Origin of the sequence: Neisseria sp. HMSC070A01 (genome assembly GCF_001810165.1) — a bacterium.
Taxonomy (GTDB): domain Bacteria; phylum Pseudomonadota; class Gammaproteobacteria; order Burkholderiales; family Neisseriaceae; genus Neisseria.
The window spans coordinates 1-56159 of record NZ_KV800116.1 but is presented as its reverse complement, the minus strand read 5'-3'; the positions used below and the strand labels follow the sequence as shown (position 1 = coordinate 56159).

Sequence of the window (56159 nt, the reverse complement as noted above, 5' to 3'; positions counted from 1 at the left end):
ACAAGGTTTCTTGGTCGAAATCAAACCGCACACGCTGATGACGCCGAAAGGCGACCGTACCGGCTCAGTGATTGAGCCGATGCTGACCAGCCAATGGTTTGTTGCCATGTCCGCCACGCCAAACGGCGGCGAGCCTGACAGCGAGTTCAAAGGCTTGAGCCTCGCCGACAAAGCCAAAAAAGCCGTTGATAGCGGCGCAGTGCGCTTTATCCCTGAAAACTGGGTCAACACCTACAACCAATGGATGAACAACATCCAAGACTGGTGCATCTCGCGCCAATTGTGGTGGGGTCATCAAATCCCCGCGTGGTACGACAACGAAGGCAATGTGTATGTTGCCCGCAATCAGGAAGAAGCCGAAAAACAAGCCGGTAAAACCGGTTTGACCCGCGAAGAAGACGTATTGGATACATGGTTCTCCTCTGCGCTTGTACCGTTCTCCACGCTCGGCTGGCCGTCTGAAACCGACGAACTCAAAGCCTTCCTGCCGTCCAACGTCTTGGTCACCGGCTACGAAATCATCTTCTTCTGGGTGGCGCGCATGATTATGATGACCACCCACTTTACCGGCAAAGTACCGTTTAAAGACGTGTACATCCACGGCATCGTGCGCGACCACGAAGGCAAAAAAATGTCCAAATCCGAAGGCAACGTCATCGACCCTGTAGATTTGATCGACGGCATCGACTTGGAAAAACTGCTGGTAAAACGTACCACCGGCCTGCGCAAACCCGAAACCGCGCCGAAAGTAGAAGAAGCAACCAAAAAACTCTTCCCCGAAGGCATTCCGAGCATGGGAGCGGACGCCTTGCGCTTCACCATGGCAAGCTACGCCAGCCTTGGCCGCAGCGTCAACTTCGACTTCAAACGTGCCGAAGGTTACCGCAACTTCTGCAATAAATTGTGGAACGCCACCAACTTCGTGTTGATGAACACCGAAGACAAAGACTGCGGTCAAGACGAAATGCAGCCGTTGGCGTTTACCTTCGCCGACCAATGGATTATCGGCAAACTGCAACAAGCCGAAGCCGCAGTTGCCGAAGCCTTTGAAACCTACCGCTTCGACCTTGCCGCGCAAACGCTGTACGAATTTGTGTGGAACGAATATTGCGACTGGTACATCGAGCTGGCAAAAGTGCAAATCCAAACCGGCTGCCCGACAACCCAGCGCACCACACGCCGCACCCTCGTGCGCGTACTCGAAACCATCCTGCGCCTGCTGCACCCGATCATGCCTTTCATTACCGAAGAGCTGTGGCAGGTCGTTGCGCCTCTGGCGAATGCCAAAACCGCCGACAGCATCATGTTGGCCGCCTATCCGCAAGCCGATAAAGAACAAATCGTTCAGACGGCCTTCGACAAAATGGCCGCATTGAAAGACTTGGTGGAAGAAGTACGCAAACTGCGCGGCGAAATGGGTATCGCGCCAAACGTCAAAGCGCCGCTCTTCGTCGAAGGTAGCGCAGAACTCGAAGGCCTGCTTAAATACCTGCCGTCGCTGACCCGACTGACCGAAGCCAAGCTGGTGGACAGCCTGCCCGAAGCGGAAGACGCACCTGTCGCCGTCTGCAACGGCGCGCGCCTGATGCTGAAAGTCGAAATCGACAAAGCCGCCGAAACCGCCCGTTTGAGCAAAGAAGCCGAGAAGCTGCAAAAAGCCTTGGACAAACTCAACGCCAAACTCTCCAAACCCGGCTACACCGAAAAAGCCCCCGCGCATCTGGTGGAAAAAGATAAGGCGGATTTGGCGGAGTTGATGGATAAGATGGGAAAAGTGGAAGGGCAGTTGGCGAAGTTGAAAGGGTAGTATTGTTTGGTTGTGAGAAAGGCAGCCTGAAAAGTCAAAAATGATTTTTCAGGCTGCCTTTTCTTAGAAAAATAATTAAATAGGAATGTGAAAATGGAAAAATCATCTAAATTAGGGAAAGATATTTTAGAAACTTTGGGATTTAAAATCTTAAATAATGGAGAGGAGCTTGCAACAGGAGAAACCAAAACTGCTGATTTTCTTGTTAAATTGGAAAATGAAAATTTCCTTGTTGAAGTAAAACTCAAAGAAGCCGATGATGATGAAAATAAAAGCAGAGAAGAAAAATTATCAAATGGCGAAGTTTACATATCTAATGGTTACAACCATACAAATAGTATGCTAACTACAATTATGAGATCAGCCAACAGACAAATACGATCTTCTTTAGAAAATATATCAATGAAAGAAAAAGTAAATTTTTCTTTTTTGCTATTTATTAACTCATCTTATGACGCAACTCTCAGAAGGGAACAAATAATTAATGAATTATATGGGAAAGTTAATTTAATCGATTTCAATGATAAGAATAAAGCAGCAAGACCTTGTTATGAATATAACCACCCACTATTTAAAAGACTTGAATCAAATGACTTTTTATTAATCGTCAATTTTTTAAATTACACAGACCTTAATGGGGGAAATAGAGAAGCTTTTGATGCAATAATATGTTTAAATCAGTATTCAGATAAATATGAATTGATCAAATCATCAGCCATCCAGTCTCTAAATATGAAAATCATCGATCCGATAGAAGAAGTCAAGAACGGTGCTGCATATCAACTAGATAAAGATGATTGGGAAGAAATAAATCATATTTTAGAGAAAAACGGGCAAGATAAAATTGATGAAAACATGGAAAGACGTATTCCTTCTCTATCGCCTAGAGTTCAAATTCTATCAAGAAAATATCAGAAATATTTAATTCCGTTTCCGATGGAGAATCGTGTGCAAATTACTGCAAGGTCAACGCAATATACATCGAATCAAAACTCAACAACTTCGGAAGACTCGTAGCAAGCGTAGGTTAGGTCAAGACCCAACAAAACCGTTAAATCATCTGTTTTGTGTTGGGTTTACAACCCAAGCGACCAAAAGGCCGTCTGAAACTGCTCTTTCAGACGGCCTCCCCATTTTCAGGTTGCCCTTCCCCAAGTCAGCCTGAAACCTTTCCCCCGCCCCAAACCCATCCGCCGTCATTCCCGCCTGCGCGGGAATGACGGTGTTTGTTGCTTTTCAGACGGCCTTTTTCTTTTTCTCAATCCATCAAATTCAATCAAACCAAACAATCTGACCTTCATCCACGCTGATGCGGATTTCCTGTCCGGTTTGCGGTTTATCCGTATCGTGGTCGGCGTGGGGATACCAAATCAAATCGCCGTATTGCGGATGGGCGAGGGTGAGGCGTGTGCCTTCGGCGAGGGGGACGGATTCACTGATGCGGACGGCCGTGCCGTTCGGGTCGAATCGGATGGCGTGTTGGGGGATGTAGCGTGTGTCGTCGGTGTTGGCCAAACCGAGCAGCAGGGCGGCTTGGGCGTTGACGGGGCGGCGGATAAGGGTTTCCGGCGTGCCGTGTTGGAGGATGCGGCCTTCGTGCATGATGGCGATGGTGTCGGCCATGGTGCAGGCTTCCTCGGCGGAGTGGGTCACGAGGATAGCGGGGATGTTTTGGCTGCGGATGCGTTCGGCGGTCAGGGTGCGCAGGTGGTGGCGCAGGTGGGTGTCGAGGCTGGAGAAGGCTTCATCCAAGAGCAACAGCGACGGGCGCGTGATTAGGGCGCGCGCGAGGGCGAGGCGTTGCTGTTCGCCGCCGGAGAGGCTTTCGGGTTTGCGTTGCGCTTCGTGTTCCAAACCGATGTCGCGCAAGGCCTGCATGGATTGTTCTTCGATTTCGGCTTTGGGCAGACGGCGCATTTTGAGGCCGAAGCCGACGTTGTCGAGGGCGGACAAATGCGGCAAAAGGGCGTAGTCTTGAAACATCAGCGAGATATTGCGCTTTTCAGACGGCATGTCGGTGATGTTGTTGCCGTTGAGCCAGACTTCGCCGCTGTCGGGACGCACCAGGCCGACTATGGTTTTGAGCAGGGTGGATTTGCCGCAGCCGGAGCGGCCGAGTACGGCGAGGATTTCGCCTGCTTCGACGTTTAGGTTGATGTCTTGGGCAACGGTTTTGCTGCCGAAGCGTTTGTTGATGTTTTTGAGTTGCAACATGGTTTCAGACGGCCTTTAAAAATGGGGTCGGCAACGGATGCTGTCGAGCCATGCGGACAGCGGATGTTTGAGGTCAATCAGGCCGTATCGACGGCAGGCTTCAAGCGTAACCAGCTGGGCATCGTGCATCATGTGTCCGCCCAACATGGCTTCGAGCATGGTGGGGATGTCCATCAGTTCAAAACCGGCGACTTCGCCGTCTTGGTTGGCGGGTTGGAAGTCTTCGGGCAGGATAATGTCGAAGATATGCAGGATTTCGTTGTGGACACCGCGATTAACGGGGCGCAAACTATATATTTGGGCGGTCGGTCGGATATGGGGGGTTAACGAAGCGGGAATGCCAGCTTCTTCTTCACCCTCGCGGCAGACAGCTTCAGACGGCCTCTCGCCGCTACTGATGCCGCCTCCGGTCAGGTTGTCGAGTTTGTTCGGATCGACGGCTTTGTGCGGACTGCGGCGGCCTATCCAAAAGCGCAAACTGTCTTCTGTTTCGACCAATCCATTCAAATGCACTGCCTGACTCATCAGGCCGAATGGGCGGAAGGCGGCGCGTTCGAGTGCGCATAAAGGCTTGCCCGACTGGTCGCAGATGTCGAACTTTTCACCGCGCCAACCCTTGAGCCAACCGCATTCGCGCCATTGTTGCGCCAGCGTTTGCAAACTGTCGCCCATTTCCGGCCAGCTGTCGGTTTCCAAATTCAGGCCGTCTGAAAGGGTTGACTGCCTGCCTGTCCAATCTTGCCCGAGGCGTTCGCGCCATAACGGGTTCAAACGGCCTAAAGGCAGGCCGTTAAGATACAGAATGCACCAATCGTCGGATGCGCCATAGCTGGTTTGCGCCCAATCCCACAATGCATCGTGGACATCGGACGCGAATACCTGTTCAAAGCGGAAAGACTGAGACACGGCACATCCTCCAAAAGAACTAAAGATACGTTGATTTTAGCCGTTTACGGCGAATTTGCAAAACAACCGCACTACCCGAAAACCGCTATAATAGAGTAAACCATCCGAAACGAGCACATCATGAGCGAATTGAGCGAAATCCTCGCCTATAACCAACATTTCGTCGAAACAGGCGAATACGAAAAATACTTTACCAACAAATACCCCGGCCGCGAGCTGGCCATCCTCTCCTGTATGGACGCACGCATTATCGAATTGTTGCCCAATGCTTTAGGCTTGAAAAACGGCGATGCCAAGCTCATCAAAAACGCCGGTGCGCTGGTGACCCACCCTTGGGGTTCGGTAATGCGCAGTTTGTTGGTGGCCGTATTTGAACTCAAAGTCAAAGAAATCATGGTTATTGCCCACCACGACTGCGGTATGCGCGGATTACACGCCGAAGAGTTCCTCCAACGCGTACACGACAGCAATATCCCCGACGACCGCATCGAAACCCTGCGCAATGCCGGTATCGATTTGGACGGCTGGCTGACCGGTTTTGACGATGTCGAAGACAGCGTGCGCCATACCGTCGAGCTGATTCGCAAACATCCGCTGATGCCCGACAACATCGCCGTCCACGGCCTGGTCATCCACCCGACCACAGGCAAGCTCAACCTGATTGTTGACGGCAGCCTGCCCGCTTCAGACGGCCAAAACATCTAACGCAGACACCACCCAAAATGAAAAACATCGGATTATTCGGCGGCACGTTTGACCCCATCCACAACGGCCACCTCCACATCGCCCGCGCCTTTGCCGACGAAATCGGTTTGGACCTTGTCGTCTTCCTGCCGGCAGGCGACCCGTACCACAAAGACAGCACGCGCACGCCGGCACAAGAGCGCCTCAATATGGTCGAACTCGCCATCGCCGACGAGCCGAGATTCGCCGCCAGCGACTGCGACATCGTCCGCGACGGCGCGACTTATACGTTTGACACCGTCCAAATCTTCCGCCAGCAGTTTCCCGGAGCGCAACTGTGGTGGCTGATGGGCAGCGACAGCCTGATGCAGCTGCACACATGGAAAAAATGGCAAACCCTCGTGCGCCAGACCCATATCGCCGTCGCCATGCGCCAAGGCGACAACCTCAACAAAACCCCGCGCGAATTGCACGCGTGGCTCGGCGAAGCCCTGCAAAACGGCAGCGTCCGCATCCTCAACGCGCCGCTGCACAACACCAGCTCCACCCAAATCCGTGCCAATCTTGCCAAAACGCACCATTCAGACGGCCTGCCGCAACCGGTCGCCCAATACATCCGCCAACACAAACTCTATGAAAAATAGCGTTTATTCAGGCAGATAAGCTATAATGCCGTCTGAAAACATTTCAACTAGGAAAATAATGAACGAACAAGAATTGCAAGACCTGCAAAAAATGGTCGAAGTGGCCGTAAACGCCCTCGAAGACATCAAAGCCAAAGACATCTCCGTTTTGGAAACCCAAGACAAAACCTCCCTGTTTGCCCGCATGATTATTGCCAGTGGCGACAGCACACGCCAAGTCAAAGCACTGGCGAACAACGTTGCCGTCGATTTGAAAGAAGCCGGTTTTGAAATCCTCAGCACCGAAGGCGACAGCGGCGAATGGACGCTTGTCGACGCAGGCGACCTCGTTGTCCACGTCATGCTCCCTGCCGTGCGCGACTTCTACGACATCGACACCTTGTGGGGCGGAGAAAAACCGAGTTTCCACGCCGGTATGCAAAAACCTTGGCACGCCGCCGACTAAAACGGTTTATCCATACAAAGGCCGTCTGAAACTTGCTTGCTTTCAAGTTTCAGACGGCCTTTTGCTATAATTCCATTCTTTTCACATTATTCAATTTATTGCACCATCATGCCGCAACCCGATTTCACCCAAACCCTTTCCAAAGACCGCCATTTTCTGCGTTCTGCCTTTAAAAACCCCAATAAATACGGCGGCTTGGCCAAGGTTGAGGAAAAATACAAAAAATCGCACGACCTCTATCTGCAACGCCTGTCCAAACTGCCCAAGCCTGAGTTCGACAACACGCTGCCTGTTCACGATAAGCTCGACGAAATCAAAAAAGCCATTGCCGAGAATCAGGTAACGATTATTTGCGGCGAAACCGGTTCGGGCAAAACCACGCAGCTGCCCAAGATTTGTTTGGAACTCGGACGTGGGGCGGCAGGCTTGATCGGGCATACCCAGCCGCGCCGTTTGGCCGCGCGTTCGGTGGCGGAGCGGATTGCCGAAGAGCTGAAATCCGAAATCGGCAGCGCGGTGGGCTATAAGGTGCGCTTTACCGACCACACCTCACGCGATGCCTGCGTCAAGCTGATGACCGACGGCATCCTGCTGGCGGAAACCCAGACCGACCGTTATCTCGCCGCCTACGACACCATCATCATCGACGAAGCGCACGAGCGCAGCCTGAACATCGACTTCCTCTTGGGCTACCTGAAACAACTCCTGCCGCGCCGCCCCGACTTGAAAGTCATCATTACCTCGGCCACGATAGACGCAGAACGCTTCTCCCAACACTTCAACGGCGCGCCCGTTTTAGAAGTAAGCGGACGCACCTATCCCGTCGAAATCCTCTACCGACCGCTGACCAGCAAAGACGAAGACGAGGCAGAAGTCGAGCTGACCGACGCGATTGTCGATGCGGCCGACGAATTGGCGCGCTACGGCGAAGGCGATATTTTGGTGTTCCTGCCGGGCGAACGCGAAATCCGCGAAGCGGCAGAAGCCCTGCGCAAATCCACGCTGCGCCGCAACGACGAAATCCTGCCCCTGTTCGCGCGCCTGTCGCACGCCGAACAGCACAAAATCTTCCACCCCTCCGGTGCGAAACGCCGCATCGTGTTGGCAACCAACGTCGCCGAAACCTCGCTCACCGTGCCGGGCATCAAATACGTCATCGACACCGGCCTCGCGCGCGTCAAACGCTATTCCGCGCGGGCGAAAGTGGAGCAGCTTCATGTCGAAAAAATCTCCCAAGCCGCCGCCCGCCAACGCTCCGGCCGCTGCGGCCGCGTCTCCGCAGGCGTGTGTATCCGCTTATTTTCAGAAGAAGATTTCAATAGCCGCCCCGAATTTACCGACCCGGAAATCGTCCGCAGCAACCTCGCCGCCGTCATCCTGCGCATGGCATCGCTGAACCTGGGCGACGTAGCGGCATTCCCATTTTTAGAAATGCCCGATTCACGGTATATCAATGACGGTTTTCAGGTATTGCTGGAATTGGGAGCGGTGGAGGAAATGTGATTTCAAACAACTAGAAAAAGAAATTACACAAAAATACCGCTTGGAAAATAAATTTCAGATGGTATTTTGCATTTTCAGACTGTCTGAATACTACACAATTTCCGCTAACGCATTGGCAACGTGCCACATCAATACAGGCGGAATGGCATTGCCAATTTGCCGATATGCCTGAATATCACTCACAGGAAATTGAAAGGTATCAGGGAATGATTGAATACCAGCCGCTTCTCGCGGTGTAAAACGGCGATATAATTCTTTGTCTTTATCAACCAATAAAACTGGGTCTCGTGAGTTTAAACTGGTTTTTGCCAAATGTGCCGTAATAGTTAAGCATTGTCCTTGCAAATCCTGATATAAACCGCGTTTCATGTTATTTTTCGCATTTTTCATGCCTAAAACAGCTTTTTCTGAAAAATAATATTTAGGATTATCAATCGCCAAGGTAGTAATGATTTTTTCTAATTTTACAAAAGGTTTTTGATATAAATTAGGCTGTTCGGCATGAGTTTCCATAGGGAATGTATAGTGTTTCTGAATATCTTTGCGAACACCTACCATAAATACACGTTCACGTTTTTGCGGAATACCGAAATTTGCTGCCAACAATAATTTATATTGAACTTCATATCCTGCTTGTTTAAATTCGGTTAATACTTTTTGTAAAATTTTCCCTTTTTGTAAAGTCATCAAACCCTTAACATTTTCAAAAATAAAATATTTAGGCTGTTTGGTTTGCAATACTTTTACCAATTCTTTATATAAATTAGCACGTGCGTCATTGGTGTCTTTACTGGGATTAACTGTGCTGAAAGATTGGCATGGGAAACCGCCTAATAATAAATCAAAATCATCAAGCTCTTGAATATTTAAATTCTTAATATCATCACAAATCGCAGGGTGTTCAAAATTAGCGTTATACGTTTGCACAGCAAATTTATCAAAATCCAAAGCGTAAACAATTTCAAACGGCAATTTAGGATAAGTTTGCCCCAAGTATTCAAATCCGCCCAATAATCCCAAATCAGAACCACCACAACCACAAAACAACGATACAACTTTTAATTTTTCACTCATAAAACATTATCCACTTCAACCGAATCATCTACGCTATTTGCCCCAAAATCGATGCGATACATGGTTGGCATAACGTAAATAATCCCCTGTTTATTCTTCTCAAAAGGATTGATTATTTTGCGAATATAAATTTTGTGAGCTGTAAAATACACACGATAAATCATGTAGGCTGCCTGAAATTGCTCCGCAGCAACCCATTCTTTGCGTGTTAAATTAACAGTGTCTATCCAATCGTGATTATCTAAATCAGGTGAAGTAACACGAATGGTTGATTTCACTTCAATAAATCTATCAAAATCAGGATTATTTGGACTTTCATCAGCGGCAACTGATTTTACATCATAGCCCAAACCACGAATTTCACCTACAAGCTGAACTTGATTGATTAAGCGTTGATTGTATTTTCTCACACGTTCTTGCTCTAACTGAAATACCAATTTTTCGCCCATTTTACCTAATTCATTTTTGTCTATTTTTTTACTTACCTGATGTTGATATGGCAAAACTGTATTCAAAACTTGAGCATTTTGTAGAGCGATTTGAGCAAAATATTCTGCCCATTCCATTTCAATGCGTTTGCCAATGTGTTCTGCATTTAAATCAAATTGGTAAATATCAAATTGAAGTGGCGTATTGTATTCTTTGATAAATAATTTAATTAACTGATTTTCATAATGATTTAATTGTATGGCTTTGCTGCTTCGGTTTTCATCAATCACAATCAAATTCGCCAATACCAATAAATTCAACAATTCTCTAATGTGCTGAAAATCGTGAGATGTTACAGGAACACGTTTTAATGAATTCTTTTGACTATTAGAAATAATCGTATCCAATACTTCTTTTGGTGTAACTTTGCCTTGCAGCACTTCCAACGCATTCAATACATAATAGCCAATATGGTAAGTAGTTATGGTAAATTTTACCTGTTCCGCTTCTGCCAATAACGCCAAAATAAAATGAAACGGTTTGAATTTAATCTGCTTGTTAATACGTTCTGCGATGGTTTGAATTTTTTGTGTACCGTTTGGGAATTGAAAATTTAAGCATAAATTTTTAAAAAATGCAGGTTGGTCTTGGTCGTTTACTAATTTACTATTACTTGGGCTTTCATATACCAAACCATTTTTTTTGAAGTACAAACCAAATAATTTACCTGCAATTTCAGTAATATGATTTCTAATGGTTTTCTGTTGATTTTTGCCTAATTCATTGTAATTTTTCTGATAAAAAGATTGCGATAATCTATTGTTAAATTGTTGATTAAAGATGTTTTCATCGGCTGGACAAATATCCGCCACAATCGTGGAATAAGTTGGCAATAAATCATCTAATTCTTTTTGTGCTTTACCGCGAATAATGTCGCAACGATATTGAATATCGGGGTTAAACATAATGTTATATCCTTATAAAAACAATTTCATTTTTTCGGCAATCGCTTTTGCAAGCATAGGCGGAACAGCATTGCCAACTTGGCGTAATTGACTGGTTTTTGTTCCTAAAAAAATAAAATCATCGGGAAATGATTGAATACGCGCACTTTCTCGAACTGTTGGTACACGGTTAAATTGATAGTGAAAATGATGATTGTGTCCCGTATCAATCGTAAAACTTGGCTTTTGGCTGTTTAAGCGTGTCCATGCAATATTGACGTTTCGCGTTTGGCGCAAATGTTCAGGTAGGCTTTTGTAATTGCCGCCATCGGGGACAAGTGCGATAATTTCTTTCGTCTTGTCATTATGTTGCGTGATTTGATGATTAAACAAGCCAGTTGAATTTTGGCGCATCATGTGTTGATATTCGCTGCTGCCTAAAAGTGGATAAGCCGCGCCATCATCAACCGAATAATCAGGTAAATCAGAAATGGCTTGTTTGACAGTAACATATTGATTAACCGTTTGTTTTGGAAATTCAAATATTGTGCCATTTTTAAACCCCACAAAAAATGCGCGTTTACGATTTTGCGGTACCCCATAATCAGAAGCCATTAAAATTTGACTTTTGACGATATAGCCTAGTTGCTCAAAATCTTGAGTAATTTGTTGTTTAATCGCCCCTTTTCCCATTGACATTATATTAGGGACATTTTCCATTAGAAATGCTTTGGGCTGATAAAAACGGACAAAATCCACAAACGCTTTATAAAGTTGATTGCGTTCATCATCAATCATGCGTTTGCCGGCGATAGAGAAACCTTGACATGGTGGCCCACCAATAATCACATCTAATTGTTTAATTTGAGTTTGTTGGGAGATTTGTTCGGGTGTGATGTTGAATAAATCGGCGACAATGCCTTGTGTGCCTTTGTGTGTGGCGGTGTAGGTGGTAATCGCGTCTTGCCAATAATCTATGCCCAATTTGACATCAAAACCAGCTTGAATAAAACCGAGCGATAAGCCGCCACAGCCGCAAAATAAATCTAAAACAGTAGGTTGGTGTGTGTTATTCATCATATTTTCAAAAATAAGATTTCAGGTGGCCTGAAAAAGCAGAATTATAACTTAGGATAGAACGAATACCGTCTTAAATATTGCTTTAAGACAACATTATCTGTTATTTTTCAGGCAGCCTAAAAGCCCCAAAACCGCACTATCAATTAACCCCTATTGGCAAACAAATGGGTCAACTACCAATTGACCCCAAAGTCAGCTGAATACTGATTGCTGCACAACAAAATGACTGCATGGCAGAAATATTGGTGATCGCGTACGCGCTGTCGATTCAAGATCCACGCGAGCGGCCGCTAGAGGCGCGCGAGGAGGCAGCCAAAGCACACGAGCGTTTTACCGACAAGCAGTCTGATTTCCTTGCCTACCTGAACATTTGGGACAGCTTCCAGCGCGAGTGCGACAAAGACTTATCCAACAAGCAGTTGGTGCAGTGGTGCCGCCAATATTTCCTGTCGCACCTGCGGATGCGTAAGTCGCGCGCGATTGAAATGGGTTTAACCACCAAGGAAGCCGCTTTCAGACGACCTCCCGAAGTCAGGCAACTTTTATTGTGAACTTCCCATTATGAAAAAATCCCTTTTCGTTCTCTTTCTGTATTCGTCTTTGCTGACTGCCAGCGAAATTGCCTATCGCTTTGTATTTGGGATTGAAACCCTGCCGGCTGCGAAAATGGCGGAAACGTTTGCGCTGACATTTGTGATTGCTGCGCTGTATCTGTTTGCGCGTTATAAGGCAACGCGTTTGCTGATTGCGTTGTTTTTTGCGCTCAGCATCATTGCCAACAATGTGCATTACGCGGTTTATCAAAGTTGGATGACGGGCATCAATTATTGGCTGATGCTGAAAGAGGTTACCGAAGTCGGCAGCGCGGGCGCGTCGATGTTGGATAAGTTGTGGCTGCCTGTGGTGTGGGGCGTGTTGGAAGTCGTGCTGTTTTGCAGCCTTGCCAAGTTCCGCCGTAAGACGCATTTTTCTGCCGATATTGTATTTATTGCGGCGATGTTGCTGATTTTTGGACGTTCATTCAGTACAACGCAGGAACACGGTATTTCGCCTAAGCCGACATACAGCCGCGTCAAAGCCAATTATTTCAGCTTCGGCTATTTTGTCGGGCGCGTATTGCCGTATCAGTTGTTTGATTTAAGCAAGATTCCTGTGTTCAAACAGTCTGCGCCAAGCAAAATCGGGCAGGGCAGTGTTCAAAATATCGTTTTGATTATGGGTGAAAGCGAAAGCGCGGCGCATTTGAAATTGTTTGGCTACGGGCGTGAAACTTCGCCGTTTTTGACCCAGCTGTCGCAAGCCGAATTTAAGCCGATTGTGAAACAAAGCTATTCCGCCGCTTTGATGACGGCTGTGTCCCTGCCCAGCTTTTTTAATGCGATACCGCATGCCAACGGCTACGAACAAATCAGCAGCGGCGATACCAATATGTTCCGCCTCGCCAAAGAGCAGGGCTATGAAACGTATTTTTACAGCGCGCAGGCGGAAAACGAGATGGCGATTTTGAACTTAATCGGTAAAAAGTGGATCGACCATCTGATTCAGCCGACCCAACTCGGTTACCGCAACGGCGACAATATGCCCGACGATAAACTGTTGCCCCTGTTCGACAAAATCAATTTGCAGCAGGGCAAGCATTTTATTGTGTTGCACCAACGCGGTTCGCACGTCCCATACGGCGCATTGTTGCAGCCTCAAGATAAAGTATTCGGCGAAGCCAGTATTGTGGATAAGTACGACAACACCATCCACAAAACCGACCAAATGATTCAAACCGTATTCGAGCAGCTGCAAAAGCAGCCTGACGGCAACTGGCTGTTTGCCTATACCTCCGATCATGGCCAGTATGTGCGCCAAGATACCTACAATCAAGGCACGGTGCAGCCTGACAGCTATCTTGTGCCGCTGGTGTTGTACAGCCCGGATAAGGCCGTGCAACAGACTGCCAACCAAGCTTTTGCACCTTGCGAGATTGCCTTCCATCAGCAGCTTTCAACGTTCCTGATTCACACGCTGGGCTACGATATGCCGGTTTCAGGTTGTAGCGAAGGCTCGGTAACGGGCAACCTGATTACAGGCGATGCAGGCAGCTTGAACATTCGCGACGGCAAGGCGGAATATGTTTATCCGCAATAAGCGGCGTGCAAACCAATAAAGACAAATTAAGATGATGTCGGGGAAAATGCCCGACCGACAAGACTATGCAAAATATGAAAAACCAAGTACGCGGATCAGGTATGGATGCCCGATCCAACCCAGCCAATGTTTCAGACGGCCTGCAAAACAGTTCGGGCCATATCGGTGCCAACACGCGCTACCGCTTAACCAAACTCGGCGAACAAATGGCGCGCCTGCCTATCGACCCGAAAATCGCGCGTATTTTGCTGGCGGCGAAGAAGCACGACTGCATGGCGGAAATATTGGTAATTGCGTCCGCGCTGTCGATTCAAGACCCGCGCGAGCGGCCGTTGGAAGCGCGCGATGCCGCGGCCAAGGCGCATGAACGCTTTACCGACAAGCAATCCGACTTCCTTGCCTATCTGAATATTTGGGACAGCTTCCAGCGCGAGCGCGACAAAGGCTTGTCCAACAAGCAGCTGGTGCAATGGTGCCGCCAATATTTCCTGTCGCACCTGCGGATGCGCGAATGGCGCGAGCTGCACCACCAGCTTGCCCAAACCGCGATTGAAATGGGCTTGACCACCAAAGAAGCCGCGTTTAGACAACCTCCTTCCCAAGAACAATTAAGGCCGTCTGAAAGTCAAGGCGACCAAGATTTGGCGGCCAAACTCAAACAAAAACAACTGGACAAGAAACAACACCGCGCCCAAATCCGCGCCGCAAAAGAAGCCGGCTACGAACAAATCCACCGCGCCCTGCTGACCGGCCTTATCGCCAACGTCGGCATGAAGTCGCCCGACGGCAACGACTACACCGGCGCGCGCGGCAGCCGTTTCCACCTGTTCCCCGCCTCAGCCCTGTTCAAAGCCAAACCCAAATGGGTGATGGCGGCAGAATTGGTTGAGACCACGCGCCTTTACGCGCGCGACGTCGCCGTTATCCAGCCCGAATGGATAGAGCAGGAAGCGCCGCACCTTGTCCGCTACCATTATTTCGAGCCGCACTGGGAACAAAAACGCGGCGAAGTCGTCGCCAGCGAACGCGTAACGCTTTACGGCCTGACCGTATTGCCGCGCCGTCCCGTGTCTTACGGCAAAGTTGCGCCTGAAGAAGCGCGTGAAATCTTTATCCGCGGCGCATTGGTGGCGCAGGAAAGCAATCTTCAGACGGCCTTTTTTGCACACAATAAAAAGCTGATTAAAGAAATTACCGAACTCGAACACAAATCGCGCAAGCAAGACGTATTGGTCGACGACGAAGCACTGTTTGCGTTTTATAACGAACGCCTGCCCGAGCTGGTGTGGAAAGACGAGAAAGGCGGCGTTTGGGGAAGCGAAGAGGGCGGACAAACCCAGTCGGACAAGACAACCGGACAAAACGGACAAGCAAACCAGCGCAACGCAGGGCGTGTGGAGCAAGCCGCGCACGCGGATTCCAAAGATGCGTCCAACCGCGAGCGCGAACCGAGTTCACACACCCTACAAAATGTTTCAGACGACCCCAAACCCAAAAAGCAGCCCATATCCCCAAAAGGCCGTCTGAAACCCCTACCCCTTGCCGATATCCGCACCTTTGAAGCCTGGCTCAAAACCGCCGAGCGCGACAATCCGCGCCTGCTGTTCCTTAGCCGCGACGATCTGATGCAACACGCCGCCGCACACATCACCGAAGAGCAGTTCCCCAAATTTTGGCAAACCGCAGACGGCAAGTTCAAACTTTCCTACCGCTTCGAGCCGCACCATCCGCTCGACGGCGTGACCATAACCGTGCCACTGACCGTCCTCAACCGCCTGCACGCGCCGTCGCTCGAATGGCTGGTACCCGGTATGTTGCGCGAAAAAATCCAGCTGCTGATTAAAGCCCTGCCGAAGCAAATCCGCCGCATTTGCGTGCCCGTACCCGATTTCATCACCAAATTCCTCGAAAGCAATCCCGACCGCCAAGCGGCCATCATTCCCCAGTTGGCGCACTTTATCGCCAAAAGCGCCGGCGATATGCGGATTCTCGAGCAAATCGACCAAGACGCATGGGCGGTGCAAGAATTGCCCGAACACTGCTATCTGAATCTGCGCATTATCGACGACGGCGGACAAGAACTCGCCGGCGGCCGCAAACTGCATGAGTTGCAGCAACAACTCGGCCAAGCCGCCGCCGTTACCTTCCGCGACAACACCCAAGAATTCGAGCGCGACAACGTTACCGCATGGGACATCGGCACCCTGCCTGAATCCATCAAATTCGCCCGCGGCAAACAACAGCTCACCGGCTACCTCGGCCTGCAAAAAGAAAAAGACGGCCGCATCGCCCTGCGCCTGTTCGACACGTCCGCCGCCGCAGAGCAGGCACACCGTCAAGGCGTGATCGAATTGATGAAGCTGCAATTAAAAGAGCAGGTAAAAGATTTGAACAAAGGCATCCAAGGCTTTACCCAAGCCGCCATGCTGCTCAAACACATCAACGCCGACACCCTGCGCGACGACCTCACCCAAGCCGTCTGCGACCGCGCCTTTATCGGCGAAGATGAGCTGCCGCGCAACGAAAAAGCCTTTAAAGAGCAAATCAAACGCGCCCGCAGCCGCCTGCCCGCCGTCAAAGAAGCCCTCAGCCGCTACTTGCAGGAAACCGCCGCCGCCTACGCCGAACTCAACGGCAAACTCGGCAAACACCCATTGACCCACCTTCTAAGACTACGCCTGCAAACCCTGCTTGCCCCCGGCTTTGCCAGTCATACCCCATGGGCACAATGGCCGCGCCTCCCCATCTACCTCAAAGCCATGACCCTGCGCCTCGAAAAATACAGCGGCAACCCCGCCCGCGACGCAGCCCGCGAAGCCGATATACAGGAATTGGAACAAATGTGGCTGGAAAAAACAGATAGCTTGGTGAAACAAGGACAACCCATTTCAGACGACCTCGCCGCGTTTAAATGGATGATTGAAGAATTGGGAGTGTCGCTGTTCGCGCAGGAATTGAAGACACCTTATCCGGTGTCGGTGAAGAGGTTGTTGAAGGAGTGGGAGGGAATTAAATAAAGGATAAAAAAGCCGTCTGAAAATTTTCAGACGGCTTTAGGCATATAAAGAAATTACACTACTGATCTTTTAGGTTTTCACTCAATTCTGCTACGAATTTTTCACTCTGATCTAACTGTAGATTTTCTTTAGACTCCTTTTCATCAATATCGTTAATAGATTCCTCTTCAAGACTATTTTTTGCTACAAGCTCCTCTTTACTACGTTCCCATTCATTTTTATATATTTCATAAAAGCTTGGACAAATGGGAGTACTATCTGCTGCATAAAGCTTGACTTCTGGAATTTCGATCTTATAAAAATTTAAAAATTCTTTCAAGAAATTTTGTAATTCTTCATGGTCCTGTTTATATCGCACACCTAAAAGATTATTCTGAGCATTTACAAGCTCTTCATAGTCTTTATTCCTAAAAACATCAATTACTAATACTGGATATAAGTTACCATCAGCAACACCTTTGAAGCATTGCATTTCTGCTAACCTTATTTTCCGTTCAAATTTAGTAAGTTTTTTATTTTGACACGCATCTAGCAACAAAATACCTAAACCTGGAGAAATAGTTAGTGTGTCAATTGATGAGTTCTTAGATATTCGGAAACCTGAATCAATCCCCTTCCCTAAAAAATCAAATTTATTAGGGTGCAGATCAGCCTGTTCTTCCATTTCCTCCGAAACCAAATCGTTGTTTCCACTCAAGGAGTCGGTAGCAGAATCTTCAGCAGATATTGGCATAATACTACTATTAGGAGTGGGAAATGAGGCAACCCATGCATTTCCTTTCGTATTAAGATTAAATTGTTGTATAACCTCTCCGAATTGTTGTAATGTTTGTATGAAAGCCTCAATACAAACTGACACATGATGTACGCTTTCTATTTTACAGCAAAATAAGATTTCATCACCTACAGTTTTCCAAAGTTTAGGAGAACCTGATTCTAACTCTTCATCGGATAAGCCGGCAGACTGTCCTATTTGCTGATAAAGTTCTGACAATTTTCTTGGAAATGTTCCATAAAACTGCTGAAAGGCCTTTAGCCATTCCAGTGGACTACTCTTACTATGTTTAAATGCGGTCGAACCCGTTAAATCAACTGATAAAAACAATCGGACTCTATATGCAGGAACCTCATAAGATGTAGATTCCTGTATTGTAGGTTTTACACTTTCATGGGGAGTCATAAAAATCCTAAATTACAACAAGCCAAGTGATTTGGCTCGAATATTTACTGCAGATGTACTAACCTGAAACTCTAGCTCAGCATCTACTGTTCCTTTTTTATATATTTGCTTAAATTTTTCTTCTGGCATTAATAAAGAAGCTGCAAACCAATTAGCTTCTCTTTCAGCAACTTGTTGATCCTTGTCATCTAAATCTACATATCTAGTAGCCCTAAAAATTTCATTATTTCCCATCTTTTCCCGAACATTAGGGTAATGTAAAAAAAAGTGACCTAATTCATGGGCAATTGTGAATCTATCCCTTTCAATGGATGTGAAAGGGGAAATAAATATTTCAAATTTAGCATCCTTATCCACCAAAATTGAGCCACTGTGCACATCTTCTTGGCTAGTATGCCCAATAGAAATTTTCCCTCCTAATTTTTTTACTAGTACAAAAAGGTCGTCTGTATAGTTGAATTGCAGTTTAGTCGATATTTCTTGCGCAAACTCTTCCACTCTCTTTTTTTTCGCATATAGAGGTATTGGGTTTGTATACATTGTGTGATTCATAATATAGTCCAACCTAGCAGTAAAATCGGGCATTATAATGCCCGATTTTACTGCTAGGTTGGACTTTCTTCAATTAATTTGTTTCAAATTAAGTGAGTGTAGCACGCACGCAGTCTTTTTTAAAAATGTTCTTTCCAACTAAACCAAAGGCCGTCTGAAAGTATTCCCCAACTTTCAGACGGCCTTTTTATATTCATATCCCTGTTTCATATCCCTGTTTATTTTTCCAACCGTGCAATCAGTTCGTCGGCCAAGTCTAGATAAGCCTGGGTGCCTTTGGCGTGGGCGTCGTAGGCGAGGGCGGGGAGGCCGTGGCTGGGGGCTTCGGCGAGGCGGATGTTGCGGGGGATGACGGTATCGAAGAGCAGGTTGCCGAAGTGTTGTTTGAGCTGTTCGCTGACTTCGACGACGAGGCGGCTGCGGCTGTCGTACATGGTGCGGACGATGCCGGTTACGTCGAGGTCGGGGTTGATGGCTTGGCGGATTTTGCGGACGGTGGCCACGAGGTCGGAAATGCCTTCGAGGGCGTAGTATTCGCAAAGCATGGGGACGATGACGCCGTTGGCGGCGACCAGGCCGTTGAGGGTGAGCAGGGTCAGGGACGGGGGGCAGTCGATGAGGACGTAGTCGTAGTTGTCGGCAACGAGCTGCAGGGCGTTTTTGAGGCGGATTTCGCGTGCGATTTCTTGGACGAGTTCGACTTCTGCGCCGGCCAGTGTGCGGTTGGCACCCAATACGTCGTAGCCGCCTTCTTTGCTGCGGACGACGGCGTTGGGGATGTCGGTTTCGCCGAGGACGACTTGGTAAACGCCGTTTTCGATGGTGGCTTTGTTGATGCCGCTGCCTGTGGTGGCGTTGCCTTGGGGGTCGAGGTCGACGACGAGGACGCGGCGGCCTTTGGAGGCCAGGGAGGCGGCTAGGTTGACGGTGGTGGTGGTTTTGCCGACTCCGCCTTTTTGGTTGGCGACGGCGAGGATTTGTGCGCTCATTTGCTTTGCTGTCGTGTTAAGTGTGGATGGCTGGATTGTACCGTTATTCGGTATGCTTGGGTTGTTTTCAGACGGCCTTTTTGCGGATGATGACGATATGGCGTTCGGCATTGAGTTGGGGGACGTGCAATGCTTCGACTTTTTCGACGGCGACGCTTTCGGGCAGTTTGTCGATTTCTTCTTGCGGGTATACGCCTTTCATGGCCGCCCAGTAGCCGCCGTCTTTGAGGAGGTGCTCGGTCCAGTTGACGAAGTCGGCGAGTTCGGCAAAGGCGCGGCTGGTGATGACGTCGGTGCGGCAGTCGGCGGCGGCTTCTACGCGGCCGCTGATGACGCGGACGTTTTTAAGGCCGAGTTCGATGACGGCTTGTTGCAGAAAGGCGGTTTTTTTGGTGTTGGCATCGAGGAGGGTGATGTCGAGGTCGGGGCGGCAGATGGCGGTGGGTATACCGGGCTGTCCGCCGCCGGAGCCGACGTCGAGCATGGTTTGCGCGTGTTCGATATAGGACAAGAGGGTCAGGCTGTCGAGCAGGTGGTGGCTGACGGTTTGGGCGGGATCGCGCAGGGCGGTCAGGTTGTAGGTTTTGTTCCACTTTTGCAGCAGGGCGGCATAGTCTAGCAGTTTGGCCTGTTTGGCTTCGTCGATGTCCAAACCCAGTGCCTGTATGCCGTCGCGGAGCTGTTGCGCCTGATTCATTTGTTATTCCTTATTGGTTAAAACGCGTTGGATGTAATGGTAACGGAAAGCATGCCGTCTGAAAATGTTTGTGCTTGTTGAATCAACGTTTCATCTTGTGAAAGACGATGGGCTGCTCCGGTGCGCGTGTGAGTTGTTTGGGCAGGGTCAGCATGGCGATGATCCATACGGAGAGGGTGTAGTAAAACACGCCTTGCCCGCGCATACCGGCCAATGCGGCATTGCCTAAGATGGCTTCAAAAATCAAGCCTGCCGCCGCCGAGGCACACGCTGCGACACCGGCAAGGAAGATGGCGTAACGCGAATGCCGGCGCATCATTTTTTTATACGCCAGCTTGGTCAGCCCGCCGGCAATCGGCAGATTGAGGAAGGCAAACATGCCGCAGACAAACCATGCGACGGAATCCTGCCAGCCGCTTTGCCATGCCCATGCGCCGTCTTTGACCGTGACCAGCAGGCCTTGGCCGTCTGAAAAGGCGATTTGCACGATATTGTGCAATATCATCGCCAGCGACAGGGTGAGGAACATCAGTGCGACCAATAGGGGGCGGTAGGGTTTTTCTTGTGTCAGATACATGGCGGTTTGCCTTGTTGTGGGATAAGTCGAAATGATAGCAGATTGGCGGTTGATTCACGTTTGTTAGCGCTGAAATTGCTGACAAAAACGGTCAATTAAAAAAGAAATGAAAAATTCTTTTTTCTTGGTAAACCTTGGCGGATAAAGGGTAAGAAAACGTTTTCAGACGGCCTAATCTCTTATTTTTATATGAACCGAACAGAAAATCTTTGCATTTCTCCGTAAAATCTACTAAATTCTCAATAACATATTATAAAGACCTGAAATCTGGAACCCAAACCGAAACTGCCTCCCGCCCTTTACGCTCGGAAACTCAGCAGGCAAAAAAGTTTCACACACAACAAAAACAAAACAATTCCTCTGAAATCAGTTGTTTATAATGATAGATAACCACAAGGCAAACCATGCCTGACTTTAGTAGGAGTAAAACCATGGCTGAAGCAACCGATGTCGTATTAGTAGGCGGCGGCATTATGAGCGCCACTTTGGGCGTATTGCTCAAGGAGCTCGAACCATCTTGGGAAATTACCCTGATCGAACGCTTGGAAGATGTAGCGTTGGAATCATCAAATGCATGGAACAACGCCGGTACGGGACACTCTGCCCTGTGCGAATTGAACTATGCCCCCCTGACTGCCGACGGTACGATCGATCCGACCCGCGCCCTCAATATTGCCGAACAATTCCACATCAGCCGCCAGTTTTGGGCGAGTTTGGTCGAGGAAGGCAAACTGGCCGACCGCTCTTTCATCAATTCCGTCCCCCACATGTCGCTGGTGATGAACGCCGATCATTGCGATTATCTGCAAAAACGTTTCGACGTGTTCAAAAACCAAAAACTCTTCGAAAAAATGGAGTTTTCTACCGACCGCGCCAAAATCGCCGAATGGGCGCCGCTGGTCATCAACGGCCGCGATGAAAACCAATCTATCGCCGCCAACTACTCCGCCGAAGGTACAGACGTCGATTTCGGCAGCCTGACCCGCCAGATGGTCAAATACTTGAGCGACAAAGGCGTAAAAATCAAATTCAACCGCCATGTCGACGACCTCAACCGCGAATCGGACGGCGCATGGGTGCTGAAAACCAGCAGCACTAAAGACGATGACGACCCGTTGACACTCCGCACCCGTTTCGTCTTCCTCGGCGCAGGCGGCGGCGCACTGACCCTGCTGCAAAAATCCGGTATCCCCGAAGGCAAAGGCTACGGCGGCTTTCCGGTTTCCGGCCTCTTCTTCCGCAACAGCAATCCCGAAACGGCCGCGCAACACAACGCCAAAGTGTACGGCCAAGCCTCCGTCGGCGCGCCCCCAATGTCCGTTCCGCACTTGGATACCCGCAACGTCGACGGCCAACGCCATTTGATGTTCGGCCCGTATGCAGGCTTCCGCCCCAACTTCCTCAAACAAGGCTCGCTCATGGATTTGCCGATGTCCATCCACATGGACAACCTCTACCCCATGCTCCGCGCCGGTTGGGCTAATATGCCGCTGACCAAATACCTCTTGGGCGAATTGCGTAAAACCAAAGAAGAACGCTTCACTTCGCTCTTAGAGTATTATCCGGAAGCCAATCCTGACGATTGGGAACTGATTACCGCCGGTCAGCGCGTACAAATCATCAAAAAAGACCCGAAAAAAGGCGGCGTACTCCAATTCGGTACCGAAATCGTCGCCCATGCCGATGGCTCGCTGGCCGCATTGCTGGGTGCGTCCCCAGGCGCATCAACCGCCGTACCTTTGATGATTAAGCTGATCAACCAATGCTTCCCAGGTCATACCGAATCATGGTCAGGCCGTCTGAAAGAATTGGTGCCCGGCTACGGTATCAAGCTGAACGACAATCCGACTTTGGCGGACGAAATCATCAGCCACAACGCGACCGTTTTGGGCATTCATCACTAATTGAAGCAGACACAAAGGCGGGCATTCTTGCCCGCCTTTTTTCAAACCATTAAAATAGCGGCATTCAGGCCGTCTGAATCTAATCTGCGGCAGCATGTTGCACGATTCAAACCCGAAAATCAGCCCCAATAGAAAAACGCCATGACCGATATTCTCAACAAAATCCTTGCCACCAAAGCAGAAGAAGTGGCCGCCCAAAAAGCCGCCGTTTCCTTGGAAGACATCAAAGCCCAAGCGCAGGCAGCTGCGCCGGTTCGCAGCTTTATCGGCTCGATCCGTGCAAAACACGCGCAGAACCTGCCCGCCATTATTGCCGAAGTCAAAAAAGCCAGCCCAAGCAAAGGCCTGATCCGTCCTGATTTTCATCCTGCCGAAATCGCCGCCGCCTATGAAAAAGCCGGCGCGGCCTGTTTGTCCGTGTTGACGGACGAACCTTACTTCCAAGGCTCGCCCGAGTATCTGAAACAGGCGCGTGCGGCTGTGGCGCTGCCGGTCTTGCGTAAAGATTTCATCATTGACGAATACCAAATTTATCAGGCGCGCGCGTGGGGTGCGGATGCGATTCTTCTGATTGCCGCCGCATTGGAAGCCGAGCAGCTTGAGCGTTTTGAAGCCGTCGCCCACGAATTGGGCATGACCGTATTGTTGGAATTGCACGATGCGTCCGAGCTGGAAAAATGCCGCAACATGACCACGCCGTTGTGGGGCGTCAACAACCGCAACCTGCGTACGTTTGAAGTGACCCTGCAACAAACCCTCGACCTCTTGCCTGAGTTGAGCGGCAAAACCGTTGTAACCGAAAGCGGCATCCGCAACAAAGAAGACGTCGATTTCATGCGCGGCCACGGCGTGCATACTTTCCTGATCGGCGAAACCTTTATGCGTGCCGACGATATTGAAGCAGAAGTCAAAAAACTGTTCTAAACCCTAAAAAACATCAGGCCGTCTGAATTTTCAGACGGCCTGAGACCTTTGCAAAAATAGTCTGTTAACGAAATTTGACGCATAAAAATGCGCCAAAAAATTTTCAATTGCCTAAAACCTTCCTAATATTAAGCAAAAAGTAGGAAAAAATCAGAAAAGTTTTGCATTTTGAAAATGAGATTGAGCATAAAATTTTAGTAACCTATGTTAGTGCAAAAGTCTCGGCCTGAATCCATTGGAGACGAGAAAAAATGTTTACTGTACAGCGCATTTACGCCTATCAACCCGATTCTAAACAAACCACCGTCTTTATCGACCGCCTCTATCCGCGCGGCGTCCGCAAAGAGGTTTTTGCCACTGCACTTTGGCTGAAAGACATTACACCCAGTGCAAACCTGCGCCGCTGGTATCACGAAAATCCGGCTCAAAATTTTGACGGTTTTGTCAGCCGTTATCATGAAGAGCTGCAAGGCGATGCCGAGCAGGCCGCCATCAAGCGGCTGCTGGATTTGGAGCGGCAACACGGCAATATCCTGCTGCTGACCGCCGTCAAAGACCCCCGACATTCCCACGTCTCCGCACTGGCTCAATTTTTGGGTGCAACGTTTGAATATCGCGATTAAAAAACAGTATTTGCACCGGATACAAAAAGGCCGTCTGAAAACAAGGTTTCAGACGGCCTGCTATTTTCAAATCAAGAAGGATAACGGTGTGCCACCAATTTTCCGTCTATGTATTCGCCGATATAGACTTGCGAGGCTTCAAGGTGGAGGCGGTCGAGTTCTTGTTGCAGCCACTCTTCATCACGCTTAATGATTTCGAGGATGTCGGGGTCGACTTGGCCGTCTGTAATCAGTGGATAGCGCAGGCTTTCGTCGCCGTACTTAATGACGGCGAGCTGGCCGTTTTGTTCCATCACGGCACGTTTGACGGCAGAGATTTCGTAGATGCCGGCGGCGCGGAGTTTGAACATGAGGTCGTGTGCGCTGATGCCGTTTTTCATGCATTCATCGGTTTGGATTTTGCCGTTGACGATAACCCAGACGGATTTGCCGTCAATGATGGATTTGACCCAGCGGTTGTGGTTTTTGATGAATTTCAGGCTCAAGACCAACAGCGTCCACAAAATCAGCACGAGGAAAAATTGCAACAGGCCGACGCTGTCGCTGTAAATCACGCCACCGATGATGCCGCCGAGTACATAGTTTTGCACTTGGTCCATGGCGGAGGTCGGCGCGAGGTTGCCTTTGCCTAAGAGGTTGATTTGCAAAATCAAACCTAAAATACCCATCAGCAGTTTGAGGGCGAGCAGGGAGTATGCTTCCATGTGTGTGTATCCTGTTATTCTTTATCGATGAGTTCGATATTGTTGTTGACCAAATTGATGGGCGTCAGCGTGTAGGCGGAGAAGTCTTGATTGAAATGGACTTCGTAGTATTGGTTTTTGATGCCGATAATCATGCCGTTGAACAGACGCGTGCTGTTGACGATGATGTCTTGTTTTTCAACTTTTTGGTTTTCAATCAAGGCATTGAGAAAACCCACCATGCGCGAAGTATCGGCGGCAAAGTTTTGACGCTCGCTGTACGAAAGATATTGCGTGCCGCAGATGAGGATGAGCAACAACAGCGCAATAATGCTCAGGTCGCGGTATTTGGTATCCATGCGGTGGCGCAGGTATTGCGATACGGCGAGCAGGAGGATGACGAGGGCGGCGAAAATCAGGATGTATTTCAAGTAGTCGTTGAAATACATATGATTTTCAAGATAAAAGTGAGAAAAGAATTTCATGGTATTTGATAAATTTGGGAAGGGTAATAAGGCCGTCTGAAACTTAAATTTCAGACGGCCTCGTCTATTAAACAAGGATGTTGCGTCAAGTTTTCAAAATAGGGTGTTTTTAAAGCGGTATCAGTTGATAAATCCGTCGTCTTTCATTTTCTTTTCGGCAAAATACTGGCTGATCACCAGCAAGCTGGCCAGAATGATAATGAAAAGACCGGCCATGGTCAGGGAGATTATGATTCTACTCTTTATTGTTCAACTGCGGCAATACGGAACCTTCGCCCAAGGACAACAAACCGCTTTGCGAGTAAATACCCAGTTTGGCGCGGGTGTCGGTGATGTCGAGGTTGCGCATGGTCAGTTGGCCGATGCGGTCGAGCGGGGTGAATGCGGCGTCTTCAACTTTTTCCATGCTCAGGCGTTCGGGTTGGTAGGTCAGGTTGGGCGATTCGGTGTTCAGAATCGAGTAGTCGTTGCCGCGGCGCAGTTCGAGGGTAACTTCGCCGGTGATGGCTTTGGCGACCCAGCGTTGGGCGGTTTCGCGCAACATGAGGGCTTGGCTGTCAAACCAGCGGCCTTGGTAGAGCAGGCGGCCGAGGCGCAGGCCGTTGATGCGGTATTGTTCGATGGTGTCTTCGTTGTGGATACCGGTTACCAAGCGTTCGTAGGCGATGTGGAATAATGCCATGCCCGGGGCTTCGTAGATGCCGCGCGATTTGGCCTCGATGATGCGGTTTTCGATTTGGTCGCTCATGCCCAAACCGTGGCGTCCGCCGATGCGGTTGGCTTCGAGGAAGAGTTCGACGGGGTCGGCGTATTCTTTGCCGTTCAATGCAACCGGCACGCCTTCTTCAAAGCGCACGCTGACTTCTTCGGGTTTGACTTCGACGTTTTCGTCCCAGAAGGCAACGCCCATGATGGGTTTGACGATTTTGATGCCGCTGTTGAGGAACTCCAAGTCTTTGGCTTCGTGGGTGGCACCCAGCATATTGGAGTCGGTAGAGTAGGCTTTTTCAACCGACATTTTGTAGTTGAAGCCGTTGGCAATCAGAAATTCGCTCATTTCGTGACGGCCGCCGAGTTCGTCGATAAATTGTTGGTCGAGCCAAGGTTTGTAGATTTTCAGCGCGGGATTGGTCAAGAGGCCGTAGCGGTAGAAACGCTCGATGTCGTTGCCTTTGTAGGTGCTGCCGTCGCCCCAGATATTCACATCGTCTTCTTTCATGGCGGAAACGAGCATGGTGCCGGTAACGGCACGGCCCAAAGGCGTGGTGTTGAAATAGGCGATGCCGCCGGTGGAAACGTGGAACGCGCCGCATTGGATGGCGGCGATGCCTTCGTGTGCCAACTGCGCGCGGCAGTCGATTAAGCGGGCGTTTTCTGCGCCGTATTCCATCGCTTTTTTAGGAATGGCGTTGTAGTCGTCTTCGTCGGGCTGGCCGAGGTTGGCAGTGTAGGCATAAGGCAGCGCGCCTTTGAGTTTCATCCACAACAGCGCGGCGGAGGTATCGAGGCCGCCGGAGAAGGCGATGCCGACTTTTTGGCCGATGGGGAGATTTTGTAAAATGGTATGGTTTTGGCTCATGGGAATTTCTCCAGACTTGAAAAGTTGAAACCATTATCTTATAAATGGAATACATTGTCAGCAATAGGCCGTCTGAATGTTCGAAGGCCGCATTAAAGAAACCTCATCATGAACGCTTTTAACCTCATCATCATCGGCGACGAAATCCTGCACGGCAGCCGCCAAGACAAGCATTTCGCCTTTTTCAAATCTTTATTGGAATCGCACGGGCTGAAACTCAATCAGGTGCAATACCTGCCTGACGAGCCCGATTTGCTGGTCAAACAACTGCGCCGCAGCTTTTCAGACGGCCTGCCGACTTTCGTTACCGGCGGCATCGGCTCTACGCCTGACGACCACACGCGCCAAGCCGCCGCGGCTGCTTTGGATTTGCCCGTCGTCCGTCATCCTGAAGCCGCCAAGTTTATCGAAGGCGTAACCCTGAAACGCGGCGAGCCGCTTGATTCGCCGGAACACGCCCAACGCCTGAAAATGGCGGATTTTCCCGAAGGCGCGGAATTGGTGCCCAATCCGTTTAACAACATCGCCGGATTTTCCATCCGCGGGCATTATTTCTTCCCCGGCTTCCCCGTGATGGCGCACCCGATGGCCGAATGGGTATTGGAGACTTATTACGCCGACCGCTTCAACCAAACCGAACGCGGCAGCCGCAGCGTGTATGTGTTCGACCAACCCGAATCGCGCATTACGCCGATTATGGAACATCTTGAACATACCTACGCCGGTATCCGTTCGTACAGTCTGCCCACCGTGGGCCGTACCGCTTCAGACGGCCGTTATATTCCGCCGCATATCGAGTTCGGCATCAAAGCGGAAGGCGAGGCCTGCCGCTTGCTGGATGCTGCGTGGGAAGATGCGTTGCAGGGCTTGCAGGCGATTGGCGCGACTTTGAAAGAAACGGTGGAATAATGCACTTATCCCCAGCCCAATCCAGACGCGCACTGACTTTTGCCTCTTTGCTGTTTTTGCCGCCGACCCTCATCATCGGCATTTGGCTGGCGCAATATGGCGGCTTTGCTTTCGAGCCGCCGCTGATGCACGCTGTCCATGCCCATGCGGGCACATGGTTTGATCCGATTGCCACCGTGTTGCACTATCTGGGCAAAACCGCGATTGCCGTGCCGCTGATCGGCGCGGTTGCCGCCGCCCTATATTTCACCAATAAGAAGCGTGAAGCACTGTTTTGCGTGTTGGCGGCATTGGTGCCGACTTTGAACATGCTGATTGTGAAGGTATGGTTTGCCCGCGAACGTCCGCTGCTTTGGCCGCGTCTGGTTGAAGAGAGCAATTTTTCCTTCCCCAGCGGCCACAGTACGTTTTCCGCCGCCATTGCCGTCATGCTGATATTGCTTTGCCGCCGCACGCGCTACCGCCGCGCCGCTTGGGTGGCCGGTATTGCCTTTGCCCTGTTGACCGGGTTCTCACGCATTTATTTGGGCGTGCATTATCCCACCGACGTTTGGGCAGGCTGGACAAACGGCACGCTGACGGCCTTGTTGGTGTATATGCTTATCTTCAGGCCGTCTGAAAAATAGAAGAAATAAATCATGAATACACGTTCACCCAACACACCTTATTGGCTCAGAAACGGCCATGCCGATACCCTGTTTGCCAAACTGCTGCAAGGCAAGGCGCCCGACTACCGCCGCGAGCTTCTGCCCGACAGCACCGGCAAAACCCAAGTTGCCTACGATTTTGTCGACAGCGCCGACCCCGATGCGCCGCTGGTGGTTTTGTTCCACGGACTGGAAGGCAGCAGCGAGAGCCATTACGCGGTCGAATTGATGAAAGCCGTACAGCAGCGCGGTTGGAACGGCGTGGTCGCCCATTTCCGCAGTTGCGGCGGCATCGCAAACACCGCGCCCGTGTTCTACCACCTCGGCGATACGACTGAAATCGCCTTTATGCTCAACACGCTGGCGCAACGCTATTCAACCATTTACGCCGTCGGCGTTTCTTTGGGGGGCAATGCCTTGGCCAAGTATTTGGGCGAGCAGGGCAGCAATGCCGTTCCGCGTGCTTCTGCCGTCGTTTCCGCGCCGGTCGATGCCGTGGCGGCCGGTACGCGTTTTGACCAAGGCATGACGCGACTGATTTACACGCGTTATTTTTTGAATTCGCTGCTGCCGAAAGCCCGAGCGATTCCTCAGTTTCAGACGGCCTTGAGCCGGCAAAACTGCAAAACGCTTGGCGATTTTGACGACCGCTTTACCGCGCCGTTACACGGTTTTGCCGACCGCCACGATTACTACCGCCGCAATTCCTGCAAGCCGTTTCTGAAAGGCGTGGATACGCCGTTGCTGCTGCTCAATGCCGTCAACGACCCCTTCCTGCCGCCGGAAGCCCTGCCGACCGGGCGGGATGTGTCCTCGGCCGTTACGCTGCTGCAACTGGCATACGGCGGTCATGTCGGCTTTGTCAGTCGCGATCGGGGTCGTCTGAATCTGCAATGGCTGCCGCAAACGGTGTTGGACTATTTCAAGCAGTATCAGCCGTAAATGAAAAAGGACATATATGCGACACACCCTTAGAGTGTAGAAAGTAAAAAGGCCGTCTGAAAACAAGTTTCAGACGGCCTTTTGAATGGCTTGATTATTTGCCTTTGTTGTCGGCTTTGGCTTCTTTTTTCAGAGAAGCGTACAACTCAGGGTCGCGGTTTTTCAGCAAGGACGCAACGGCCAAGTCGTCACGGTTTACTTTAGCCAAATCGACGCGCTCGATGTGTACCAAACGCAGCAATTCGCGTACAGGCTTAGGCATATTGCGGCCGGATTCGTAACGGGAACCACCGGATTGAGTCACACCGATGCGGCTCCAGAAGTCCATTTGGTTCAGGCCGAGTTTTTTACGGATATCGCGGATGTTTTCAATTTTTTCGAACGATTTCATGAATCTTCCTTATTGTGGTATTTGTTGCATGCCTCTAGGCATAAAAATGGGTCTGCAAGAATGCCGGCATCCCTTTCCTGTAGGCTTTGGGGTGATATGTGGGCGTATTGCAAATGACTGATCTAGATAATTAGACAGTATATTCGAAAGAAGTTTTCTGCTGTCTGCCATAATTTGTGTAAATATTTCTTAATTCATTATTTCGTATAATTTTTAGCATATAAATCATCAAATTATGCGATTATCTTAAATATGGCGTAAGTAAATTTTTACATAATTAAACAATTCAATTTGGGTAAAAACTTAATTTCGAGTTTTTATTCGGTTTTCTGGGTTGAGAATGCGAATAAATTTCAGGCCGTCTGAATCTGTATTTTCAGACGGCCTGAAGGTTTTTTCAAGGTTAAGGCTTACCGCTGGCAGGGCTGACGGTGAGGATTTCGTAGCCGGTTTCGGTAACCAAAACTTCGTGTTCCCATTGGGCGGAGAGGGAGCGGTCTTTGGTGACCACTGTCCAACCATCGTTCAGGATGCGCAGATGGCGTTTGCCTTGGTTGATCATCGGCTCAATGGTGAAAATCATGCCCGGTTTGAGGACGAGACCCTCGCCTTTGCGGCCGTAGTGGACTACTTGAGGCGCTTCGTGGAAACCGCGGCCGATGCCGTGTCCGCAGAATTCTTGCACGACGGAGTAGCCGGCATTTTCGGCAACCTGTTGGCAGGCATAGCCGACGTCGCCGAGGGTGGCACCAGGTTTGACCGCTTCGATACCCGCCATCATGGAGGCGTGGGTTACGTCGATTAGGCGTTGGGCAATCGGGGAGACTTTGCCGACGGTAAACATACGGCTGGAATCGCCATGGAAGCCGTCTTTTTTAATGGTCAGGTCGATGTTGACGATGTCGCCTTCTTTCAGCGGCTTGTCATCGGGAATACCGTGGCAGATAACGTGGTTGACGGAGGTGCAGCAGGATTTCGGGTAAGGCGGGTTGCCGTAGTTGAGGGGGGCCGGATAACCGCCTTGAACGTTGACGTGGTAGTCGTAAACGAGTTTGTCGATTTCGTTGGTGGTGACGCCGGGTTTGACGAATTGGCCGATGTAATCGAGGGCTTCGGCGACCAAGCGGCCGAGTTCGCGCATTTTTTCGATTTCTTCGGGGGTTTTGATGATGACTTTGTCCATGAGGTTTCCTTCTTGTTTCAGACGGCATGGGGGCCGTCTGAACGGGACGGGTGTGCCGTCTGTTTAAAACAGGTTGTCGAGATTGTCTTTGTTGCGCGGTTTGGCTTGTGGTTTGGCCTCAGGCTCGGCTTTGGGAGTCGGTTTGGACTCGGGGGCTTTGGCTTTTGCCGGTTTGCTGTCTGCGGCTTTGTTTGCTACCGGTTGGCTGTCTGCTTGAGGTGTGTTTTGAGCGGCAGGGCTGCTGTTGTCGGATTGTGCTTTTTCTGATTTGTCGGTTTCGGCGCGTTTGTTTTCTGTGCGTTTGCCGCGGCGTGCGGCAGGACGGTCGTTTTTTGCACCTTCTTCGGCGTTGTCGCTTTTTTCGGTTTGGGGAACAACCGGGTTGCCGGAGGCGGTTTTTGCGTCGCCGTCTTTGGCAGGCTGAACGGTTTCAGGTTCGACAGTGCCGTTGGGGCGCCAAACTTCAATGCGTGTATCGGTTTGTTCGGCAGGGCTTTTTTCGGGTACGTCGGTTTTGCCGGAGTTTAGGGTGCTGAATACGCCGGCAACAAGGGCTGCGACGGCGATAAAGCTGACAAGGAATAAAGCGCGGATTAAGTGTTTGGGTTTAAGTTGGAAAGGGGCTTTATTATTTTTTGACATGATGGGTCAGGTAATAGTTGGTGGGATGGCCGTCTGAATGTTCAGACGGCCCTGAATTGCCTGTGAATCAGTTGGCAACGTAGTTTTGATAGAGGGTAACGACTTTTTGTACGCCGACGGTCGTGCTGACTTTTTGGGTCACGCGGGCTTGTTCGTCGGGCGTGAGGATACCCATGACATAGGTCACGTTGCCGTAAGTCACGATTTTGACACGCGCCTGGGTGGCCGGGCTGAGGCCCAACAGGGCGGCGCGGACTTTGGATGTGCCCCAGGTGTCGTTGGTCACATCGCCGAGCGAACGCGCTTGCGAGGCAACGGTGATGTAGTTGTACACGCCTTCTGCGGCTTGTTCGGAACGGGCGATGCGTTCAACAAATTGTTTTTCGCCTTCGGTAGCCACTTGGCCGAGCAGGAGCAGGTGGCGGTTGTAGCCGACAACGTTCAGTTTGGGCGTGTAGCCTTGGACTTGGTTGTTTTGGCGCAGGTAGGAGCGTGCGGTGGTTTCGACGCGCAGGGCCATAACGTTGTCGTCGGTTTGCGCGCCGGTGGTGCGGCGGTCGACGGCGGATTTGGTGCCGACGGCTGCACCGCCGATCAGTGCGCCGACGCAGCCGCTCAGACTCAGGCTCAAAAGGGTCGCAGTCAGAACGGGGAGGGCGTAGCGTTTGATATTCTTCATATCCTTTTCCTTGGGTATGGACGGTTGGGTGTTCAGACGGCCTTTAAGGGATGGGCTGTCTGAAAAGAAAGGGTTACATGCCTTCAAGCAGGACGGAGTCGATGCAGTCGCATATGGCGTGAATCAGCAAAATATGGTTTTCCTGAATGCGGGCAGTACGCGGATAAGGGACGTTGAGCAAAACGTCGGTATCTTTGAGCATGGCGGCGATTTTTCCGCCGTCGCGGCCGGTCATGGCGATGACGTGCATGTCGCGTTCGTGTGCCGCTTTGATGGCTTCGATGACGTTGGCGGAATTGCCGGAGGTGGAGATGCCGACCAATACGTCGCCGGCACGTCCGAGCGCGCGCACTTGTTTGCTGAATACGTGGTCGAAACCGTAGTCGTTGCCGATGGCGGTCAGGGCGGAAGTGTCCGTTGTCAGCGCGACAGCGGCCAATTCCATGCGCTCTTTTTCAAAACGGCCGGTCATTTCGGCGGCGAAGTGTTGCGCGTCGGCAGCCGAACCGCCGTTGCCGCAGGCCAGGATTTTGCCGTCGTTCATCAGGCATTGCAGCATCAGCTCGGCGGCCTGTGCGGTCGGCTCGACCAGTACTTTTTCAGCTTCCTGCTTGGCGCGGATGCTCTCGGCAAAATGTGCGGAAACGCGTTCTTGTAATGTTGTCATGAGGTTAACCTGTAATATTTTGAATCCATTCGGGCGGGCCGTCGCCCTCGATCAGTACCGCGTCCAGGCGGCAGGGCGCATGGTTTAACCCGTGCTTTTGCAGATAATACTCTACACTTCGTTGCAATTTCAATAATTTGGACGGCGAGATGCTGTATGCGGCACCACCGAAACCTCGGTTTTTGCGGTATTTTACTTCAACAAACACAATCGTACCGCCGTTTTTGACGATTAAATCGATTTCGCCGTAGGCACAATGCCAGTTCCGAGCCAGCAGCGAGCAGCCTTTGGCCTGTAGGAACGCCAGTGCCGCATCTTCGGCCGCCGCCCCCTGTTTGTGGTTTAAGCGCATGAAAAGTTTACCCGTTATATAATTATTGTTTTTAAAGAGACGCCGTTTCAGACGGCCTTGAATCTATGTACACAAAACACCTGCAAAAAGCCGTCGACAGCATCGAAAAACAAACATTATACGTTGTCGCCACACCCATCGGCAATTTAGCCGACATAACGCTGCGCGCGCTGGCCGTGCTGCAAAAGGCCGACATAATCTGCGCCGAGGACACCCGTGTTACCGCCCAGCTTTTGAGTGCGTACGGCATTCAGGGCAAACTCGTGAGCGTGCGCGAACACAACGAGCAGCAAATGGCCAACAAAATCATCGCCTATCTTTCAGACGGCCTGAGCGTCGCCCAAGTTTCGGATGCGGGCACGCCAGCGGTATGCGATCCGGGTGCGAAACTTGCCGCCCGCGTGCGTGAAGCCGGATTTAAAGTAGTGCCTGTGGTCGGCGCAAGCGCGGTCATGGGGGCGTTGAGCGTGGCCGGTGTGACGGAATCCGATTTTTACTTCAATGGTTTCCTGCCGCCTAAGGCCGGCGAACGCCAAAAGCTGCTGGCCAAATGGGCGGAAGCCGATTTTCCGATTGTGATGTTTGAAACGCCGCACCGTATCGAAGCAAGCCTTGCGGATATGGCCGCGCAGTTCCCCGAACGCCGTTTGACTTTGGCGCGCGAAATCACCAAAACGTTTGAAACCTTCCTCAGCGGCACGGTTGCCGAAATCCAAGCCGCCCTCAAAAACGACAGCAACCAAACGCGCGGCGAGATGGTGCTGGTGTTGCACCCTTCGGTAAAAGAGAAACACAGCGATTTGCCTGAAGCGGCGCAAAACACCATGAAAATCCTTGCGGCCGAGTTGCCGACCAAACAAGCCGCCGAGCTTGCCGCCAAGATTACCGGCGAGAATAAAAAGGCGCTGTATGATTTGGCTTTGGAATGGAAAAAGCAGGGATAGTGGCTGATTGGCAAACTGTATATCAAAGGCCGTCTGAACAATGGATTTCAGACGGCCTTTTTTGATTGGATTTTAGAGGGTTTCAAATGGATCCGATAGGTTCAATACGCTTCTAAGTTTGCGTTTCAGACGGCCTGATTGTTTGGCAAACCTGCTTCAACGCTGCCATGCGCTGCGCAAATATTCGATGCAGTCGGTCAGGGCGTAAAACGGGGCGTTGCCGTGATTGGCGTTGGGGTAGAGGGTAAAGCGGACGTCTGCGCCGAGATGGTGCAAAGTGCCGGCAAGGATTTTGGCTTGTGCGACCATGCCGCGACTGGTTTGATCGGGACGGTTGTTTCTGCCTTCATGTTCGCCTGCGCCGAGGCGGATGCCGATTCCTTGCGGCAATGTGCCGGGCAACCAATCGAGTACGCGGCGGTCTTGCCACCAGATAGACGGCGACACCAGCAAATAATGGCGGAAGCGTTCGGGGCGGGTGAACAGGGAATAGAGGCCGTACAAGGCGCCGAACGAATGGCCGAAGACGGCTTGGTTTTGGGTATCGATGCGGTATTTGCCGTCGAGCAGGGCGGAGAGTTCGTCGTCGATAAAGCGGCTGAAGCGGTCGGCTTGGCCGTATTGTTTGCGTTCGGATTCGGGCGCGTTGTCGGGCAGCGGCGGCGTGTAGTCGAGTGCGCGTTGGCTTAAGTCGCGGATGGTGCCGCCGGTGTAGCCGATGCCGACAATCAGACAGGCGGCATGGCTTTTGGTGATGGGGTTGATGAGCAGGGATTGCGCCATATTGAGGATGGCGGGGAAAAAGGCATCCCCGTCAAGAATATACAGTACGGGATAGCCGCCTGCCGGACGCTCGCCGAGTGTCGCGGCTTGAATGCGGTAAGTGCGGCCGGTGTGGGCGGAAGTAAGGGCGGTTTCTTCGGCTTGCAGCAGGGTGGCGGCTTGCCAGTTAGGACGGATGGACATGATGGGGTGCTTTAATCAATGGTTGCTTAAGGGAAAAGGCCGTCTGAACAATGGTTTTCAGACGGCCTTATTGTACGGATTTCTGCCTTTTTAACAATACGCGCGATTAGCGTACGTCAACGTAGGAGCTGCTGTGCAGTTCGCGCAGGAGGTTGGTGGTCGCCTGTTGCGCTTTTTGTTGGGACAGGTATTGGCGGACGGCGTTTTGTTGGCGCTCTTCAGGCGTACCTGCTTCGCGGACGTCGTTCAGCTTGATGATGTGCCAGCCGAATTGGGTGCGGACAGGGGCGCTGATTTGGCCGGGTTTGAGTTTGTGGACGGCTTCTTCAAATGGGGCAACCATCATGCCGTCGGCAAACCAGCCCAAGTCGCCGCCGTTGCCGGCACTGCTGTCTTGCGAGTATTGGCGTGCCAAACCGCCGAAATCTGCGCCGCTGCGGGCTTGTGAGTAGATTTTGCGGATGGTGCTTTCTGCGCCGACGGCAGCATTGTCGTTGTCGGCTTTAATGAGGATGTGTTGGGCATGGTATTGGCGCACAGGGTCGGCTTCGGGCAGGGTGATGCCTTGTTGTTTGGCCTGCTCGATGTAGCGTGCCACTTCGGAGTCGCTCACACGGCTGTTTTGCATGATGGCCTGTTGGCGCACTTTTTCAACAATAATGCTGTCGGCGATGTCTTGACGGACGGCGGCAGACGGATTTTTGATGTTGGGATTGTGCGCGATGACAGCTTCGATTTCGCTATCGGTCGCTTGGATGTTGCGGCGTTTGCCGGCTTGGAGGATCAGGGATTGGTTGATCATTTGTGCCAAAACCTGTTGGCGCAGCTCGTTGGCGTCCATTTGTGTGCCTTTAGGCATGGTTTGACGCGCTTGCGCTACGGCTTGTGCGACTTGGCGGTGGGTAATGACTTCGTTGTCGACAACCGCGGCAATGCCGTCTGAAAGATGTACGCCGCTTTGTACGGCAGGCATGGTGGTGGCGCTGACGACTGGAGTTTTATTGGTACGCGCTTTGGTCGCTTTGGCTTTAGGAGCGGCGTGCGCGCCTGCTGCGAGTGTGAGTGCGGCGACAAGAATCAGGGGTTTGAAGTTCATTGTTTGACTACCTCGTTGGTTTTGCTGTAACCGGGGATGGCTAAGCGGAGTTTTTCGAATGGGTTGTTGCCGATATTGCTCAAGTCTTTGAGTTGGAGGTTGAAGAATACGGCGTTTTTGTGGCTGTTTTCGCCGGTAACATAGCGTTGGCCGACCAAGCTCGCGCTCCAGCAGCCGCAGTTGCTTTTGTATTCTGCACCGATGAGCATTTCCAGCGGTTTTTTGGCTTCTATTTCGTAGTTGTAACGGGCGACGGCGTATAGGTTTTTGCTCAACGGCCATTGGGCGGCAAGGTCGACTTGGCTGAGTTTGTCATAGAAATAGTCGCCGTTGGCTTGCAGATAGATGCGCTCGTTGCGTCCGTATTTGTAGCGCGCGCTTAAGACTTTGCCGGGTTCGGGGTTGTAGGCAATCCCTGCGGCGTAGCTTTCGGCACGGCTTTGGTTTTGGTTGTAGTGGATGTCCAAGTCGATGCGGATGCTCGGGGTAATGTTGCCGTGTGCAAAGGCTACCCAGTCGGACTGGCTGCGCGGATAACGGCTGACGCTGCCGTCAGGCAGGACGTTGTCGTTTTTGAAGTAGAACTTCTGGCCGATACCTGCACGGAAGAGTTCCGCACCGGTGTTGGGGTTGAGGATGCGGCTTTGTGTGGCCAGCGTCAGGCTGTTGGCAGAATTGATGCGGTCGTTGCCCGAATACAGGTTTTCGCGGAACAGCTGCGAATAGGTAAAGCTGTTTTCGGAGCTGTCAAAATTGGGCAGGTCGTTTTGGGACTTGGTCGGAATGTAGTTGTAAAACAGGCGTGGTTCGAGTGTTTGCAGGTATTCTCCGCCGAAGAGCCGGGCCCTGCGCTCGAAAGTCAGGCCGCTGTCGACGTTGATAATCGGCAGGACGCGGCTGACATTGCGGCCGCTTTGACCGTTGAAGCTGTTGAGGCTGTAATAAGTGGCGTGTACGCCGACTTTAGGTCGGATGTAGCCCCATTGGTTGTGGAAATCCCATTTGACGCTCGGGTAGAGTACCACGCGGCTGCCGTCTTGCTTGGTATCGTGGTCAAAACGGGTGAATTGGCCGAACACGTTGAGTTGCGCTTTGCCGAGATGGCTTTGCCAACGGCCGGTCAGGCGGGGCATGATGGCATAAGGTTCGTCTTTATAGCCGTCTTGGTTGGCCAGCGTTTGGTATTTTTGTACGCGCAACGAGCCGTCAAAGCTGCCGCCTAGCAGTTTGTCGCTGTAATTGAGCCATGCCTGACGGTCGAGGTTGACGTTGCGCGCGATGTCTTCGCGGCCGTAGAAGTCGCGGTAGTAATCGTCGTCGGAAACTTGGTTGTAGTTGATGCCGCCGCTGATTTTGCTGTTCAGCTGCTGCTGGTGTTTCCATTTGAACTGGTAGCGGTTGTTGTGGACGCTTTTTTGGTCGTTCGGCATCCAGTCGCCATCGACTTCGCCGCTGTAATTCGGTTGCAGATAACGGACTTGGCCGCCCAGTTGCACGCCGCGTTTGCTGATGATGCCCGGGCGGATGGTGGCATCCAAATTCGGCGCAAGGTTGAAGTAGTAGGGCAGGCTCAGCTCAAGGCCGTCTGAACCGGTGGCAATGGTCGGAACGAGCAGGCCGCTTTTGCGGTTGCCGTTGATGGGGAAGTCCGCCCAAGGCGTGTAGAGGACGGGTACGCCGCCGAATACCAGCGAAGCGTGTTTGGCCACGCCGATACCTGTCGATTCATCGGCTTCGATGCTTTGCGCTTGGATATACCAGCTGGCATCGCCGGGCGAACAGGTATTGAATTTGGTGTTGATGAGTTTGTAGAGGCCTTTACCTTTGAGTTCGGCTTTTTCGCTGACACTTTGAAGGCGGCGGCTGCCTTGCTCGGTATTGAGGCGCACGGCAGTGCCGGAACCGGTTTGGTTTTTGAGGTTGTAAACCAATTGGTCGCCGGATACGGTCGAACCGTTTTGATACAGGGTAAAGCGGTCGCCGGCGGTAACGGTATCGGCGGCTTGGTCGTATTGCGCCCAATCGGCGTTGAGAACATCGGCATTGCGCTCGACAATGACGTCGCCTTCGGCACGGACGCCGACTTGGGTCTGACCTTCTATTTTATCGGCGTTGACGCGGGTGTAATCGGCAGGCAGGGCAGGCTCGCCGCTGCGTTTGATTTCGGCGGTTTCGGCCGGCTTGGCATCTTTGTGGTCGCAAAACAGGCAAGTGCTGCCCAAGGAAAGCGGATCGGCTTCGCTTTGGCCGGTTTTTGCCGGTTTGGATGCGGCGGTGTGGGCAGGGGTATAGTCTTCCGCCTGCGGAACAGAAGCATCTTCCGCGCGCACGGCTGTTGCGCCAAAGCCCATAATTAAGGCGAGTACCAAGGGTTTGAGTGAAAATAAACGAGCCAAAATCGCCCCTTAAATCGGTTTGCCAGTTAGAATAGCGGTTATTGTAACCTGAAATTCTGCGATACCGCTATGCAACGACAAACCGAATTACAAAACTGGCTGGAGTCTGTTTACCCGAACCAGCCGTTCGAATTGAGCTTTGCGGCAGCCGATGCCGACTTCCGCCGTTATTTCCGCGCGACGTTTTCAGACGGCCAAACCGTCATCTGTATGGATGCGCCTCCTGAGAAGATGAGTGTTGCACCGTATTTGAAAGTGCAAAAATTGTTTAATATGGTCAATGTGCCGCAAGTGCTTCATGTGGATGAAGCATTGGGCTTTATGGTGTTGAACGATTTGGGCAACACCACATTCCTGACCGCCATGAATCAGGAAAACAGCGAAACCGCCCACAAAGCCCTGCTGCTCGAAGCCATCGACGAACTGATCGAGCTGCAAAAGGCCAGCCAGCCCGGCAAACTGCCGGAATACGACCGCGAAGTCATGCTGCGCGAGATTAACTTGTTCCCCGAATGGTTTGTGGCCAAAGAATTGGGCCGCGAGCTGACCTTCAAGCAACGCCAGTTGTGGCAGCAAACCGTCGATACGCTGCTGCCGCCCCTGTTGGCGCAGCCCAAAGTGTATGTCCACCGCGACTTTATCGTCCGCAACCTGATGCTGGCAAAAGGTCGCCCGGGCGTGTTGGACTTCCAAGACGCGCTTTACGGCCCGATTTCCTATGATTTGGTGTCGCTGCTGCGCGATGCGTTTATCGAATGGGAAGAAGAATTTGTATTGGACTTGGTCATCCGTTACTGGGAAAAAGCACGCGCTGCCGAGTTGCCTGTGCCTGCCGAGTTTGACGAGTTCTACCGTTGGTTTGAATGGATGGGCGTACAACGCCATTTGAAAGTGGCCGGTATTTTTGCCCGCCTGTACTACCGCGACGGCAAAGACAAATACCGCCCGGAAATCCCGCGCTTCTTGAACTACCTGCGCCGCGTATCCCGCCGTTACAACGATTTGGCGCCGCTTTATGCATTGCTGGTCGAATTGGTCGGCGATGACGAATTGGAAACAGGCTATACCTTCTAAGCTTGGTTTTTTAAGATTTGATTCCACTTTTCAGACGGCCTGATCAACAAAAGGCCGTCTGAAACCTTTACAGAACACATAAAAATGACTTACATGATTTACCCCAAAACCTACGACGTGATTGTCGTCGGCGGCGGCCATGCCGGTACCGAAGCCGCGCTTGCCGCCGCACGCATGGGTGCGCAAACCCTGCTGCTTTCGCACAACATCGAAACCCTCGGTCAAATGTCGTGCAACCCCTCCATCGGCGGCATCGGCAAAGGCCACCTTGTGCGCGAACTCGACGCATTGGGCGGCGCAATGGCGTTGGCCACCGACAAATCCGGTATCCAGTTCCGCCGCTTGAACGCCAGCAAAGGCGCGGCCGTGCGAGCCACGCGCGCGCAGGCCGACCGTATCCTATATAAAGCCGCCATCCGCGAAATGCTGGAAAACCAAGAAAATCTGGAGCTTTTCCAACAAGCCGTCGAAGACGTAACGCTCGACGGAGAACGCATCAGCGGCGTGGTCACCGCGATGGGCGTGGAGTTTAAAGCAAGCGCCGTCGTGTTGACCGCCGGCACGTTTTTGTCCGGCAAAATCCACATCGGTTTGGAAAACTACGAAGGCGGCCGCGCCGGCGATCCTGCCGCCAAATCCTTGGGCGGCCGTTTGCGCGAATTGAACCTGCCTCAAGGCCGTCTGAAAACCGGCACGCCGCCACGCATCGACGGACGCACGATTGACTTCTCCCAGCTTACCGAACAGCCCGGCGACACGCCTGTGCCCGTAATGTCCGTACGCGGCAGCGCCGATATGCACCCGCGCCAAGTGTCCTGCTGGATTACGCATACCAACACGCAAACCCACGACATCATCCGTTCAGGCTTCGACCGCAGCCCGATGTTTACCGGCAAAATCGAAGGCGTGGGTCCGCGTTATTGCCCGTCTATCGAAGACAAAATCAACCGCTTCGCCGACAAAGACAGCCACCAGATTTTCCTCGAACCCGAAGGCCTGACCACTAACGAATACTACCCCAACGGTATCTCCACCAGCCTGCCGTTCGATATCCAAATCGCGCTCGTGCGCAGCATGAAAGGCCTGGAAAACGCCCATATCCTGCGCCCCGGCTACGCCATCGAATACGACTACTTCGACCCGCGCAACCTCAAAGCCAGCCTCGAAACCAAAACCATCCAAGGCCTCTTCTTCGCCGGACAAATCAACGGCACGACCGGCTACGAAGAAGCCGCCGCACAAGGCCTGCTCGCAGGTGCGAACGCCGTGCAATACGTCCGCGAACAAGACCCGCTCCTGCTGCGCCGCGAACAAGCCTATCTCGGCGTATTGGTGGACGACCTCATCACCAAAGGCGTGAACGAACCCTACCGCATGTTCACCAGCCGCGCCGAATACCGCCTGCAACTCAGGGAAGACAACGCCGACATGCGCCTGACCGAAGACGGCTACAAAATCGGCTTGGTGGGCGAAGAACAATGGCGCATGTTCAACGAAAAACGCGAAGCCATCGAACGCGAAATCCAACGTTTGAAAACAACGTGGTACACGCCGCAAAAACTCGCCGAAGACGAGCAAATCCGCGTATTCGGCCAAAAACTCAGCCGCGAAGCCAACCTGCACGACCTCCTGCGCCGCCCGAACCTCGACTACGCCGCACTGATGACCCTGCCCGACGCACAACCTGAAACCGCACTTGCCGACAGCGTGGTCGAACAAGTAGAAATTCAAGTCAAATACCAAGGCTATATCGACCGCCAAAACGAAGAAATCGACAGCCGCCGCGACATTGAAACCTTAAAGCTGCCCGACGACATCGATTACAGCAAAGTCAAAGGTCTATCGGCAGAAGTGCAGCAAAAGCTCAACCAGCACAAACCCGAAACCGTCGGCCAAGCCAGCCGAATTTCCGGCGTAACCCCTGCGGCGGTGGCGTTGCTGATGGTGCATTTGAAACGCGGGTTTAAAGATGCCAAGTAAGGGTTAATTTGAATAAAGGCCGTCTGAAAGTCTCAGACGGCCTTTTTGAATTTTAAAGAGCAAAAACATAAAAACTGATGACAGGGTAAAATACGTTGCACAAAACCTATGACAGACAAAGGGATAATATGGAAACTCAAATTTTAGAAAAAACGTTTGATACACATGACGAATTTAACCGTAAGCCGATAGCCGAAAACATCATCAAGTTGCTGACATCGCCCATCGACCTTTCTCCTATGGTTATCGACGGTGGTTGGGGAACGGGCAAAACCGAATTTTGCCAAAAACTGATTCGGCTTATGCAGCAGCAACATCCCGATTACCAGCCTGTCTATATCGATGCCTTCCGTTCAGACCACAGCGGAGAGCCTCTGCTGGCATTGCTTGCTGAAATCATCAAAACCTGTACACCTGAAGATACCGACGGACAGCCGTCTGAAAAACGCAAAAATATTACGAGGAAAGTTGCAAGAGCAGCAGGATTCGTGATGAAAACCGTTGCTAAAGCAGCGGTTGGTCATGTCCTAAAGCAAAATTTGGAAGATTTAGAGGAAGGAATGAGCCAAATTATAAATGATGGGCAAGAAGCAAAAAATGCGGCAGCAACTGTAGCTGGCGCTGCCACCGCACTTGCCAGTCATTCCATTGATGTGACTATTGATGCAACCGTCGAAGCCTTATTGAAAGAGCAAATCGAAGCGGAAAAAAATCTGGAAACGCTCAAAGCCTGCCTGAAAGAATTGGCAGCGGACAAACCGATTATCCTGTTTATCGATGAACTCGATCGTTGCCGTCCCGATTATGCGGTTGATATGCTGGAAGTTATCAAGCATGTCTTTGATATTGAAAACGTCAAAGTCGTGCTGGTTACGAATACCAAGCAACTGCGCGCGGCGATTAATCATCGGTACGGCGCAGAGGTGGATGCGCAAAAATACTTGGATAAGTTTTTAAAATATAGCTTTGCCTTGCCAGAGAAGGTTGTGGCTCAGGTTGAGGCAGGATGGGCGTTGGTTTCAGTTGAATATTTCAAACAGTTGATACGGAATAGTCATATGGCTGATAAACTACGAGGTTTAATTGAAGAACATAATGAAACAATATATTTTATTAGCGATATGATAGAACGGAACAATATATCGCTTAGGGAAACGGAACGATTAGTCCGGTTTTTAGAGATATATTACTCTTTGAATGGTGAATTCAGTAGCGAAACTGTACGGAAAGATGCAATTATACGTTTTACAGGTGTATTTATTTTTTGTTTTTTTCCAAAAATAGCTAATAATCTTGATAAAGATCTAATATATGCTAGAGACTTTGCCCAATTATTTAACATTAATTCTTTAGAGTATTTTAATGAATGGAATATTGATTCTGCATTTACAACGGCAAACATACTTGCGGCAATGTTAATTCTATATGCAGCGAAGATGGGAGAATTAGTAAGTTATAAAGAAGAAAGTAAATATTCTAATTATGAAAGATTTCCTGATGAAGAAATGTGGAGAGAATGCATACGTAAGAAATTCTTCAACATAGAAAATGATTGTGAGTTTAGCGATGAGGCTGATGTTGTATCTGCCTTAAAAGATACTATCCAGATTTTAAATCTTGAAAAAAACTAAAGATAAAAAGACGTCTGAAACCCCAAAAATCAGGTTTCAGACGGCCTCTAATCATTTTAATAAACCGATAATTGTCCTATCGACGCCGTCTGAATTTCAATACGCCAAGCTCGGAGACAAAGTCGTTTAGGGGGATGTCGTGGGGTTCGGTCGGCAAGGTGTCGGTCAGTTGGCAGCCGAAGCCTACGCCCAGGGTTTGGGTTTGCAGGCGGTATTTCATGGCGGAGAGGGTGGCGTCGTAATAGCCGCCGGCTTGTCCGAGGCGGTAGCCGCGTTTGTCGATGCCGACGATGGGGACCAGCAATAGGCTGAGTTGGTGGACGCGGATTTTTTTGCCGGTGAATTGGGGGACGTGCAATTTGGCGCGGCCGCGTTTGCGTTCTTGTTTGGCGCCGTCGGCAGGGTAGGGGGTGAACCACATCCGCCGCGTGTGAGGTTCGATATAGGGCAGGTAGAGTTTTGCGCCGCGTTTTTGTGCGGCACGGACAAAGCCGTCCAATCGCAATTCCTTGCCCATCGGCCAATACACGCCGATTTTCCGTCCTTTTTTGATGTAGGGCTTGAGCAGGCGGTTGATGGTTTCGGTGGCGGCGTTACGCTCGTCGGCGCTCATTTGGGCGCGTGCGCGGCGGAACTGTTTGCGTAGTGCCGATTTTTCGGGATTCCTCATTTTCAGACGGCCTTTCGGGATTGCGGTAGAATGTTGCGATTATAACGATTTTGTTAACATTCAAACAGGACGCACACGATGTGGCACATTGTCGCCATCGGCTATCTTTTTGTTGCCGTGATGTTTTCCGCCGCGCAGCCGAGTATTGCGCGCGCGTTGATTTATTTGGTTTTTTGGGCAGTGTTACCCACTGTGTTTACGGTCTTTGTCGTGACCATCCGCCGCCGCAACCGCCTGATGAAACGGCAGGAGCAGGCGGAGTTTGAAGCGGCCCGCCAAAAGGCGGTACAAGCGGGTGAAAAACAGGACGGGAAGGTATAAAATCCCTTTTCAGACGGCCTCTTATCCGCTATAATCCGTCAGTTTTCCATTTCGGAAACACGCTTTTATTTTTTTAAAACTTATGCCCACTTTCGCCGAAGGGTGCTTGACAATAGGCGCCGCCTATCAAGTTCTATGCGATTGAATGTGTGCTCTTTAACCCTTTCAAGGAAATAACATGTCTCAAATTACTATGCGTCAGATGATTGAAGCCGGTGTTCACTTCGGTCACCAAACCCGTTTCTGGAACCCGAAAATGGCCCAATACATTTTCGGTGCGCGCAACAAAATCCATATCGTAAACTTGGAAAAAACCCTGCCGATGTTCCAAGAGGCGCAAGAAGCCGTACGCCGTCTGGTTGCCAACAAAGGTACAGTATTGTTCGTAGGTACCAAACGCCAAGCCCGCGACATCATCCGCGAAGAAGCTACCCGTGCCGGTATGCCTTTCGTTGATCACCGTTGGTTGGGCGGTATGCTGACCAACTACAAAACCGTTAAGCAATCCATCAAACGCCTGGAAGAAAAAACTGCTGCCCTGGAAAACGCTGCTGAAGGCGGTTTCAACAAAAAAGAAATTCTGGAAATGCAACGCGACGTTGAAAAACTGGAACGTTCTTTGGGCGGTATCAAAAACATGAAAGGCCTGCCTGACGCGATTTTCGTTATCGATACCGGCTACCAAAAAGGTACTCTGGTTGAGGCTGAAAAACTGGGCATCCCTGTTATCGCCGTAGTCGATACCAACAACAGCCCTGACGGCGTGAAATACGTTATCCCTGGTAACGATGACTCCGCCAAAGCCATCCGCCTGTACTGCCGCGGCATCGCCGACGCAGTTTTGGAAGGTAAAAACCAAGCGCTGCAAGAAACTGTAGCCGCTGCCCAAGAAGCTGCTGCCGAGTAATTCGGTACACGGAAGAGGGGCGTTATGCCCCTTTTCTCAAATCCCGTTCTGAAATCCGTTTCAGACGGCCACTATTTCCAAACACGGCAATGGCCGTGTTCCCAAAAATCTAGGAGATTCAAAATGGCAGAAATTACTGCAAAAATGGTTGCCGACCTGCGCGCCGCTACCGGCCTGGGCATGATGGAATGCAAAAAAGCCTTGGTTGAAGCCGAAGGCAACTTCGACAAAGCCGAAGAAATCCTGCGTATTAAATCCGGTGCGAAAGCCGGTAAACTAGCCGGCCGTACTGCTGCCGAAGGCGTATTGGCTTACGCGATCAACGGCAATGTCGGCGCATTGGTTGAAGTAAACTGCGAAACCGACTTCGTTGCCAAAGACGCGGGCTTCGTAGAATTTGCCAACTTCGTTGCTAAAACTGCTGCCGAGAAAAAACCGGCTTCTGTTGAAGAACTGAGCGAACTGGTTGAAGCAGAACGTAAAGCCATCATCGCTAAATTGGGCGAAAACATGTCTGTTCGCCGCTTCCAAGTGATCGACACTGCCAACCAACTGGTTGCCTACATCCACGGTGCTTTGGCTACCGAAGGCGTATTGGTTGAGTACAAAGGCTCTGAAGACGTAGCACGCAAAATCGGTATGCACATCGTTGCCGCCAAACCTCAATGCGTATCTGAAGCCGAAGTAGATGCCGAAACCATCGAAAAAGAACGCCACATCTACACCGAGCAAGCCATTGCTTCCGGCAAACCTGCCGAAATCGCCGCTAAAATGGTTGAAGGCCGTATCCGCAAATTCTTGGCTGAAATCACTCTGAACGGCCAAGCATTCGTGATGAACCCTGACCAAACTGTTGCCCAATTCGCTAAAGAAAACGGCACTGAAGTAATCAGCTTCGTACGCTACAAAGTAGGCGACGGTATCGAGAAAGCCGTTGTTGACTACGCGGCCGAAGTTGCTGCCGCTGCTAAAGTGTAAGGCACTTATGAAAAAGAAAGCACCTAGATTCCAAACGAATCAGGGTGCTTTTTTTTGAGAAAACCGTTTACGGTACCTAATTTAAGACGGCCGAATATTCAGGCCGTCTGAAAACCAAAACAATAATAAACCGACACACTCTATCATTAATATTCCGACCGTTTGAAAATTCAGACGGCCCGAACTCCGACCGACGACATTCAAGAAAGCAAGGTATCCCATGACACAGCAAATCAAATACAAACGCGTATTACTGAAACTCTCCGGCGAATCCCTGATGGGCTCTGATCCATTCGGCATCAATCACGATACCATCGTTCAAACTGTCGGCGAAATTGCCGAAATCGTGAGAATGGGCGTGCAAGTCGGTATCGTTGTCGGCGGCGGTAACATTTTCCGCGGCGTATCTGCACAAGCAGGCAGCATGGACCGCGCCACTGCCGACTACATGGGCATGATGGCAACCGTGATGAACGCGTTGGCACTCAAAGACGCATTTGAAACCTTGGGCATTAAAGCGCGCGTACAATCCGCACTGTCTATGCAGCAAATCGCTGAAACTTACGCCCGTCCTAAAGCCATTCAATATTTGGAAGAAGGCAAAGTCGTGATTTTTGCCGCCGGTACCGGTAATCCGTTCTTCACAACCGACACTGCCGCCGCATTGCGCGGTGCGGAAATGAACTGCGACGTGATGCTCAAAGCTACTAACGTGGACGGCGTATACACCGCAGACCCGAAAAAAGATCCATCGGCAACACGCTATGAAACCATTACTTTTGACGAAGCCTTGTTGAAAAACCTCAAAGTGATGGATGCCACCGCCTTCGCCCTCTGCCGCGAACGCAAACTCAATATCGTGGTTTTCGGTATTGCTAAAGAAGGCTCGCTCAAACGCGTGGTAACCGGCGAAAACGAAGGTACGCTGGTTCACTGCTAATCATTGAAAGGCCGTCTGAAACAGCCGAACGGGATACATTCGGCTTTCAGACGGCCTTTTATTTTCAGTCGGTTGCGTGGGCATTGGCTCATGGTTTGAAAAGGTTGAGAACTTGCTTGACCATAATGCCCAACCGACAATTCGATAGTAAAAGGATACCCCATGAATATCACCGTCTTGGCTGTCGGCACGAAAATGCCGCGTTGGGTCGATGAAGCCGTCGGCGAGTACGCCAAACGCTTCGGGCGCGATGTCAATTATGCGCTGAAAGAAATCAAGCCGGAAAAACGCGGCGCGGGTGTGAATGCGGCTCAGGGCATGGTGGCTGAAGAAAAACGCCTGCTGGAAGCCATACCACAGGGTGCATTTTTGGTGGTATTGGACGAACGCGGCAAAGCGCCGACTTCGGTCGAATTGGCGCAACATTTGAAAAGTTGGCAGCAAAACGGCGAACACGTCTGCTTTATTATCGGCGGCGCAGACGGCATGACCGACCGTTTGAAACAACAGGCAAACATGATGATGCGCCTTTCCAGCCTGACCCTGCCGCATGGCATGGTGCGCGTTTTGCTGACCGAGCAGCTTTATCGTGCCGTTTCGATTTTGCACAACCATCCTTATCATCGGGAATAATCCGTTTTGATTGCTGGGATAAAAAGGTAATGCCGCCTTGTCGGTTTGAAAGAAAATAGGGCAGGTCGGTTTAACGTGGGGTTGAACCTGCTTTCAGACGGCCTGATTTTTCCGCATGAATCCTTTATAATCGTTTCTTTGATAAATCAACATCTTTCGGGAGAACCCAAATGTCCGATTTCCGTCAAGACTTCCTCAAATTCGCTTTGGCACAAAACGTGTTGAAATTCGGCGAATTTACGACCAAGGCCGGCCGTCAGTCGCCTTATTTTTTCAATGCCGGTTTGTTCAATGACGGCGCATCGACTTTGCAGCTGGCGAAGTTTTACGCCGAAGCCATTATTGCCAGCGGCGTGAAGTTCGATATGCTGTTCGGCCCAGCCTATAAAGGCATTATTTTGGCGGCGGCGACAGCGATGATGTTGGCGGAAAAAGGCGTAAACGTACCGTTTGCCTACAACCGCAAAGAAGCCAAAGACCACGGCGAAGGCGGTGTGTTGGTAGGCGCGCCTTTGAAAGGCCGCGTGCTGATTATCGATGATGTGATTTCCGCCGGTACATCCGTGCGCGAGTCGGTCAAACTGATTGAGGCCGAAGGCGCAACGCCTGCCGCAGTGGCCATTGCGCTCGACCGCATGGAAAAAGGCACGGGCGAATTGTCGGCGGTGCAGGAAGTCGAAAAACAATACGGCCTGCCGGTGGTTTCGATTGCCAACCTGAACGACTTGTTCACGCTCTTGCAAAACAATGCCGAATTTGGCGGCTTCTTCGAGCCGGTCAAAGCCTATCGCGAACGTTACGGCGCGGTTTAAACCATAACATCATGCTCAGGTCGTCTGAAAACTGTTTCAGACGGCCTGAAACATTGGCTAAAATATATTTTTGATTCAATACACTTACGGAAAATACTCATGCCTGCTTGTTCTTGTCCTCATTGTAAAACACCGCATTGGGTGAAAGATGCCCAGTTGAACGTGGCGCAGGGTTTCGTGGTCTGCACGCGTTGTTCGGGGATGTTTAAGGCCAAGGATTATCTGTCGGGCAACCTGCCGGCCGATCCGGCCCATCTGCCTGTGGCGGTAACGGATGTGCGCCTCGTGCATAACATCGGCGCGCAAATCCTCAAGCATTCCAAACTCTCGCGCAAAGAAATTTCCGATTTGCTCAACAGCGCGCTCAAGGAAGAGCCTAAGGTGGAAGAGCAGGTAGCGGTCAAAACGCGCAAGGACGGGTTCAACTGGACGTTGGCATCGTTGATTGCGCTGACGGTTTTGATTATGCAACTCTTTTATCTTGCCCTGCTATGAGTAATATCGCCCATTTTGTCGCCAGCTTTCGCGAAGCCGCGCCCTATATCCAATATTTGCGCGGCAAAACCATGGTGGTCGGCGTGACCGACAGCCTGTTGGAAGGCGAAACCCTGATCCGTTTGGCCGCAGATTTGAACCTGTTGGCCAGCTTGGGCTTGCGTTTGGTCTTGGTGCACGGTTCGCGGCATTTGCTCGACAAATTGGCTTCGGGTCGGAATTTTGTTCCGAAATACAGCGGCAGCCGACGGATTACCGATGAAGCGACCCTGATGGAAGTGAAGCAGGTGGCGGGGATTATCCGCAGCGATGTTGAAGCAGCTTTGTTCAGCAGCGTATCTGCACAGCAACGGAGCAAGCCGCCGGTTATCGCGTGCGGCAACTTTATTACCGCCCGTCCGTTAGGCGTTATCGACGGCGTGGACATGGGCTATACCGGTACCGTCCGCAAAATCGACGCGGAAGAAATCCGTTTGCGCTTGGATAGCGGCGCCGTGGTGCTGATCAGTCCTTTGGGGCATTCGTACAGCGGCAAAACCTTTAATCTGAGTATGTGCGAAACCGCGCAGGAAGTGGCCATGGCTTTGCAGGCGGAGAAGCTGGTTTTCTTGACCGAAGAAGCCGGTATCCGCCGTGCCGACGGCTCGTTGGCCAATACTTTGTCTGTCGGTGAAGTGCGGGAACTGATACACGACAATCCCGATGCGCCGGCCGATTTGTTGCATGCGGCGGTAGGCGCGTTGGAAAACGGCGTATCGCGGGTGCAGATTCTCAACGGCCGCGAAGACGGCAGCCTGTTGCGCGAGCTGTTTACCCGAGAGGGCAGCGGTACGTCTATTGCCCGAGGGCCGTTTGTTTCCATCCGTCAGGCACGCAGCGACGACATTCCGCACATCATTGCCTTAATCCGTCCGTTGGCGGAACAAGGCATCTTGTTACACCGCAGCCGCGAGTATTTGGAAAACCATATTTCCAGTTTTTCCGTATTGGAACACGATCAAAACATTTACGGCTGCGTGGCGCTGAAAATCTTTGCCGAGCCGGACTGCGGCGAATTGGCCTGTCTGGTGGTGTCGCCCGAAGCGCGTGACGGCGGCTACGGCGAATTGCTGTTGGAACATTTATTCCAAAAAGCGCGCGCCTTAAATATCAAAACGCTTTTCGCCTTATCCACGCACACGGGCGAATGGTTTGTCGAACGGGGCTTTCAGACGGCCTCGGCCGATGACCTGCCTGCCGAACGCCGGCAGGAATACAATGCCAACGGCCGCAATTCCAAAGTATTTGTTTATGACTTGCAGGCCGTCTGAAAACTTCAATCCTATTATCCGTTTTTAAACATCACTCAAATCTTATGTTGAAAATCATCTCTGCCAACGTCAACGGCATCCGCTCCGCCTATAAAAAAGGTTTTTACGAATATATCGCCGCATCGGGCGCGGACATTGTCTGCGTGCAGGAACTGAAAGCTCAAGAAGCCGATCTGTCAGACGATATGAAAAATCCGCACGGTATGCACGGCTACTGGCATTGCGCCGAAAAGCGCGGTTACAGCGGCGTGGCGGTGTACAGCAAACGCAAACCTGACAATGTGCAAATCGGCATGGGCATTGAAGAATTTGACAGGGAAGGCCGTTTTGTCCGTTGCGATTTCGGCAAGTTGTCGGTAATTTCGCTGTATCTGCCCAGCGGCAGCAGCGCGGAAGAGCGCCAACAAGTGAAATACCGCTTTTTGGACGCGTTTTATCCCATGCTCGAAGCCATGAAAAACGAAGGGCGCGACATCGTCGTCTGCGGCGACTGGAATATTGCCCACCAAAACATCGACTTGAAAAACTGGAAGGGCAATCAGAAAAATTCGGGCTTCTTGCCAGAAGAGCGCGAATGGATAGGCAAAGTCATCCACAAGCTCGGTTGGACGGATATGTGGCGCACACTTTATCCCGATGTGCCGGGCTATACCTGGTGGAGCAACCGCGGACAAGCGTATGCGAAAGATGTCGGGTGGCGCATCGATTATCAGATGGTTACGCCGGAGTTGGCCGCCAAAGCCGTTTCCGCACATGTTTATAAAGATGAAAAATTCTCGGATCACGCCCCTTTAGTTGTGGAGTATGACTATGTTGCCGAATAAGTTTTTTGGTAAGTACGACTGGAATATAAACAGTAAAACCGGCGTAGGTGCGGTTTGGGTTGTGGCGGCATTTGTGCTGCCCATGCTGGTGTGGGCAATATTCATGCTGGCGCGGATGTCCGGTTGGGTTGCGCCGACCAAGGCCAATCCGACATGGGCGTTGGTATGGCTGCTGTTTTCCCTACCTTGCCTGCTGATTGCGGCCAAATGCTTTGCTTGGAAGGGCTGGCGGCTGATTGCCAACATCGTACTTTGTCTGGCGACTTGTGCCATTCTCAGCGTGCCTGCCGCCTTGTTGATCGCATTTACACTCAACGACTTGCTCAAATAGGCCGTCTGAAAATGCAGAGCTTCGAACTCGAAGAAATGGCTTTGTTTCTGATACGCGATGCGGATGAAGCGGAAATGTGGATAGACCGCTGGGCGGTCAGCTATCCGATTGTTCAAACTGCCGAAGCCGATAGTCGGCAAACCGTTTCCGAATGGCAACACGCCATTCAGACGGCCTTTGACCATATCGTCAGCAGAAATATTGCCGTCGTGGCTCATGGTGTTGGTGTGTCCGCATTTTTGGCATGGCTGTATCAAGCCGACATCCTGACGCAAAAACGCCTGACCAATATTATTTTGGTCTCGCCGCGTCCCGAAGCTTTTCCCGAAGACGAAATCCATACGTTCCAACGCGTCCGTTGCCCTTGCCGTACGGCGTTGGTCATCGCTGAAACAAACGGTACGCCACGCGATTGGGCGCAAGAACAGGCCGACCGCTGGCAGGCGCGCCTGCTTCAATCGCCGCATTCCGGCCGGTTAAACGGCGCACTCGGCGGTTGGCAATGGGGCATGAAGCTGATGCAGGAAATGTTGTTGAGTAAGTAGTGTAGCAATATCTATTAATATTAATAAACGAAGGCCGTCTGAAACCGATATGTATTTCAGACGGCCTTTATAAAGGTTGAAATAAAACTAAACACATTTTTTCACTCAAATCGAACACACCTCCAACAAAATGCCATAAAATCCGCCCATTGATTTGAATGTAAAGAGATACCTATGAAACTGAAAACCTTAGCCTTGACTTCATTGACCCTGTTGGCATTGGCCGCTTGCGGCAAACAGGCGGAAACCAGCGTTCCGGCAGACAGCGCCCAAAGCAACACATCCGCTCCGGCAGCCCCTGCCGCATTGACTGAAGGTGTCAATTACACCGTCTTGTCCAACCCGATTCCGCAACAGCAGGCCGGCAAAATCGAAGTATTGGAATTCTTCGGCTACTTCTGCCCGCATTGTGCCCATTTGGAGCCGGTTTTGAGCGAACACATCAAAACGTTTAAAGACGATACCTATATGCGCCGGGAGCATGTTGTGTGGGGTGATGAAATGAAACCTTTGGCACGTTTGGCGGCCGCAGTGGAAATGGCCGGTGAATCAGATAAAGCCAACAGCCATATTTTCGATGCGATGGTTAACCAAAAAATCAACTTGGCCGATACCGATACCCTGAAAAAATGGTTGTCCGAGCAAACTGCGTTTGACGGCAAAAAAGTATTGGCTGCATTTGAAGCGCCCGAAAGCCAAGCACGTGCGGCTCAAATGGAAGAATTGACCAATAAATTCCAAATCAGCGGCACACCGACCGTGATCGTCGGCGGCAAATACCAAGTCGAATTTAAAGACTGGCAGTCCGGCATGACCACGATTGACCAGTTGGTGGACAAAGTACGCGAAGAGCAGAAAAAACCGCAATAAGTTGAAGGCTGAATGAGTAAAGGTTTTGCATCCCTTATCTCTTTTTCCTTTACTGTGCTGAAAGATCCAAATTATGTGTGATTACTGTTCTGACCTGCGATCTACTGTTCGTATCAGGGTTCCGAAAGAATTATCGCAAATGTTACTGCGAGCCTCTGATCGTTTAGCAGACGGCACGCTCATCGACATTACCCCAGCCTACGGCAAAGTTTATGGTCCCAGCCTTGATTTTGCTAAAACCATTGCCAATAGCGGTTACATTACCCATACTGATTCTCAGGGTAATCGTGACATATATGGTTGGAACGATTTCGTGGTACATTATTTTCAATGTACGCACTGCAATGCCGTTTTCAGGCTTGATGCCGAAACCTACCATGGTAGTGGTGGCCAATGGGAAATGTTGGAAGAGGCATCGGTACGCTATGAAAATCCTTAAAAGGAATAGATTTCATAGTTATATGTGAATAGTAATTCTTGCTAGAGTAAAAATAAAAACGCCGTCTGAAACTTTTCAGACGGCGTTTTCTGTCAAATTAGCTTACAAACCTGGGAACATGCCTTTCATTCCCTTCATGCCTTTGGCCAAACGCATCAGTTTGCCCAAACCGTTGCCGCTGAACATCTTCATCATTTGTTGCATTTGTTCAAACTGTTTGAGTAATTTGTTCACTTCCTGCACGGTCGTGCCCGCACCCACCGCAATACGGCGTTTGCGGCTGGCTTTGAGCAGGGCAGGGTTGGCACGTTCTTTTGGAGTCATCGAGTTGATGATGGCTTCTACTTTGCCCATCGCTTTTTCAGCCGTTCCTTCGGGGATTTGTTTCGAGATTTGACCCAGTTCGCCCGGCATTTTCGACATCAGGTTTTCCAAGCCGCCCATATTGCGCATTTGCTGAATTTGTTCTTTAAAGTCGTTGAGGTCAAAGCCTTTGCCTTTTTGCAGCTTTTTCGCCATTTTGGCGGCGGCTTCTTCATCAATACCTTTTTGAACATCTTCAATCAGGGTCAATACGTCGCCCATGCCGAGGATACGGCTGGCAAGACGGTCGGGGTGGAAAGGCTCGAGGCCGTTGATTTTTTCGCCGACACCGATAAATTTAATCGGTTTGCCGGTCACATGGCGTACGGACAATGCCGCACCGCCGCGCGAGTCGCCGTCCATCTTGGTCAATACGACACCGGTCAGTGGCAGGGCTTCATTAAATGCCTGAGCAGTGTTCACAGCATCCTGACCCAGCATGGCATCGATAACGAACAAAGTTTCAACCGGGTTGACCGCCGCATGAAGCGCTTTGATTTCGTTCATCATCTCTTCATCGATTGCCAGGCGGCCGGCGGTATCGACCATCAATACATCGTAAAAATGTTTTTTGGCGTAATCGACGGCAGCAGTTGCAATTTCAACTGGTTTTTGGTTGGTATCGGATGGGAAAAAGTCCACGCCGACCTGTTCGGCCAACAGACGCAGCTGTTCAATTGCGGCAGGGCGGTAAACGTCGGCAGATACCACCAAAACTTTTTTCTTCTGATCATTTTTCAGTAGGCGCGCGAGTTTGCCGACGGTTGTTGTCTTACCGGCACCCTGCAAACCGGCCATTAAAACGATGGCAGGCGGTGAAACCGACAAATCCAGCGTTTTGTTTTCCTTGCCCATCAGTTCGACTAAGGCTTGGTTGACCACGCCGATAAAGGCTTGGTCAGGTGTCAGGCTGCCGACGACTTCTTGACCGAGGGCCTGTTCTTTGACTGTGTTGACGAATTCTTTAACGACGGGCAATGCAACGTCGGCTTCCAGCAGGGCAAGACGAACCTCGCGCAAGGCTTCTTTAATATTGTCTTCGGTCAGCGTTGATTGGCCGCGAATATTTTTAAGTACCTTGCTGAAGCGGTTGGTCAGGTTGTCTAACATACTTATCCTTGATAATGAGAATAGCTGCCCAATACAGGGCATTCTTTGTTAAAATAAAATTGGGATTATTTTACACGATAGTCCGAAGTTATGCTTCAAGAACACAAACACGCACAGGCCGTCTGAAACCCTGCCGGCCGTACGTCAAGTGTTCATAGTATCTATTGAGAAAGATATTTATGCCGATTGTCTTAATCTGCCTGATGCTGGTGTATGCCGGATTGGGCGCATTTTCCTGGTTGCAACATAAAAAGCACAATAATAAATCTTACCCGCTGAAAACCGAGCTGCTGATTTTGAGCGGCGCATTATTGGTACATGGCGCAGCATTGATGTTCCCGGTATTGCAGGATAGGGTATTGATTACCGGTTTCGGCTATTCGCTCAGTCTGATAGTCTGGCTGATGCTGATGATGTACTGCTTGGGCAGCTTCTTTTATTGTCTGCGCGGTGTGCAACTCCTATTGTATCCCTGTGCCGCATTGACCTTATTGCTGGGTTTCCTTTTCCCGGGAGATTTCACAGGCCGTCAAATCGTAGACTTATTGCCGCTGTCGCACATTGCATCATCATTGCTCGCATACGGATTGTTTGGCATCGTTACCTTATTTGCCATCCTAATCCTTTTAATCAACCGTAATTTGCACAAACGCCGTTTTTCCGCATTGGTCAGCTTCTTGCCGCCTTTATTGAGTTTGGAGAAACTTATGTTCCAAGGTATTTGGGCAGGTTTCATTTTATTGACCTATTCCGTTATCAGCGGTACGTTTTTTGCAGAAGCTGTTTTCGGCAAACCCATGACCTTCACGCATAAAACCATCTTCAGTATTATGTCGTGGCTGATTTATGGCGCATTATTGTTGAAACACAGCATGACCGCATGGCGGGGTAAAAAAGCTGCCGTTTGGACTATTGTCGGATTTGTCAGTCTGATTTTTGCCTATATAGGCAGTAAATTTGTCTTAGAAATTATCCTGCACCGTATTGGATAAATAGAAACCATACAAAAAGGCCGTCTGAAATACTCTTTCAGACG

56 protein-coding genes and 1 pseudogene (1 of these 57 running past the window's edge) are annotated in these 56159 nt (G+C 50.7%); 33 read left to right on the top strand and 24 right to left on the bottom strand.

Features of this window, described 5'->3' with window-relative positions:
* Window positions 1-1807, top strand: the 3' portion of a protein-coding gene (locus HMPREF2711_RS00935; protein ID WP_070615216.1) for a valine--tRNA ligase. It extends 1025 nt beyond the left edge of the window; 1807 of the gene's 2832 nt are visible here — the last part of the coding sequence; its start codon lies off the left edge, out of view; it ends in the stop codon at window positions 1805-1807.
* Window positions 1808-1900: 93 nt separating this feature from the next.
* Window positions 1901-2824, top strand: a complete 924-nt coding sequence (locus tag HMPREF2711_RS00930; protein WP_070615211.1) for a hypothetical protein — start codon at window positions 1901-1903, stop codon at window positions 2822-2824.
* Window positions 2825-3079: 255 nt separating this feature from the next.
* Here HMPREF2711_RS00930 and HMPREF2711_RS00925 read toward each other — a convergent pair whose 3' ends face one another.
* Window positions 3080-4021 (bottom strand): ABC transporter ATP-binding protein, encoded by a 942-nt coding sequence (locus tag HMPREF2711_RS00925; RefSeq protein WP_070615207.1) that lies wholly within the window; start codon window positions 4019-4021, stop codon window positions 3080-3082.
* Window positions 4022-4036: 15 nt separating this feature from the next.
* The gene (locus HMPREF2711_RS00920; RefSeq protein WP_070615204.1) at window positions 4037-4927 is read right to left on the bottom strand and encodes an NUDIX hydrolase; all 891 of its coding nucleotides are present in this window, start codon (window positions 4925-4927) and stop codon (window positions 4037-4039) included.
* A 120-nt stretch (window positions 4928-5047) separates the two neighbouring features.
* Here HMPREF2711_RS00920 and HMPREF2711_RS00915 point away from each other — a divergent pair, with 120 nt between their 5' ends.
* From HMPREF2711_RS00915 to hrpA, 4 genes are all read left to right on the top strand, one after another.
* Window positions 5048-5632 carry a beta-class carbonic anhydrase gene (locus tag HMPREF2711_RS00915; protein ID WP_036493603.1) on the top strand — a complete coding sequence of 195 codons (585 nt, stop codon included), beginning with the start codon at window positions 5048-5050 and terminating at the stop codon, window positions 5630-5632.
* Window positions 5633-5649: 17 nt separating this feature from the next.
* The gene (nadD, locus tag HMPREF2711_RS00910; protein ID WP_070615201.1) at window positions 5650-6255 is read left to right on the top strand and encodes a nicotinate-nucleotide adenylyltransferase; all 606 of its coding nucleotides are present in this window, start codon (window positions 5650-5652) and stop codon (window positions 6253-6255) included.
* 58 nt (window positions 6256-6313) lie between these two features.
* Window positions 6314-6700 carry a ribosome silencing factor gene (gene rsfS, locus HMPREF2711_RS00905; protein WP_002246503.1) on the top strand — a complete coding sequence of 129 codons (387 nt, stop codon included), beginning with the start codon at window positions 6314-6316 and terminating at the stop codon, window positions 6698-6700.
* A 108-nt stretch (window positions 6701-6808) separates the two neighbouring features.
* The gene (hrpA, locus tag HMPREF2711_RS00900; RefSeq protein WP_003749344.1) at window positions 6809-8203 is read left to right on the top strand and encodes an ATP-dependent RNA helicase HrpA; all 1395 of its coding nucleotides are present in this window, start codon (window positions 6809-6811) and stop codon (window positions 8201-8203) included.
* Window positions 8204-8293: 90 nt separating this feature from the next.
* Here the strand turns inward: hrpA and dcm are convergent, their stop codons facing one another.
* Genes dcm through HMPREF2711_RS00885 form a run of 3 tightly spaced genes read right to left on the bottom strand, consistent with a single transcriptional unit; the run spans window position 8294 to window position 11727 of the window.
* A complete protein-coding gene (gene dcm / locus HMPREF2711_RS00895; RefSeq protein ID WP_003749346.1) occupies window positions 8294-9277 on the bottom strand; it encodes a DNA cytosine methyltransferase in 984 nt (327 codons plus the stop codon).
* On the bottom strand, window positions 9274-10671 hold the full coding sequence (locus HMPREF2711_RS00890) for a protein NO VEIN domain-containing protein (RefSeq protein ID WP_003749349.1): 1398 nt from the start codon (window positions 10669-10671) through the stop codon (window positions 9274-9276). The genes dcm and HMPREF2711_RS00890 overlap by 4 nt, the downstream gene beginning before the upstream one ends.
* Window positions 10672-10683: 12 nt before the next feature.
* On the bottom strand, window positions 10684-11727 hold the full coding sequence (locus tag HMPREF2711_RS00885; protein WP_036494047.1) for a DNA cytosine methyltransferase: 1044 nt from the start codon (window positions 11725-11727) through the stop codon (window positions 10684-10686).
* Window positions 11728-11894: 167 nt separating this feature from the next.
* Between HMPREF2711_RS00885 and HMPREF2711_RS00880 the strand changes: the two are divergent.
* The 3 genes and pseudogenes from HMPREF2711_RS00880 to HMPREF2711_RS00870 all read left to right on the top strand — a co-directional run.
* A pseudogene (locus tag HMPREF2711_RS00880) lies at window positions 11895-12272 on the top strand (ATP-dependent helicase); the annotation flags it as partial.
* A gap of 16 nt (window positions 12273-12288) precedes the next feature.
* A complete protein-coding gene (locus HMPREF2711_RS00875) occupies window positions 12289-13866 on the top strand; it encodes a phosphoethanolamine transferase (RefSeq protein ID WP_172884837.1) in 1578 nt (525 codons plus the stop codon).
* A gap of 101 nt (window positions 13867-13967) precedes the next feature.
* On the top strand, window positions 13968-16883 hold the full coding sequence (locus HMPREF2711_RS00870; RefSeq protein WP_070615227.1) for a DUF3418 domain-containing protein: 2916 nt from the start codon (window positions 13968-13970) through the stop codon (window positions 16881-16883).
* A gap of 58 nt (window positions 16884-16941) precedes the next feature.
* On the opposite strand, the gene HMPREF2711_RS00865 is transcribed toward HMPREF2711_RS00870, so the two are convergent.
* The 5 genes from HMPREF2711_RS00865 to HMPREF2711_RS00845 form a co-directional block, all read right to left on the bottom strand.
* Window positions 16942-18063 carry a hypothetical protein gene (locus HMPREF2711_RS00865; protein WP_003749356.1) on the bottom strand — a complete coding sequence of 374 codons (1122 nt, stop codon included), beginning with the start codon at window positions 18061-18063 and terminating at the stop codon, window positions 16942-16944.
* Between the two features lie 12 nt (window positions 18064-18075).
* The gene (locus tag HMPREF2711_RS00860) at window positions 18076-18603 is read right to left on the bottom strand and encodes an ImmA/IrrE family metallo-endopeptidase (protein ID WP_168162751.1); all 528 of its coding nucleotides are present in this window, start codon (window positions 18601-18603) and stop codon (window positions 18076-18078) included.
* A gap of 230 nt (window positions 18604-18833) precedes the next feature.
* On the bottom strand, window positions 18834-19604 hold the full coding sequence (locus tag HMPREF2711_RS00855; protein WP_003681348.1) for a ParA family protein: 771 nt from the start codon (window positions 19602-19604) through the stop codon (window positions 18834-18836).
* A gap of 67 nt (window positions 19605-19671) precedes the next feature.
* Window positions 19672-20301 (bottom strand): 16S rRNA (guanine(527)-N(7))-methyltransferase RsmG, encoded by a 630-nt coding sequence (gene rsmG, locus HMPREF2711_RS00850; RefSeq protein ID WP_003749361.1) that lies wholly within the window; start codon window positions 20299-20301, stop codon window positions 19672-19674.
* Window positions 20302-20383: 82 nt separating this feature from the next.
* Complete coding sequence (locus HMPREF2711_RS00845) at window positions 20384-20878, bottom strand: hypothetical protein (protein WP_070615198.1); 495 nt, start codon at window positions 20876-20878, stop codon at window positions 20384-20386.
* Between the two features lie 431 nt (window positions 20879-21309).
* Here HMPREF2711_RS00845 and HMPREF2711_RS00840 point away from each other — a divergent pair, with 431 nt between their 5' ends.
* From HMPREF2711_RS00840 to HMPREF2711_RS00830, 3 genes are all read left to right on the top strand, one after another.
* Window positions 21310-22782: a malate:quinone oxidoreductase gene (locus tag HMPREF2711_RS00840; RefSeq protein WP_070615196.1), complete on the top strand. Its 1473-nt coding sequence runs from the start codon at window positions 21310-21312 to the stop codon at window positions 22780-22782.
* A gap of 141 nt (window positions 22783-22923) precedes the next feature.
* Entirely contained in the window at window positions 22924-23706 is a 783-nt protein-coding gene (trpC, locus tag HMPREF2711_RS00835; RefSeq protein WP_070615194.1) for an indole-3-glycerol phosphate synthase TrpC, read from the top strand.
* 251 nt (window positions 23707-23957) lie between these two features.
* Window positions 23958-24329 carry a DUF488 domain-containing protein gene (locus HMPREF2711_RS00830; RefSeq protein ID WP_070615191.1) on the top strand — a complete coding sequence of 124 codons (372 nt, stop codon included), beginning with the start codon at window positions 23958-23960 and terminating at the stop codon, window positions 24327-24329.
* Between the two features lie 71 nt (window positions 24330-24400).
* Here the strand turns inward: HMPREF2711_RS00830 and HMPREF2711_RS00825 are convergent, their stop codons facing one another.
* The 3 genes from HMPREF2711_RS00825 to argG form a co-directional block, all read right to left on the bottom strand.
* On the bottom strand, window positions 24401-25033 hold the full coding sequence (locus HMPREF2711_RS00825) for a DUF421 domain-containing protein (RefSeq protein WP_049336846.1): 633 nt from the start codon (window positions 25031-25033) through the stop codon (window positions 24401-24403).
* Between the two features lie 14 nt (window positions 25034-25047).
* Window positions 25048-25497 (bottom strand): DUF3290 domain-containing protein, encoded by a 450-nt coding sequence (locus tag HMPREF2711_RS00820; protein ID WP_036493644.1) that lies wholly within the window; start codon window positions 25495-25497, stop codon window positions 25048-25050.
* A gap of 235 nt (window positions 25498-25732) precedes the next feature.
* Window positions 25733-27076, bottom strand: a complete 1344-nt coding sequence (argG, locus tag HMPREF2711_RS00815) for an argininosuccinate synthase (RefSeq protein ID WP_070583756.1) — start codon at window positions 27074-27076, stop codon at window positions 25733-25735.
* Window positions 27077-27184: 108 nt separating this feature from the next.
* On the opposite strand from argG, the gene HMPREF2711_RS00810 reads away from it, so the two are divergent.
* From HMPREF2711_RS00810 to HMPREF2711_RS00800, 3 genes are read left to right on the top strand one after another with little or no spacing between them, the layout of a single operon-like run.
* A complete protein-coding gene (locus HMPREF2711_RS00810; RefSeq protein ID WP_003749379.1) occupies window positions 27185-27985 on the top strand; it encodes a competence/damage-inducible protein A in 801 nt (266 codons plus the stop codon).
* Complete coding sequence (locus HMPREF2711_RS00805; RefSeq protein WP_070615188.1) at window positions 27985-28611, top strand: phosphatase PAP2 family protein; 627 nt, start codon at window positions 27985-27987, stop codon at window positions 28609-28611. The genes HMPREF2711_RS00810 and HMPREF2711_RS00805 overlap by 1 nt, the downstream gene beginning before the upstream one ends.
* A 12-nt stretch (window positions 28612-28623) precedes the next feature.
* On the top strand, window positions 28624-29574 hold the full coding sequence (locus HMPREF2711_RS00800) for a YheT family hydrolase (RefSeq protein ID WP_070615185.1): 951 nt from the start codon (window positions 28624-28626) through the stop codon (window positions 29572-29574).
* 94 nt (window positions 29575-29668) lie between these two features.
* Here the strand turns inward: HMPREF2711_RS00800 and HMPREF2711_RS00795 are convergent, their stop codons facing one another.
* From HMPREF2711_RS00795 to HMPREF2711_RS00770, 6 genes are all read right to left on the bottom strand, one after another.
* Window positions 29669-29965: a helix-turn-helix domain-containing protein gene (locus tag HMPREF2711_RS00795; protein ID WP_003680641.1), complete on the bottom strand. Its 297-nt coding sequence runs from the start codon at window positions 29963-29965 to the stop codon at window positions 29669-29671.
* A 403-nt stretch (window positions 29966-30368) separates the two neighbouring features.
* The gene (gene map / locus HMPREF2711_RS00790; RefSeq protein WP_003749385.1) at window positions 30369-31148 is read right to left on the bottom strand and encodes a type I methionyl aminopeptidase; all 780 of its coding nucleotides are present in this window, start codon (window positions 31146-31148) and stop codon (window positions 30369-30371) included.
* A gap of 63 nt (window positions 31149-31211) precedes the next feature.
* Complete coding sequence (locus HMPREF2711_RS00785) at window positions 31212-31790, bottom strand: hypothetical protein (RefSeq protein ID WP_070615181.1); 579 nt, start codon at window positions 31788-31790, stop codon at window positions 31212-31214.
* Between the two features lie 67 nt (window positions 31791-31857).
* Window positions 31858-32469 carry a BON domain-containing protein gene (locus tag HMPREF2711_RS00780; RefSeq protein WP_070615178.1) on the bottom strand — a complete coding sequence of 204 codons (612 nt, stop codon included), beginning with the start codon at window positions 32467-32469 and terminating at the stop codon, window positions 31858-31860.
* A gap of 73 nt (window positions 32470-32542) precedes the next feature.
* On the bottom strand, window positions 32543-33136 hold the full coding sequence (locus tag HMPREF2711_RS00775) for a phosphoheptose isomerase (protein WP_070615175.1): 594 nt from the start codon (window positions 33134-33136) through the stop codon (window positions 32543-32545).
* A gap of 4 nt (window positions 33137-33140) precedes the next feature.
* The gene (locus HMPREF2711_RS00770) at window positions 33141-33488 is read right to left on the bottom strand and encodes a YraN family protein (RefSeq protein WP_049359336.1); all 348 of its coding nucleotides are present in this window, start codon (window positions 33486-33488) and stop codon (window positions 33141-33143) included.
* 65 nt (window positions 33489-33553) lie between these two features.
* Here HMPREF2711_RS00770 and rsmI point away from each other — a divergent pair, with 65 nt between their 5' ends.
* Window positions 33554-34432: a 16S rRNA (cytidine(1402)-2'-O)-methyltransferase gene (rsmI, locus tag HMPREF2711_RS00765; RefSeq protein WP_070615172.1), complete on the top strand. Its 879-nt coding sequence runs from the start codon at window positions 33554-33556 to the stop codon at window positions 34430-34432.
* 156 nt (window positions 34433-34588) lie between these two features.
* On the opposite strand, the gene HMPREF2711_RS00760 is transcribed toward rsmI, so the two are convergent.
* The 3 genes from HMPREF2711_RS00760 to HMPREF2711_RS00750 all read right to left on the bottom strand — a co-directional run bounded on the left by HMPREF2711_RS00760 (window position 34589) and on the right by HMPREF2711_RS00750 (window position 38890).
* Window positions 34589-35398: an alpha/beta hydrolase gene (locus HMPREF2711_RS00760; protein WP_070615168.1), complete on the bottom strand. Its 810-nt coding sequence runs from the start codon at window positions 35396-35398 to the stop codon at window positions 34589-34591.
* Window positions 35399-35504: 106 nt separating this feature from the next.
* Window positions 35505-36494 carry a peptidylprolyl isomerase gene (locus tag HMPREF2711_RS00755; protein ID WP_070615165.1) on the bottom strand — a complete coding sequence of 330 codons (990 nt, stop codon included), beginning with the start codon at window positions 36492-36494 and terminating at the stop codon, window positions 35505-35507.
* Window positions 36491-38890, bottom strand: coding sequence for an LPS-assembly protein LptD (locus tag HMPREF2711_RS00750; protein WP_349267253.1), 2400 nt, complete (start codon window positions 38888-38890; stop codon window positions 36491-36493). Before HMPREF2711_RS00750 ends, HMPREF2711_RS00755 begins: the two co-directional genes overlap by 4 nt.
* A gap of 69 nt (window positions 38891-38959) precedes the next feature.
* Here HMPREF2711_RS00750 and amgK point away from each other — a divergent pair, with 69 nt between their 5' ends.
* From amgK to HMPREF2711_RS00735, 3 genes are all read left to right on the top strand, one after another.
* On the top strand, window positions 38960-39964 hold the full coding sequence (gene amgK, locus HMPREF2711_RS00745) for an N-acetylmuramate/N-acetylglucosamine kinase AmgK (protein WP_003749406.1): 1005 nt from the start codon (window positions 38960-38962) through the stop codon (window positions 39962-39964).
* An 84-nt stretch (window positions 39965-40048) separates the two neighbouring features.
* The gene (gene mnmG, locus HMPREF2711_RS00740; RefSeq protein ID WP_070615161.1) at window positions 40049-41944 is read left to right on the top strand and encodes a tRNA uridine-5-carboxymethylaminomethyl(34) synthesis enzyme MnmG; all 1896 of its coding nucleotides are present in this window, start codon (window positions 40049-40051) and stop codon (window positions 41942-41944) included.
* 128 nt (window positions 41945-42072) lie between these two features.
* Entirely contained in the window at window positions 42073-43575 is a 1503-nt protein-coding gene (locus HMPREF2711_RS00735) for a KAP family P-loop NTPase fold protein (protein ID WP_003749410.1), read from the top strand.
* A gap of 76 nt (window positions 43576-43651) precedes the next feature.
* Here the strand turns inward: HMPREF2711_RS00735 and HMPREF2711_RS00730 are convergent, their stop codons facing one another.
* Window positions 43652-44245 (bottom strand): 5-formyltetrahydrofolate cyclo-ligase, encoded by a 594-nt coding sequence (locus tag HMPREF2711_RS00730; protein WP_003749412.1) that lies wholly within the window; start codon window positions 44243-44245, stop codon window positions 43652-43654.
* A 78-nt stretch (window positions 44246-44323) separates the two neighbouring features.
* Here HMPREF2711_RS00730 and HMPREF2711_RS00725 point away from each other — a divergent pair, with 78 nt between their 5' ends.
* From HMPREF2711_RS00725 to HMPREF2711_RS00665, 13 genes are all read left to right on the top strand, one after another.
* Complete coding sequence (locus HMPREF2711_RS00725) at window positions 44324-44566, top strand: hypothetical protein (protein WP_003749415.1); 243 nt, start codon at window positions 44324-44326, stop codon at window positions 44564-44566.
* A gap of 178 nt (window positions 44567-44744) precedes the next feature.
* Window positions 44745-45473: a 30S ribosomal protein S2 gene (gene rpsB / locus HMPREF2711_RS00720; protein WP_002258397.1), complete on the top strand. Its 729-nt coding sequence runs from the start codon at window positions 44745-44747 to the stop codon at window positions 45471-45473.
* A 123-nt stretch (window positions 45474-45596) separates the two neighbouring features.
* The gene (gene tsf, locus HMPREF2711_RS00715) at window positions 45597-46451 is read left to right on the top strand and encodes a translation elongation factor Ts (protein ID WP_003749417.1); all 855 of its coding nucleotides are present in this window, start codon (window positions 45597-45599) and stop codon (window positions 46449-46451) included.
* A 220-nt stretch (window positions 46452-46671) separates the two neighbouring features.
* A complete protein-coding gene (gene pyrH, locus HMPREF2711_RS00710; protein ID WP_003708812.1) occupies window positions 46672-47391 on the top strand; it encodes a UMP kinase in 720 nt (239 codons plus the stop codon).
* A 162-nt stretch (window positions 47392-47553) separates the two neighbouring features.
* On the top strand, window positions 47554-48024 hold the full coding sequence (rlmH, locus tag HMPREF2711_RS00705) for a 23S rRNA (pseudouridine(1915)-N(3))-methyltransferase RlmH (RefSeq protein WP_003749419.1): 471 nt from the start codon (window positions 47554-47556) through the stop codon (window positions 48022-48024).
* A 170-nt stretch (window positions 48025-48194) separates the two neighbouring features.
* Entirely contained in the window at window positions 48195-48836 is a 642-nt protein-coding gene (gene pyrE / locus HMPREF2711_RS00700; RefSeq protein WP_003682682.1) for an orotate phosphoribosyltransferase, read from the top strand.
* A gap of 99 nt (window positions 48837-48935) precedes the next feature.
* Window positions 48936-49331, top strand: a complete 396-nt coding sequence (locus tag HMPREF2711_RS00695; protein ID WP_003749421.1) for an MJ0042-type zinc finger domain-containing protein — start codon at window positions 48936-48938, stop codon at window positions 49329-49331.
* Window positions 49328-50641, top strand: a complete 1314-nt coding sequence (gene argA, locus HMPREF2711_RS00690) for an amino-acid N-acetyltransferase (RefSeq protein ID WP_003749422.1) — start codon at window positions 49328-49330, stop codon at window positions 50639-50641. The genes HMPREF2711_RS00695 and argA overlap by 4 nt, the downstream gene beginning before the upstream one ends.
* A 44-nt stretch (window positions 50642-50685) precedes the next feature.
* Window positions 50686-51465 carry an exodeoxyribonuclease III gene (locus tag HMPREF2711_RS00685; RefSeq protein ID WP_003684015.1) on the top strand — a complete coding sequence of 260 codons (780 nt, stop codon included), beginning with the start codon at window positions 50686-50688 and terminating at the stop codon, window positions 51463-51465.
* Window positions 51452-51796 carry a hypothetical protein gene (locus HMPREF2711_RS00680; RefSeq protein ID WP_003749424.1) on the top strand — a complete coding sequence of 115 codons (345 nt, stop codon included), beginning with the start codon at window positions 51452-51454 and terminating at the stop codon, window positions 51794-51796. Before HMPREF2711_RS00685 ends, HMPREF2711_RS00680 begins: the two co-directional genes overlap by 14 nt.
* A gap of 11 nt (window positions 51797-51807) precedes the next feature.
* The gene (locus tag HMPREF2711_RS00675; RefSeq protein ID WP_003749426.1) at window positions 51808-52341 is read left to right on the top strand and encodes an alpha/beta hydrolase; all 534 of its coding nucleotides are present in this window, start codon (window positions 51808-51810) and stop codon (window positions 52339-52341) included.
* 174 nt (window positions 52342-52515) lie between these two features.
* Complete coding sequence (locus HMPREF2711_RS00670) at window positions 52516-53211, top strand: thiol:disulfide interchange protein DsbA/DsbL (protein ID WP_003749428.1); 696 nt, start codon at window positions 52516-52518, stop codon at window positions 53209-53211.
* Window positions 53212-53350: 139 nt separating this feature from the next.
* Window positions 53351-53650, top strand: coding sequence for a hypothetical protein (locus HMPREF2711_RS00665; protein ID WP_003749429.1), 300 nt, complete (start codon window positions 53351-53353; stop codon window positions 53648-53650).
* Window positions 53651-53752: 102 nt separating this feature from the next.
* On the opposite strand, the gene ffh is transcribed toward HMPREF2711_RS00665, so the two are convergent.
* Window positions 53753-55123 (bottom strand): signal recognition particle protein, encoded by a 1371-nt coding sequence (ffh, locus tag HMPREF2711_RS00660; RefSeq protein WP_003749431.1) that lies wholly within the window; start codon window positions 55121-55123, stop codon window positions 53753-53755.
* A gap of 179 nt (window positions 55124-55302) precedes the next feature.
* Between ffh and ccsA the strand changes: the two genes are divergently transcribed.
* The gene (gene ccsA, locus HMPREF2711_RS00655; RefSeq protein ID WP_003749434.1) at window positions 55303-56115 is read left to right on the top strand and encodes a cytochrome C assembly family protein; all 813 of its coding nucleotides are present in this window, start codon (window positions 55303-55305) and stop codon (window positions 56113-56115) included.
* Window positions 56116-56159: the final 44 nt, after the last annotated feature.

What these genes read in the sequence shown, in the direction of transcription:
- rsmI (WP_070615172.1), top strand. Translation starts at nt 33,554, where the DNA reads ATGTACACAAAACACCTGCAAAAAGCCGTCGACAGCATCGAAAAACAA.
- HMPREF2711_RS00830 (WP_070615191.1), top strand. Translation starts at nt 23,958, where the DNA reads ATGTTTACTGTACAGCGCATTTACGCCTATCAACCCGATTCTAAACAA.
- HMPREF2711_RS00925 (WP_070615207.1), bottom strand. Translation starts at nt 4,021, where the DNA reads ATGTTGCAACTCAAAAACATCAACAAACGCTTCGGCAGCAAAACCGTT.
- HMPREF2711_RS00695 (WP_003749421.1), top strand. Translation starts at nt 48,936, where the DNA reads ATGCCTGCTTGTTCTTGTCCTCATTGTAAAACACCGCATTGGGTGAAA.
- HMPREF2711_RS00735 (WP_003749410.1), top strand. Translation starts at nt 42,073, where the DNA reads ATGGAAACTCAAATTTTAGAAAAAACGTTTGATACACATGACGAATTT.
- HMPREF2711_RS00755 (WP_070615165.1), bottom strand. Translation starts at nt 36,494, where the DNA reads ATGAACTTCAAACCCCTGATTCTTGTCGCCGCACTCACACTCGCAGCA.
- rlmH (WP_003749419.1), top strand. Translation starts at nt 47,554, where the DNA reads ATGAATATCACCGTCTTGGCTGTCGGCACGAAAATGCCGCGTTGGGTC.
- HMPREF2711_RS00775 (WP_070615175.1), bottom strand. Translation starts at nt 33,136, where the DNA reads ATGACAACATTACAAGAACGCGTTTCCGCACATTTTGCCGAGAGCATC.
- tsf (WP_003749417.1), top strand. Translation starts at nt 45,597, where the DNA reads ATGGCAGAAATTACTGCAAAAATGGTTGCCGACCTGCGCGCCGCTACC.
- HMPREF2711_RS00785 (WP_070615181.1), bottom strand. Translation starts at nt 31,790, where the DNA reads ATGTCAAAAAATAATAAAGCCCCTTTCCAACTTAAACCCAAACACTTA.
- pyrH (WP_003708812.1), top strand. Translation starts at nt 46,672, where the DNA reads ATGACACAGCAAATCAAATACAAACGCGTATTACTGAAACTCTCCGGC.
- HMPREF2711_RS00730 (WP_003749412.1), bottom strand. Translation starts at nt 44,245, where the DNA reads ATGAGGAATCCCGAAAAATCGGCACTACGCAAACAGTTCCGCCGCGCA.
- rsmG (WP_003749361.1), bottom strand. Translation starts at nt 20,301, where the DNA reads ATGAATCAGGCGCAACAGCTCCGCGACGGCATACAGGCACTGGGTTTG.
- HMPREF2711_RS00770 (WP_049359336.1), bottom strand. Translation starts at nt 33,488, where the DNA reads ATGCGCTTAAACCACAAACAGGGGGCGGCGGCCGAAGATGCGGCACTG.
- HMPREF2711_RS00680 (WP_003749424.1), top strand. Translation starts at nt 51,452, where the DNA reads ATGTTGCCGAATAAGTTTTTTGGTAAGTACGACTGGAATATAAACAGT.
- HMPREF2711_RS00685 (WP_003684015.1), top strand. Translation starts at nt 50,686, where the DNA reads ATGTTGAAAATCATCTCTGCCAACGTCAACGGCATCCGCTCCGCCTAT.
- HMPREF2711_RS00860 (WP_168162751.1), bottom strand. Translation starts at nt 18,603, where the DNA reads ATGTATACAAACCCAATACCTCTATATGCGAAAAAAAAGAGAGTGGAA.
- HMPREF2711_RS00800 (WP_070615185.1), top strand. Translation starts at nt 28,624, where the DNA reads ATGAATACACGTTCACCCAACACACCTTATTGGCTCAGAAACGGCCAT.
- ccsA (WP_003749434.1), top strand. Translation starts at nt 55,303, where the DNA reads ATGCCGATTGTCTTAATCTGCCTGATGCTGGTGTATGCCGGATTGGGC.
- HMPREF2711_RS00760 (WP_070615168.1), bottom strand. Translation starts at nt 35,398, where the DNA reads ATGTCCATCCGTCCTAACTGGCAAGCCGCCACCCTGCTGCAAGCCGAA.
- HMPREF2711_RS00795 (WP_003680641.1), bottom strand. Translation starts at nt 29,965, where the DNA reads ATGAAATCGTTCGAAAAAATTGAAAACATCCGCGATATCCGTAAAAAA.
- argA (WP_003749422.1), top strand. Translation starts at nt 49,328, where the DNA reads ATGAGTAATATCGCCCATTTTGTCGCCAGCTTTCGCGAAGCCGCGCCC.
- HMPREF2711_RS00670 (WP_003749428.1), top strand. Translation starts at nt 52,516, where the DNA reads ATGAAACTGAAAACCTTAGCCTTGACTTCATTGACCCTGTTGGCATTG.
- HMPREF2711_RS00890 (WP_003749349.1), bottom strand. Translation starts at nt 10,671, where the DNA reads ATGTTTAACCCCGATATTCAATATCGTTGCGACATTATTCGCGGTAAA.
- trpC (WP_070615194.1), top strand. Translation starts at nt 22,924, where the DNA reads ATGACCGATATTCTCAACAAAATCCTTGCCACCAAAGCAGAAGAAGTG.
- nadD (WP_070615201.1), top strand. Translation starts at nt 5,650, where the DNA reads ATGAAAAACATCGGATTATTCGGCGGCACGTTTGACCCCATCCACAAC.
- HMPREF2711_RS00840 (WP_070615196.1), top strand. Translation starts at nt 21,310, where the DNA reads ATGGCTGAAGCAACCGATGTCGTATTAGTAGGCGGCGGCATTATGAGC.
- HMPREF2711_RS00725 (WP_003749415.1), top strand. Translation starts at nt 44,324, where the DNA reads ATGTGGCACATTGTCGCCATCGGCTATCTTTTTGTTGCCGTGATGTTT.
- pyrE (WP_003682682.1), top strand. Translation starts at nt 48,195, where the DNA reads ATGTCCGATTTCCGTCAAGACTTCCTCAAATTCGCTTTGGCACAAAAC.
- argG (WP_070583756.1), bottom strand. Translation starts at nt 27,076, where the DNA reads ATGAGCCAAAACCATACCATTTTACAAAATCTCCCCATCGGCCAAAAA.
- HMPREF2711_RS00855 (WP_003681348.1), bottom strand. Translation starts at nt 19,604, where the DNA reads ATGAGCGCACAAATCCTCGCCGTCGCCAACCAAAAAGGCGGAGTCGGC.
- amgK (WP_003749406.1), top strand. Translation starts at nt 38,960, where the DNA reads ATGCAACGACAAACCGAATTACAAAACTGGCTGGAGTCTGTTTACCCG.
- HMPREF2711_RS00865 (WP_003749356.1), bottom strand. Translation starts at nt 18,063, where the DNA reads ATGACTCCCCATGAAAGTGTAAAACCTACAATACAGGAATCTACATCT.
- HMPREF2711_RS00780 (WP_070615178.1), bottom strand. Translation starts at nt 32,469, where the DNA reads ATGAAGAATATCAAACGCTACGCCCTCCCCGTTCTGACTGCGACCCTT.
- HMPREF2711_RS00675 (WP_003749426.1), top strand. Translation starts at nt 51,808, where the DNA reads ATGCAGAGCTTCGAACTCGAAGAAATGGCTTTGTTTCTGATACGCGAT.
- rpsB (WP_002258397.1), top strand. Translation starts at nt 44,745, where the DNA reads ATGTCTCAAATTACTATGCGTCAGATGATTGAAGCCGGTGTTCACTTC.
- HMPREF2711_RS00870 (WP_070615227.1), top strand. Translation starts at nt 13,968, where the DNA reads ATGGATGCCCGATCCAACCCAGCCAATGTTTCAGACGGCCTGCAAAAC.
- HMPREF2711_RS00810 (WP_003749379.1), top strand. Translation starts at nt 27,185, where the DNA reads ATGAACGCTTTTAACCTCATCATCATCGGCGACGAAATCCTGCACGGC.
- HMPREF2711_RS00805 (WP_070615188.1), top strand. Translation starts at nt 27,985, where the DNA reads ATGCACTTATCCCCAGCCCAATCCAGACGCGCACTGACTTTTGCCTCT.
- HMPREF2711_RS00825 (WP_049336846.1), bottom strand. Translation starts at nt 25,033, where the DNA reads ATGGAAGCATACTCCCTGCTCGCCCTCAAACTGCTGATGGGTATTTTA.
- HMPREF2711_RS00885 (WP_036494047.1), bottom strand. Translation starts at nt 11,727, where the DNA reads ATGAATAACACACACCAACCTACTGTTTTAGATTTATTTTGCGGCTGT.
- ffh (WP_003749431.1), bottom strand. Translation starts at nt 55,123, where the DNA reads ATGTTAGACAACCTGACCAACCGCTTCAGCAAGGTACTTAAAAATATT.
- dcm (WP_003749346.1), bottom strand. Translation starts at nt 9,277, where the DNA reads ATGAGTGAAAAATTAAAAGTTGTATCGTTGTTTTGTGGTTGTGGTGGT.
- HMPREF2711_RS00820 (WP_036493644.1), bottom strand. Translation starts at nt 25,497, where the DNA reads ATGAAATTCTTTTCTCACTTTTATCTTGAAAATCATATGTATTTCAAC.
- HMPREF2711_RS00915 (WP_036493603.1), top strand. Translation starts at nt 5,048, where the DNA reads ATGAGCGAATTGAGCGAAATCCTCGCCTATAACCAACATTTCGTCGAA.
- map (WP_003749385.1), bottom strand. Translation starts at nt 31,148, where the DNA reads ATGGACAAAGTCATCATCAAAACCCCCGAAGAAATCGAAAAAATGCGC.
- hrpA (WP_003749344.1), top strand. Translation starts at nt 6,809, where the DNA reads ATGCCGCAACCCGATTTCACCCAAACCCTTTCCAAAGACCGCCATTTT.
- HMPREF2711_RS00665 (WP_003749429.1), top strand. Translation starts at nt 53,351, where the DNA reads ATGTTACTGCGAGCCTCTGATCGTTTAGCAGACGGCACGCTCATCGAC.
- HMPREF2711_RS00845 (WP_070615198.1), bottom strand. Translation starts at nt 20,878, where the DNA reads ATGTATCTGACACAAGAAAAACCCTACCGCCCCCTATTGGTCGCACTG.
- HMPREF2711_RS00930 (WP_070615211.1), top strand. Translation starts at nt 1,901, where the DNA reads ATGGAAAAATCATCTAAATTAGGGAAAGATATTTTAGAAACTTTGGGA.
- rsfS (WP_002246503.1), top strand. Translation starts at nt 6,314, where the DNA reads ATGAACGAACAAGAATTGCAAGACCTGCAAAAAATGGTCGAAGTGGCC.
- mnmG (WP_070615161.1), top strand. Translation starts at nt 40,049, where the DNA reads ATGACTTACATGATTTACCCCAAAACCTACGACGTGATTGTCGTCGGC.